The sequence below is a fragment of the Kitasatospora aureofaciens genome, from assembly GCF_001188955.3.
GTDB classification, from domain to species: domain Bacteria; phylum Actinomycetota; class Actinomycetes; order Streptomycetales; family Streptomycetaceae; genus Kitasatospora; species Kitasatospora aureofaciens.
In genome coordinates this window covers 224610-280724 of record NZ_JPRF03000065.1, presented here as the reverse complement: position 1 = coordinate 280724, position 56115 = coordinate 224610, and the positions used below count along the sequence as shown (strand labels likewise).

51 protein-coding genes, 1 other RNA gene, 1 pseudogene and 1 riboswitch (2 of these 54 running past the window's edge) are annotated in these 56115 nt (G+C 74.7%); of the genes and pseudogenes, 29 read left to right on the top strand and 24 right to left on the bottom strand.

Going from position 1 to position 56115, the window contains the following annotated elements; translation table 11 throughout:
- On the top strand, window positions 1-60 hold the 3' end of the coding sequence (locus HS99_RS34395; RefSeq protein WP_046385709.1) for a MarR family winged helix-turn-helix transcriptional regulator. The gene continues 438 nt to the left of window position 1, outside the view; the window shows 60 of its 498 coding nt (coding positions 439-498); the start codon falls outside the window, past its left edge; its stop codon occupies window positions 58-60.
- Here the strand turns inward: HS99_RS34395 and asnB are convergent.
- From asnB to HS99_RS34375, 4 genes are all read right to left on the bottom strand, one after another.
- Complete coding sequence (gene asnB / locus HS99_RS34390; RefSeq protein WP_030549942.1) at window positions 44-1873, bottom strand: asparagine synthase (glutamine-hydrolyzing); 1830 nt, start codon at window positions 1871-1873, stop codon at window positions 44-46. The genes HS99_RS34395 and asnB overlap by 17 nt on opposite strands.
- 2 nt (window positions 1874-1875) lie before the next feature.
- Entirely contained in the window at window positions 1876-2130 is a 255-nt protein-coding gene (locus tag HS99_RS34385; RefSeq protein ID WP_030549940.1) for an acyl carrier protein, read from the bottom strand.
- A 69-nt stretch (window positions 2131-2199) separates the two neighbouring features.
- Window positions 2200-3405, bottom strand: a complete 1206-nt coding sequence (locus HS99_RS34380) for a ketosynthase chain-length factor (RefSeq protein ID WP_030282574.1) — start codon at window positions 3403-3405, stop codon at window positions 2200-2202.
- On the bottom strand, window positions 3402-4682 hold the full coding sequence (locus HS99_RS34375; RefSeq protein ID WP_078867236.1) for a beta-ketoacyl-[acyl-carrier-protein] synthase family protein: 1281 nt from the start codon (window positions 4680-4682) through the stop codon (window positions 3402-3404). The genes HS99_RS34380 and HS99_RS34375 overlap by 4 nt, the downstream gene beginning before the upstream one ends.
- Window positions 4683-4964: 282 nt before the next feature.
- On the opposite strand from HS99_RS34375, the gene HS99_RS34370 reads away from it, so the two are divergent.
- Both HS99_RS34370 and HS99_RS34365 read left to right on the top strand, forming a co-directional pair.
- Window positions 4965-6209: an FAD-dependent monooxygenase gene (locus tag HS99_RS34370; RefSeq protein WP_030549937.1), complete on the top strand. Its 1245-nt coding sequence runs from the start codon at window positions 4965-4967 to the stop codon at window positions 6207-6209.
- On the top strand, window positions 6206-7528 hold the full coding sequence (locus HS99_RS34365) for a cation:proton antiporter (RefSeq protein WP_030549935.1): 1323 nt from the start codon (window positions 6206-6208) through the stop codon (window positions 7526-7528). The genes HS99_RS34370 and HS99_RS34365 overlap by 4 nt, the downstream gene beginning before the upstream one ends.
- Window positions 7529-7564: 36 nt before the next feature.
- On the opposite strand, the gene HS99_RS34360 is transcribed toward HS99_RS34365, so the two are convergent.
- The 4 genes from HS99_RS34360 to HS99_RS34345 all read right to left on the bottom strand — a co-directional run bounded on the left by HS99_RS34360 (window position 7565) and on the right by HS99_RS34345 (window position 11772).
- Window positions 7565-7828, bottom strand: a complete 264-nt coding sequence (locus HS99_RS34360; protein ID WP_051746784.1) for a DUF6059 family protein — start codon at window positions 7826-7828, stop codon at window positions 7565-7567.
- A 203-nt stretch (window positions 7829-8031) separates the two neighbouring features.
- Entirely contained in the window at window positions 8032-9075 is a 1044-nt protein-coding gene (locus HS99_RS34355) for an endonuclease/exonuclease/phosphatase family protein (RefSeq protein WP_030549933.1), read from the bottom strand.
- 225 nt (window positions 9076-9300) lie between these two features.
- Window positions 9301-9930: a TetR/AcrR family transcriptional regulator gene (locus HS99_RS34350; protein WP_037829089.1), complete on the bottom strand. Its 630-nt coding sequence runs from the start codon at window positions 9928-9930 to the stop codon at window positions 9301-9303.
- A gap of 222 nt (window positions 9931-10152) precedes the next feature.
- Complete coding sequence (locus tag HS99_RS34345; protein ID WP_030282560.1) at window positions 10153-11772, bottom strand: DHA2 family efflux MFS transporter permease subunit; 1620 nt, start codon at window positions 11770-11772, stop codon at window positions 10153-10155.
- A gap of 278 nt (window positions 11773-12050) precedes the next feature.
- Between HS99_RS34345 and panB the strand changes: the two genes are divergently transcribed.
- The 3 genes from panB to HS99_RS34330 all read left to right on the top strand — a co-directional run bounded on the left by panB (window position 12051) and on the right by HS99_RS34330 (window position 14933).
- Window positions 12051-12920 carry a 3-methyl-2-oxobutanoate hydroxymethyltransferase gene (panB, locus tag HS99_RS34340; protein ID WP_030282559.1) on the top strand — a complete coding sequence of 290 codons (870 nt, stop codon included), beginning with the start codon at window positions 12051-12053 and terminating at the stop codon, window positions 12918-12920.
- Between the two features lie 166 nt (window positions 12921-13086).
- Complete coding sequence (locus HS99_RS34335) at window positions 13087-14112, top strand: ATP-binding cassette domain-containing protein (protein WP_046385708.1); 1026 nt, start codon at window positions 13087-13089, stop codon at window positions 14110-14112.
- Entirely contained in the window at window positions 14109-14933 is an 825-nt protein-coding gene (locus HS99_RS34330) for an ABC transporter permease (RefSeq protein ID WP_030282557.1), read from the top strand. Before HS99_RS34335 ends, HS99_RS34330 begins: the two co-directional genes overlap by 4 nt.
- Window positions 14934-15120: 187 nt before the next feature.
- Here HS99_RS34330 and HS99_RS34325 read toward each other — a convergent pair whose 3' ends face one another.
- A complete protein-coding gene (locus HS99_RS34325) occupies window positions 15121-18516 on the bottom strand; it encodes an AfsR/SARP family transcriptional regulator (protein ID WP_030549928.1) in 3396 nt (1131 codons plus the stop codon).
- A 218-nt stretch (window positions 18517-18734) separates the two neighbouring features.
- Here HS99_RS34325 and HS99_RS34320 point away from each other — a divergent pair, with 218 nt between their 5' ends.
- Window positions 18735-19550 (top strand): site-2 protease family protein, encoded by an 816-nt coding sequence (locus HS99_RS34320; protein WP_030282551.1) that lies wholly within the window; start codon window positions 18735-18737, stop codon window positions 19548-19550.
- A gap of 7 nt (window positions 19551-19557) precedes the next feature.
- On the opposite strand, the gene HS99_RS34315 is transcribed toward HS99_RS34320, so the two are convergent.
- Window positions 19558-19740 carry a hypothetical protein gene (locus HS99_RS34315; protein WP_030282548.1) on the bottom strand — a complete coding sequence of 61 codons (183 nt, stop codon included), beginning with the start codon at window positions 19738-19740 and terminating at the stop codon, window positions 19558-19560.
- 113 nt (window positions 19741-19853) lie between these two features.
- A complete protein-coding gene (gene npdG, locus HS99_RS34310; RefSeq protein WP_030282546.1) occupies window positions 19854-20546 on the bottom strand; it encodes an NADPH-dependent F420 reductase in 693 nt (230 codons plus the stop codon).
- A 47-nt stretch (window positions 20547-20593) separates the two neighbouring features.
- On the opposite strand from npdG, the gene HS99_RS34305 reads away from it, so the two are divergent.
- Both HS99_RS34305 and HS99_RS34300 read left to right on the top strand, forming a co-directional pair.
- Entirely contained in the window at window positions 20594-21253 is a 660-nt protein-coding gene (locus HS99_RS34305; protein WP_030549926.1) for a hypothetical protein, read from the top strand.
- A gap of 46 nt (window positions 21254-21299) precedes the next feature.
- Complete coding sequence (locus tag HS99_RS34300) at window positions 21300-22628, top strand: MFS transporter (RefSeq protein WP_046386432.1); 1329 nt, start codon at window positions 21300-21302, stop codon at window positions 22626-22628.
- Between the two features lie 43 nt (window positions 22629-22671).
- On the opposite strand, the gene HS99_RS34295 is transcribed toward HS99_RS34300, so the two are convergent.
- Entirely contained in the window at window positions 22672-22902 is a 231-nt protein-coding gene (locus HS99_RS34295; protein ID WP_030282538.1) for a hypothetical protein, read from the bottom strand.
- Between the two features lie 105 nt (window positions 22903-23007).
- Here HS99_RS34295 and map point away from each other — a divergent pair, with 105 nt between their 5' ends.
- Complete coding sequence (map, locus tag HS99_RS34290; RefSeq protein WP_030282535.1) at window positions 23008-23853, top strand: type I methionyl aminopeptidase; 846 nt, start codon at window positions 23008-23010, stop codon at window positions 23851-23853.
- An 88-nt stretch (window positions 23854-23941) separates the two neighbouring features.
- Here the strand turns inward: map and HS99_RS34285 are convergent, their stop codons facing one another.
- Window positions 23942-24640 carry a bifunctional DNA primase/polymerase gene (locus HS99_RS34285; RefSeq protein WP_030549924.1) on the bottom strand — a complete coding sequence of 233 codons (699 nt, stop codon included), beginning with the start codon at window positions 24638-24640 and terminating at the stop codon, window positions 23942-23944.
- 429 nt (window positions 24641-25069) lie between these two features.
- On the opposite strand from HS99_RS34285, the gene HS99_RS43715 reads away from it, so the two are divergent.
- Together HS99_RS43715 and HS99_RS34275 are read left to right on the top strand one after the other, a co-directional pair.
- Window positions 25070-25288, top strand: coding sequence for a DUF8847 domain-containing protein (locus tag HS99_RS43715; protein ID WP_033348211.1), 219 nt, complete (start codon window positions 25070-25072; stop codon window positions 25286-25288).
- Between the two features lie 63 nt (window positions 25289-25351).
- Window positions 25352-25561, top strand: coding sequence for a hypothetical protein (locus tag HS99_RS34275; protein WP_030282527.1), 210 nt, complete (start codon window positions 25352-25354; stop codon window positions 25559-25561).
- Between the two features lie 56 nt (window positions 25562-25617).
- Here the strand turns inward: HS99_RS34275 and HS99_RS48610 are convergent, their stop codons facing one another.
- A complete protein-coding gene (locus HS99_RS48610; protein ID WP_063737968.1) occupies window positions 25618-26001 on the bottom strand; it encodes a PadR family transcriptional regulator in 384 nt (127 codons plus the stop codon).
- Window positions 26002-26420: 419 nt separating this feature from the next.
- Here HS99_RS48610 and HS99_RS34265 point away from each other — a divergent pair, with 419 nt between their 5' ends.
- Together HS99_RS34265 and HS99_RS34260 are read left to right on the top strand one after the other, a co-directional pair.
- Window positions 26421-26819 carry an ACT domain-containing protein gene (locus tag HS99_RS34265; RefSeq protein ID WP_030282523.1) on the top strand — a complete coding sequence of 133 codons (399 nt, stop codon included), beginning with the start codon at window positions 26421-26423 and terminating at the stop codon, window positions 26817-26819.
- A gap of 137 nt (window positions 26820-26956) precedes the next feature.
- Window positions 26957-27214 carry a metallothionein gene (locus tag HS99_RS34260; RefSeq protein ID WP_030282521.1) on the top strand — a complete coding sequence of 86 codons (258 nt, stop codon included), beginning with the start codon at window positions 26957-26959 and terminating at the stop codon, window positions 27212-27214.
- Between the two features lie 109 nt (window positions 27215-27323).
- Here the strand turns inward: HS99_RS34260 and rnpB are convergent.
- From rnpB to HS99_RS48605, 3 genes and pseudogenes are all read right to left on the bottom strand, one after another.
- Window positions 27324-27721, bottom strand: an RNA gene (gene rnpB, locus HS99_RS34255) — RNase P RNA component class A.
- A 13-nt stretch (window positions 27722-27734) separates the two neighbouring features.
- The gene (locus HS99_RS34250) at window positions 27735-29249 is read right to left on the bottom strand and encodes an MFS transporter (RefSeq protein ID WP_191898807.1); all 1515 of its coding nucleotides are present in this window, start codon (window positions 29247-29249) and stop codon (window positions 27735-27737) included.
- A gap of 150 nt (window positions 29250-29399) precedes the next feature.
- Window positions 29400-30876 (bottom strand): annotated as a pseudogene (locus tag HS99_RS48605) (RNB domain-containing ribonuclease).
- A 259-nt stretch (window positions 30877-31135) separates the two neighbouring features.
- Here HS99_RS48605 and HS99_RS34240 point away from each other — a divergent pair.
- Together HS99_RS34240 and yaaA are read left to right on the top strand one after the other, a co-directional pair.
- The gene (locus HS99_RS34240; protein WP_050366813.1) at window positions 31136-31588 is read left to right on the top strand and encodes a DUF3995 domain-containing protein; all 453 of its coding nucleotides are present in this window, start codon (window positions 31136-31138) and stop codon (window positions 31586-31588) included.
- Between the two features lie 10 nt (window positions 31589-31598).
- The gene (yaaA, locus tag HS99_RS34235; protein ID WP_030282362.1) at window positions 31599-32384 is read left to right on the top strand and encodes a peroxide stress protein YaaA; all 786 of its coding nucleotides are present in this window, start codon (window positions 31599-31601) and stop codon (window positions 32382-32384) included.
- A 30-nt stretch (window positions 32385-32414) separates the two neighbouring features.
- Here the strand turns inward: yaaA and HS99_RS34230 are convergent, their stop codons facing one another.
- The 3 genes from HS99_RS34230 to HS99_RS34220 are packed head-to-tail and all read right to left on the bottom strand — an operon-like array spanning window position 32415 to window position 35174.
- Window positions 32415-33566, bottom strand: coding sequence for a bifunctional RNase H/acid phosphatase (locus tag HS99_RS34230; RefSeq protein WP_030549920.1), 1152 nt, complete (start codon window positions 33564-33566; stop codon window positions 32415-32417).
- A gap of 4 nt (window positions 33567-33570) precedes the next feature.
- The gene (locus tag HS99_RS34225) at window positions 33571-34314 is read right to left on the bottom strand and encodes a zinc ribbon domain-containing protein (RefSeq protein WP_030282358.1); all 744 of its coding nucleotides are present in this window, start codon (window positions 34312-34314) and stop codon (window positions 33571-33573) included.
- A gap of 23 nt (window positions 34315-34337) precedes the next feature.
- The gene (locus HS99_RS34220) at window positions 34338-35174 is read right to left on the bottom strand and encodes a Nif3-like dinuclear metal center hexameric protein (protein WP_030549918.1); all 837 of its coding nucleotides are present in this window, start codon (window positions 35172-35174) and stop codon (window positions 34338-34340) included.
- 436 nt (window positions 35175-35610) lie between these two features.
- Here HS99_RS34220 and HS99_RS48000 point away from each other — a divergent pair, with 436 nt between their 5' ends.
- Window positions 35611-37602, top strand: coding sequence for an alpha/beta hydrolase family protein (locus HS99_RS48000; protein WP_050366812.1), 1992 nt, complete (start codon window positions 35611-35613; stop codon window positions 37600-37602).
- A 204-nt stretch (window positions 37603-37806) separates the two neighbouring features.
- On the top strand, window positions 37807-37980 hold the full coding sequence (locus HS99_RS45470) for a hypothetical protein (RefSeq protein ID WP_157846531.1): 174 nt from the start codon (window positions 37807-37809) through the stop codon (window positions 37978-37980).
- A gap of 105 nt (window positions 37981-38085) precedes the next feature.
- Here HS99_RS45470 and HS99_RS34210 read toward each other — a convergent pair whose 3' ends face one another.
- A complete protein-coding gene (locus HS99_RS34210; RefSeq protein ID WP_030549916.1) occupies window positions 38086-39168 on the bottom strand; it encodes a Zn-dependent alcohol dehydrogenase in 1083 nt (360 codons plus the stop codon).
- A 172-nt stretch (window positions 39169-39340) separates the two neighbouring features.
- Between HS99_RS34210 and HS99_RS34205 the strand changes: the two genes are divergently transcribed.
- The 4 genes from HS99_RS34205 to HS99_RS34190 all read left to right on the top strand — a co-directional run bounded on the left by HS99_RS34205 (window position 39341) and on the right by HS99_RS34190 (window position 43615).
- Window positions 39341-39994, top strand: coding sequence for a class I SAM-dependent methyltransferase (locus HS99_RS34205; protein WP_030282348.1), 654 nt, complete (start codon window positions 39341-39343; stop codon window positions 39992-39994).
- 225 nt (window positions 39995-40219) lie between these two features.
- Window positions 40220-41491: a hypothetical protein gene (locus HS99_RS47995; RefSeq protein WP_030549914.1), complete on the top strand. Its 1272-nt coding sequence runs from the start codon at window positions 40220-40222 to the stop codon at window positions 41489-41491.
- A gap of 7 nt (window positions 41492-41498) precedes the next feature.
- Complete coding sequence (locus tag HS99_RS34195) at window positions 41499-42497, top strand: N-acetylmuramoyl-L-alanine amidase (RefSeq protein WP_030282344.1); 999 nt, start codon at window positions 41499-41501, stop codon at window positions 42495-42497.
- Window positions 42498-42706: 209 nt separating this feature from the next.
- Window positions 42707-43615: a hypothetical protein gene (locus HS99_RS34190; RefSeq protein ID WP_030282342.1), complete on the top strand. Its 909-nt coding sequence runs from the start codon at window positions 42707-42709 to the stop codon at window positions 43613-43615.
- 83 nt (window positions 43616-43698) lie between these two features.
- Here the strand turns inward: HS99_RS34190 and HS99_RS34185 are convergent, their stop codons facing one another.
- From HS99_RS34185 to HS99_RS34175, 3 genes are all read right to left on the bottom strand, one after another.
- Window positions 43699-44760, bottom strand: a complete 1062-nt coding sequence (locus HS99_RS34185; protein WP_030282339.1) for a prenyltransferase/squalene oxidase repeat-containing protein — start codon at window positions 44758-44760, stop codon at window positions 43699-43701.
- Window positions 44757-45506, bottom strand: coding sequence for a class I SAM-dependent methyltransferase (locus HS99_RS34180; protein ID WP_030549912.1), 750 nt, complete (start codon window positions 45504-45506; stop codon window positions 44757-44759). Before HS99_RS34180 ends, HS99_RS34185 begins: the two co-directional genes overlap by 4 nt.
- A gap of 153 nt (window positions 45507-45659) precedes the next feature.
- The gene (locus tag HS99_RS34175) at window positions 45660-46970 is read right to left on the bottom strand and encodes a glycosyltransferase family 4 protein (protein ID WP_030549910.1); all 1311 of its coding nucleotides are present in this window, start codon (window positions 46968-46970) and stop codon (window positions 45660-45662) included.
- Between the two features lie 261 nt (window positions 46971-47231).
- Between HS99_RS34175 and HS99_RS34170 the strand changes: the two genes are divergently transcribed.
- From HS99_RS34170 to HS99_RS45990, 7 genes are all read left to right on the top strand, one after another.
- Complete coding sequence (locus HS99_RS34170) at window positions 47232-47852, top strand: TetR family transcriptional regulator (RefSeq protein ID WP_191898805.1); 621 nt, start codon at window positions 47232-47234, stop codon at window positions 47850-47852.
- A gap of 102 nt (window positions 47853-47954) precedes the next feature.
- Window positions 47955-48028, top strand: a riboswitch (cobalamin riboswitch).
- Between the two features lie 106 nt (window positions 48029-48134).
- Window positions 48135-49394 (top strand): SCO2321 family membrane protein, encoded by a 1260-nt coding sequence (locus HS99_RS47990; protein WP_030282329.1) that lies wholly within the window; start codon window positions 48135-48137, stop codon window positions 49392-49394.
- The gene (locus tag HS99_RS34160) at window positions 49394-50086 is read left to right on the top strand and encodes an SCO2322 family protein (protein ID WP_030282326.1); all 693 of its coding nucleotides are present in this window, start codon (window positions 49394-49396) and stop codon (window positions 50084-50086) included. The genes HS99_RS47990 and HS99_RS34160 overlap by 1 nt, the downstream gene beginning before the upstream one ends.
- Before the next feature lie 13 nt (window positions 50087-50099).
- Window positions 50100-51236: an energy-coupling factor transporter transmembrane component T gene (locus HS99_RS34155; RefSeq protein WP_107050757.1), complete on the top strand. Its 1137-nt coding sequence runs from the start codon at window positions 50100-50102 to the stop codon at window positions 51234-51236.
- Entirely contained in the window at window positions 51233-52834 is a 1602-nt protein-coding gene (locus HS99_RS34150; protein WP_030549904.1) for an ABC transporter ATP-binding protein, read from the top strand. Before HS99_RS34155 ends, HS99_RS34150 begins: the two co-directional genes overlap by 4 nt.
- A 73-nt stretch (window positions 52835-52907) precedes the next feature.
- Window positions 52908-53747 carry an ECF transporter S component gene (locus tag HS99_RS34145; RefSeq protein WP_030282320.1) on the top strand — a complete coding sequence of 280 codons (840 nt, stop codon included), beginning with the start codon at window positions 52908-52910 and terminating at the stop codon, window positions 53745-53747.
- Between the two features lie 240 nt (window positions 53748-53987).
- On the top strand, window positions 53988-56115 hold the 5' portion of the coding sequence (locus HS99_RS45990; protein ID WP_078958627.1) for a glycoside hydrolase family 3 C-terminal domain-containing protein. Its footprint extends 734 nt past the window's final position; 2128 of the gene's 2862 nt are visible here — the first part of the coding sequence; its start codon is at window positions 53988-53990; its stop codon lies off the right edge, out of view.

The window sequence follows — 56115 nt, the reverse complement described above, 5'->3', positions numbered from 1 at the left end:
GGGCTGCCCCCGACGGCGGTCGGCGGCGCGGACGCCGCCGACGTCACAGGTCCAGCGTGACCTCGTACTCGGCGAGCCAGGAGTTGAGCCACAGCACCAGCTCCAGACTGCCCCGGTCGTAGGGCCGGCTCACCGCCCCGGTCGGACGGGCAGCCGCGGCCAGGGCCCGCTCGCGGTCCAGCAGCGGCAGCACCGGAGCGTCCGGATCGGCGAGCACCCCGGCCAGTTCGGCCCGCAGGGCGCCCTCGTAGCCCGGATCCTGGGTCGCCGGGTACGGGGTCTTCACCCGCTCGACCACCGAGCGCGGCAGCAGGTCGGCCACCGCCGCCCGCAGCAGGCTCTTCTCCCGGCCGTCGAAACTCTTCATCTCCCAGGGCACGTTGAAGACGTACTCCACGAGCCGGTGGTCGCAGAACGGCACCCGCACCTCGAGGCCGACCGCCATGCTCATCCGGTCCTTGCGGTCGAGCAGGGTCTGCACGAAGCGGGTCAGGTTCAGGTGACCGATCTCGCGCATCCGCCTCTCGGGCGCCGACTCACCCGGCAGCACCGGCACTTCGGCGAGCGCCTCGGCGTACCGGGCCGCCCGGTAGCCGTCCAGGTCGAGCTTGTCCAGCAGACCCGCCTGGAACAGCGAGCTGCCGCCGAAGTAGCGCGCCGAACCCGGGGTGAGCCACGGGAAGGTGGCCGCCCGCAAGGCCAACGGGTTGCGGAACCACCGGTAGCCGCCGAAGAGTTCGTCCGCGGCCTCGCCGGACAGCGCCACCGTGACGTTCTCCCGCACCGCGCGGAAGAACAGGTAGAGCGAGGGCCACATGTCGCCCCAGTACGCGGGCGGCAGGTCGGTGGCGCGCAGCACCGCGGAACGCACCGCCGGGTCCGACAGGCCGGGGCTGTCCAGCAGCACCTCCAGGTGGTCCGCTCCGACGTGCCCCGCCAGCTCGCGCACGTACGGCGCGTCCGCCTCCCGCCGGACGGCGTCGGAGGCGAAGGCGTCGGCGGCGCCCCGGAAGTCCACCGAGAAGGAGCGCACCGGCCCGCTGCGGGCGGCCAGCGCCGTCACGGCCGACGAGTCCAGGCCGCCGGAGAGCAGCGTGCCCAGCGGGACGTCCGAGACCAGCTGACGGGTGACGGTGTCGGCGAGCAGGTCACGGACGGTGCCGATGGTCGTCGGCAGGTCGTCGGTGTGCTCGCGGGCCTCCAGCCGCCAGTACGTCTGCCGGCGCACCCCGCCGCGCCCCACCCGGACGAGCTGACCCGGACGGACCTCGACGAGCCCGGAGAAGACGGCCGCCTCGGGCGTCTTCACCATGTCCAGCACCTCGCACAGCCCGTCCGGGCCGACCCGGCGGGACAGGGTCCGGTCCGCCAGGACGGCCTTGGGCTCCGAGCCGAAGCGCACGCCGGCGGCGGTCGGCCAGTAGTAGAGCGGCTTGACGCCCATCCGGTCGCGGACCAGCAGGAGTTCCTCGCTGTGCTCGTCCCAGACGGCGAAGGCGAACATCCCGTTGAGCCTCTCGACCAGCGCGGCGCCCCACTGGAGGTAGCCGCGCAGGACGACCTCGGTATCGCAGGACGTCCTGAACCGGTGGCCGTGCGAGGTGAGTTCGGCGCGCAGCTCACGGAAGTTGTAGATCTCGCCGCTGAAGGTGATCGCCGCGCCGCGGCCCTCGTGTTCCGCGGTCATCGGCTGCCGGCCGTGCTCGGGGTCGATCACCGACAGGCGCCGGTGACCGAGCCCGGCCGCGCGGCCGAACCAGAGGCCCTCGGCGTCCGGCCCCCGGCAGGCCATGGTGTCGGTCATCGCCTGGAGCAGGTCCCGGCGGTGTTCGGCCGGGGCGTCGTAGTCGACCACCCCCACGATTCCGCACATGCTCAGCCGGCCGTGGCGAGACCGAGGTTGACCGCGTCCAGGAGCATCCGCGGCGTGGTGGCCTCCACCACGGTCTCGTCGGGCAGGGTGATGCCGCGCTCGCGCTCGATGGTGTTGAGGGTGTTGAACAGGGCGAGCGAGTCGTAGCCGAGGTCGGCGAAGGGGACGTCCAGGATGTCGTCGTGGGCGACGCCCTCGTCGGCTCCGGCAGCCTCCTTCAGCGCGGCGATCAGGTCGTCAAGGGTGAACTCTGCCATGGCTGTTCCTCACATCGGTGGGTCGGTCTGTCGAATCCGGAAGGTCAGGCGGGCGGTCGGCCGGCCCGGTCAACTGGTCAGTACGAGAGCGCTGTTGAAGCCGCCGTGGCCGCGGGCGAGGACCAGCGCGCTGCCCAGCCGGGCCGGCCTCGGCCGGTCCCGCACCAGGTCGAGGTCCGGGTGGGCCGGCCGGCCGATGTGCACGGACGGCGGGATCACCCCGTCCCGCAGGGAGAGCAGCGCGGCCGCGACGTCCAGCGGGGCGCCACCGGCCAGCAGCCGGCCGGTCATCGTCTTGGGCGCCGTCACCGGCACCCCGCGCGGGCCGAACACCGCGCCCAGCACCTCGGCCTCGGCGCGGTCCTGCTCGGCCACGCCGCTGGCGTCGGCGAAGACCACGTCGACGTCGGAGGGGCCGATCCCGGCGTCGGCGAGCGCCGTGTCGATCGCCCGGCGCAGCCCGGGCGGGCGCCCGGAGCCGGGTCGGGGGTCGAAGGTGGCCGCGTAGCCGGCGATCCGCCCGTAGTGGCGGTGCTGCCCGCGCTCGGCGGCGCCGTCCGGGGTCTCCAGCACGAGCAGTGCGCCGCCCTCGCCCGGCACCCCGCCGGAGGCGTCGGCGTCGAAGGGCAGGAAGGCCCGCTGCGGGTCCCGCCGGGGGCTGACCGTGCCGCTGCGGCTGAGGCAGAGCCACGACCAGGGGCAGAGCGAGCCGTCCACCGCGCCGGCCAGCATCAGCGCGGTGCCCTCGCGCACGTGCCGGCGGGCCTTGGCCAGCGCGTCCAGGCCGCCCGCCTGCTCGGCCACCAGGGCCGAACCGGGGCCGCGCATGCCGTGCCGGATCGAGATCTGCCCGGTGTTGACCGGGTAGAACCACGCGAAGGACTGGTAGGCGCTGACGTAGGCCGGGCCCTTGCTCCACAGCGCCTGGAGTTCCTTCTGGCCGAACTCGAAGCCGCCGGCCGAGGCGGCCGTCACGACGCCGGCGGAGAAGTCCGGCATCGTCGTCGGGTCCGCCCCCGCGTCGGCGAGCGCCTCCTCGGCCGCGACCAGGGCCAGCCGCGTCATGTGGTCGGTCTGCGGCAGCAGTCGGCCCGGCAGGTGTTCCTCCGGCGTGAAGTTCACCTCGCCGGCCACGTGCGCCCGGTACCCGGTGGAGTCGAAGCGGGTCAGCGGCCCGAGACCGGACCGGCCCGCCAGTGTGGCGTCCCAGTACTCCGCAACGCCCCAGCCGTTCGGTGCCACCACGCCGATCCCGGTCACCACGACGTCGGTCATCCCCGGCTCCACTCCGGCTCGGCGAGCACGATCGCGCTCTGGAAGCCGCCGAAGCCGCTCGCCACGCTGAGCACCGTGCGCACCCGCTGTTCCCGCGCCACCAGCGGCACGTAGTCGAGGTCGCACTCGGGATCGGGCACGTGCAGGTTGGCCGTGGGCGGCACCACCGAGTGCTCGATCGCCAGCGCGCTGGCGGCGAACTCCAGGGCGCAGACCGCGCCCAGCGAGTGTCCGATCATCGACTTGATCGAGCTGACCGGCACCCGGTAGGCGTGGTCGCCCAGGCTCTTCTTGAACGCGGCGGTCTCGTGCCGGTCGTTCTGCTTGGTCGCCGAGCCGTGCGCGTTGACGTAGCCGACGTCCTCGGGGTTCATCCGGCTGCGGTCGAGCGCGACCCGGATAGCCTCGGCCATCTCGTTCCCGTCGACCCGCAGCCCGGTCATGCTGTAGGAGTTGCAGCGCCCGGCGTAGCCGGTGACCTCGGCGTAGATGTGCGCGCCGCGCCGGATCGCGTGCTCCCGCTCCTCCAGCACGAACATCGCCGCGCCCTCGCCGAGGGCGAAGCCGTTGCGGGTCAGGTCGAAGGGGCGCGAGGCGCTCTCGGGTTCGTCGTTGCGCGGGGTGGTCGCCTTGATCGCGTCGAAGCAGGCCACCGTGATCGGGGAGATCGCCGCGTCCGAGGCGCCGGCCAGCATCACGTCGGCCGCGTCGTCGCGGATCAGGTCGCAGGCGTGCGCGATCACGTCGATCCCCGAGGTGCATCCGGTCGACACCACGCCCACCGGACCCTCCGCCTCGACCAGCCAGGCCAGTTCGGTGGCCATCGAGGACGGGACGAAGTAGTCGTAGAGGTACGGGACGCCGTGCGCGTCGTCGACCAGCCGCTTGCGGCCCTCGTCGCTCACCACGGCGAACTCGCGGTCCAGACTGATCGTCATCCCACAGGCGGTGCCGGCCATCACCCCGGTGCGGATCGGGTCGTTGACGCCCGACACCCCCGAGTCGTCCAGCGCCTCGCGCGCGGCGACCACCGCGAACTGCGCGGTGCGGTCCCATTGACGGATCTGACGCTGCGTCAACCCTGCGGCCTGCGGGTCGAAGTCGCACTCGGCGGCGACCCTGGACCGGAACGGCGAGGGGTCGAAGGTCGAGATCGTCCGGGTCGCGGTCCGGCCGGCCGTCAGCAGCTCCCAGAACGCCTTGGTGCCCACCTCGCCCGGTGCCACCACGCCGATCCCGGTGACCACCACGCGCCGGCGGCCGTCGTCAACTCCCACCACTGCTCCCCCTGTCGATCTCCCCGTGCGTGTCCGGCGTCATGCCCTGACCTCCTGTCCGTGCGCCCCGTCCGCGGGCTCGGGCGGGCGGGGACTTGAGCCGGATCAGATCGTCCTGGCAGGCGTTCGCGGCGGCTTCGAGCCGCCGTCCACGCGCCTCCGGCCCCCGCCTTCCCGCCGCGGCGGGAAGAGCCGCACGCACGACGGCGGCGGCGCCGCACCCACGGCGGCGGGAAGACGACGCGAACCGGCGTCGAAGGGCGCCCCCTAGCGTCTGGCCGCATGGACATCGACACCGACATCTGCGTGGTCGGCGGCGGCCCGGCCGGGCTGACCCTCGCCCTGCTGCTGGTCCGCTCGGGCCTGCGCGTCACCGTGCTGGAACGCAGCCGCTCCCTGGACCGGGCCTACCGCGGCGAGATCCTCCAACCCGGCGGCCAGGCCTTGCTGGACGAGCTGGGCGTGCTCGGCCCGGCCCGGGCGCACGGCGCCGTCGAGCACGACCGCTTCCTGCTCGAGGAGCACGGACGCGTCCTCATCGACGGCGACTACCGGCGCCTGCCCGGGCCGTACAACTGCCTGCTGAGCCTGCCCCAGCGGCACCTGCTGACCGAACTGCTCGCGGCCTGCGAACGCCACGAAGGATTCCGCCAGTTCGCGGGCGCCAAGGCCACCGCCCTGATCGAGGAGGGCGGCTTCGTCCGCGGTGTGGTCGCGGGCGGCGCGGGCGGCTCCCCCGACCGGGTGGTGCGGGCCCGCTGCGTCGTCGCCGCGGACGGCCGCTTCTCCAAGGTCCGCTCGCTCGCCGGGATCGGCTACCGGCGCCAGGAGCTGTTCAGCCAGGACGTCCTGTGGTTCCGGCTGAGCGCACCGCCGCGCACGGACACCCGACGCCCGTGCGACGTCCGGGTCTTCCGGGCCGGCGGCAATCCGGTACTCAGCTACCGCTCGGTGCCCGAGGCGCTCCAGCTCGGCTGGACCCTCCCGCACGGCGGCTTCCGCAAGCTGGCCGACCGCGGCATCGGCCACATCGTCGACCAACTCGTCGACGCCGCACCGGAGTACGCCGACCTGATCCGCCAGGAGATCACCGGCTTCGGCGACGTCTCCCTGCTGGACGTCTTCTCCGGCAGCGCCGAGCACTGGGTGCGCGACGGCCTGCTCCTGATCGGCGATGCCGCCCACACCCACAGCCCGATCGGCGCCCAGGGGATCAACCTGGCCGTCCGCGACGCCGTCGCGGCCCACCCGGTGCTGGTCGAGGCCGTCCGCGGCGGCGACGCCGGCGCGGCCCGGCTCGCCCCGTACGAACGGCAACGCCGCCCCGAAGTGGAACGGATCACCCGGATCCAGCAGGTCCAGAGCCGCATGATGCTCTCCACCGGGCGCATCTCCTCCACGGTGCGCCCCCGGGCCGCGGCGCTGGTGTCCAGGACCCCGCTGTACGGGGCCGTGCTGCGCCGGATCGCCTTCGGCACCGCGCCCGTCCGGCTGCGCGCCGATCTGCTCGCCGAGGCGGGGCGGTGAGCGGCGGGGCAGCGATCGCCGCCGGCGACTCGGCGACGGCGAGCGGGGTGCTCCTCGCCCTCGCCGTCGTCCTCGCCAGCGCGTTCGTCTGCGGCCGGCTCGCCGCCCGGGTGCGCCAGCCCGTCGTCATGGGGGAGATCGTCGGCGGGGTGGCCCTCGGCCCCAGCCTGCTCGGGCTGCTGCCGGGGCACCTGGACGCCTCACTGTTCCCGGCGGAGGTCCAGTCCTACCTGCGGGTGCTGTCCCAACTGGGCCTGGTGCTCTTCATGTTCACCGTCGGCCTGCGCTTCGACGTCGGCCACCTGCGCGGCGCCGGGCGCCGGGTGACAGCGGTGTCGCTCAGCTCGGTGGCCCTGCCGTTCGCGCTCGGCGTGGGGCTCGCGGTGCTGCTCTACCCCTGGTTCGACAAGGCCCAGTTGAGCACCGACGGGAGGCTCGGCCCGGCCCTGTTCCTGGGCGCGGCGATGTCCATCACGGCCTTTCCCGTCCTCGCCCGGATCATCGCCGAGCGACGGATGCAGCACGACCCGCTCGGCAGCCTGTCATTGGCCTGCGCGGCCTTCCAGGACTTCCTCGCCTGGTGCGCGCTGGCGGTGGTGGTGGCGGTGGTGGAGGCCAAGGGCCTCTGGTCGCTGGGACGGCTGGCGCTCGACACGGCGGTGGTGGTCCTGGTGCTGGTCGGCGTCGTCCGCCCGCTCCTCTCCCGGCTGCTCGCCCCCGGCCGGCGCCGTCCCCTCCCCCGGCCGTGGATCCACGCGGTGCTCGTCACCGGCACCCTGGTCACCGCCTGGGTCACGGCCGAAATCGGCCTGGACGCGGTGTTCGGGGCGTTCATGTTCGGTGCGGCGGTGCCCCGGGACCGGATCGAGGCGATCGCGCCCGACGTCCCGGAGCAGATCGAGCGGGCGGGTCTCCTGCTGCTGCCGGCCTTCTTCGCGGTGACCGGCCTCGCCGTCGACCTCACCGGCCTCGGGCTGCGCGGCCTGGCCGTCGTGGCGGCGGTGCTGGTGGCGGCCTGCGCCGGCAAGTTCGTCGGTGCGGTCGCCGCCGCCCGGGCCACCGGCTCGAGCCGGCGCGAGGCGCGGGTGCTCGGCATCCTGCTCAACGCCCGGGGCCTGACCGAGCTGGTCATCCTCAACGTGGGCCACCGGCTCGGGGTGATCGACACCCGGATGTTCACCGCCATGGTGGTGATGGCCCTGGTCACGACGCTGATGACGGGGCCGCTCCTGGAGCGCCACACGGCGGGCTCCGCCGGATCCGCCACGCTCCCGGGCCCGGCGCCCGAGGCCGCACAGGCCTCGCGGACAACCTCCTGATGGCGGGCCGGCCACGACCTCCGGGGGGCGTGCCCCTCACGGCGGCTCCGTCCACCCGGAGACCCGGCGCAGCCGCCGACTCAGCCGCCGCTCGACCGGGCTGAGCGGAACGTCGGGGCGCAGCCGCTCCGGGTGCCCCGACGGTGGCCCGCCCCCGGCAGGGCCGCCCGGCTCGCCGGGCCGCCGGACCGGCCCGGGCTGCGGCGGCGGGGCCACGTAGCCGGCCATCTGCCCCAGCGCCGCCAGTCCGCGCAGGAGCACGGCCAGCAGATCGAGGAGCCGTTCGTTCGGTTCGCACATCCGCCGAGCATGGCGACCGGTCCTGAAGCGCGGTTCGAGCGGTACGGGAGGGGCGCCGGGCACGGCGAAGGACAGCCCGGCACCCTCGGAACCGCTGGAGCATGACCACGGCGCCGTCGGAGCTGCGGGTGTCCGTCACGCTGACGATCCGCCGCAGGAGGGTCGGGCGTGTCCGAGGGTTCCCGCCGGACCGGCCCCGAGCCTCACTGGTACCGGTAGGTGGCGGCCACCGCGAGGTGGTCGCTGCCGTCCCGGGGCAGGGTGCGGGAGTCCACCGGCTTCAGCCCGCCCTTGCTCATGATCTGGTCGATCCGCGCCATCGGGAACGCCGCGGGCCAGCTGAAGCCGAAGCCGTCCCCGGCCGCGCCCTGGGCCGAGCGCATCTGCGAGGTGACCGGTGCCAGGCTGCGGTCGTTCATGGTGCCGTTGAGGTCGCCGAGCAGCAGGACCTTCTTCACCGGCTCGGCCTGGATCGCGTCGCCGAGCGCCTGGGCGCTGACGTCCCGCTGGTGGGCGGTGAAGCCGCTCTCGGCCTTGAGCCGGACGGACGGCAGGTGCGCGACGTACACCGCGACCGGGCCCTGGGGGGTGGTGACCCGGGCCCGGAAGGCCCTGGTCCAACCGATCTTCAGGTCCACCGGGGAGACCTCGCCGATCGGGTACTTCGACCAGAGTCCGACCGTCCCCTCCACCGTGTGGTGCGGGTACGCCCCGGCGAGCCCGGTCTCGTACGACCGCAGCTGGTTGCCGGCCAGTTCCTGGAGCGCGACGATCTGGGCGTCCGAGGCGACCAGGCCGCGGATGGTGCCCGGCACGTCGGTGTTCCCGGCCTCGACGTTGTGGGTGACCACCGTCCAGTCGCCGGTGCCGCCGCTCTTGTCGGACACCAGCCCGCCGAACAGGTTGGCCCACAGCACGGCGGGCACCAGCAGGGCGAGCAGCGCGGTGGCGGAGCGGCGCAGCAGCGCGGGCACCAGCAGCACCGGGACGGCCAGGCCGACCCAGGGCAGGAAGGTCTCCAGCAGGCTGCCGAGGTTGCCGACGCTGTTCGGCATCTCGGCGTGGAAGGCCAGCAGCACCGCGGTGAGCAGGGCCAGCAGGGCGATCACCAGTCCGCGCCGCCAGGTGTTGCCGCCCCGGGCGTCCGGGCCCCAGTGCCGCAGGCCGAGGAAGCCACCGGTCCGGTCGGCGGGCGTGCCCGCGTCCTCGGGGACGGTGGTCCGCTCGGTGCTGTCCGCCTGCGCCATGCGTGGCTCCCGTCGCTCGTGCCGTCGCCGGTCCGGCTGCCGGTCCGTGGGTACGGGCGCGGCGCCGGACTGGTGCCGGTTTGATCGGATACCCGGCTCAGCCTATGCCGGGACAGACGCGCGCTTACGGGACCGGGTTCCGGCGTGGCCCGGTTTGGTGAGCCAGGCCACGTCGGGCACGAAGCATGCGCTCCGACGCGCGACGGGGGTTCGGAGGACCCGTTTCTAGCGGGGGGCGACGCCGTCGAGGACGGAGTCGACCAGTTTGCGGGACAGCTCCGGGTCCTCCAGGTCGGAGTCCTCCGACAGGATGCTGCGGTAGAGGATCGGCCCCATCAGCAGGTCGCCGAGCAGTTCCACGTCGAGGTCGTCGCGGATCACGCCCTCGGCGACGGCTCGCCGGATCAGGTGCAGCCCGACCTCGCGGCGCGGCCTGATCACCCGCTCCCGGTAGGCGGTGTAGAGCTCGGGCAGGGTCTGCATCTGCCCGAGCGCCGCCTTGAGCACCCAGCGGGTGCGCTTGGCGAGGCCGCGGCGGCGGATGTAGTCGACCATCGCGATCAGGTCCTCGCGGGCGCCACCGCCGGTGGGGGCCGGGATCGGCTCCTCCAGCCGGCTGACGACGTCGACCAGCAGGGCCTCCTTGTTGGGCCAGCGCCGGTAGATGGTGGCCTTGCCGACGCCGGCGGCGGTGGCGATGCCCTCGATGGTGAGTTCGGACAGCGTGTTGCCGTCCGCCATGAGGTCCTCGACGGCGGTGAAGATGGCCTGCTCGGCGGCCTCGCTGCGGGGCCGGCCGCGGCGTACCGCCGCGCAGGGCTGCCCGGTGTCGGCGCTCGGCGTGTCCGTCCTCATCCCGGCTGTCTCTCCCTCGCTGGGTCCCGGGCCCGCGGGCGCCGTGGTGTGTCGGTCGATCGGGTCCACGGGCGGGGTCGCCCCCACCCCGGGCCGAGGCCCTGCCGACCGGATGCACCGGTCGGCAGGGCCATTGTCGCTCAGTCGACTCGCAGGTCGGTCGATCCGCGGGTCGGGGCTCCGCGCGGGTCAGACCTCGTGCGGGTCGGACCTCTGTGCGGGTCAGGCCTCCGCGGCCGCGGCCTCCCGGGCCCGGTCCTGCTGCTCGGGGGCACCGGGGCCGCCCGGGCCGGCGGCCGGAGCCGCGGCGCGGCGCGGCAGCAGGAACCAGGCGACCAGCGCGCCGACCAGCGAGATGCCGACCGAGAGCGCGGCCACCACGTGCATGGCGTGGATGAAGGCGTCGTTCGCCGGGGCGATCAGCGCCTTGCCCGCGCCGTTCGGGAGCCGGTCGGCGATGGCCAGGGTGGCCTCAAGCGACTCGCCCGCCTTGTCGCGCAGCCCCTCGGGCAGGTGGGTGAGGGTGTCGGACATCCCGTCGCGGTAGACGGTGGAGAGCACCGCGCCGAGCACCGCGACCCCGAGCGAGCCGCCGACCTGGCGGAAGGTGTTGTTGACGGCCGAGCCTGCGCCCGCCTTCTCGCGGGGCAGCGAGCCCATGATCGCGACGGTGACCGGCGGCATGACGTGCGCCATGCCCGTACCCATCACCAGGCCGAGCACGATCAGCACCCAGATCGGCGTGGTCGCGGTCAGCACGGTGTAGCCGACGAAGCCGAGCGCGACCAGGACCATGCCGCCGGCGGCGGTGGCGGCGACGCCGAGGCGCTCGACCACCAGCCGGGCCCGCGGGGCGAACAGCAGCTGGGCGACGGCCAGCGGCAGCATCAGCAGACCGGCCTGGAGCGCGCTGTAGCCGCGCACGCTCTGGATGTAGAAGACGCCGAAGAAGGAGACGCCCATCAGCGCGAAGAAGATCACGCCGACCACGACCACCGAGGCGCTGAACACCTTGTTGCGGAACCAGGTGACGTCCAGGGCGGGGAACGGGATGCGGCGCTCGTAGAGGACGAACGCGGCCAGCGCGACCACGCCGAGCAGGGTCGGCCCCCAGGCCGCGAACGCGGTGAAGTCGGCCAGCTCGCCGCCCTTGATGATGCCGTAGATCAGCGCGACCAGGCCGACGATCGACAGCAGCACGCCGACCGGGTCGAGTGCGCCCGGGTCGGGGTCCTTGGACTCGGGCACCAGGATCGCCATCGCGATCACCGCGACGATCACGATCGGGACGTTGATCAGGAAGACCGAGCCCCACCAGAAGTGCTCGATCAGCACGCCGCCGGTGATCGGGCCGATGGCGATGGCCAGGCCGACCGCGCCGGCCCAGATGCCGATCGCCTTGGGCTGCTCCTCGCGCTCGAAGACGTTCATGATGATCGCCAGGGTGGCGGGCATCGCGAGCGCGGCGCCGACGCCCATCAGCCCGCGGTAACCGATGAGTTCACCGGGCGAGCCGGACATCGAGGACAGCAGCGAGGCTACGCCGAAGACCACCATGCCGGTCAGCAGGGCGAGCTTACGGCCGAAGCGGTCGCCGAGCAGGCCCGAGGTGAAGAGCAGCCCGGCGAACACCAGGGTGTAGGAGTTGATCGACCACTCCAGGTCGCTCTGGGTGGCGCCCAGTCCGACCGGGGCGGGGGTCGCGATGGTCTTCATCGCGACGTTGAGGATCGAGTTGTCGAGCACGACGACGAGCAGGGCGAGCACCAGGGTGCACAGGATCGCCCAGCGTCGGCGGTGGATGGCTTCCGGCACACGGCGTGGCGCGGCTGCGGTGGTCATTGGTCTTCCCGTCCGTGTTGGCGTGGCACTGGCGGGCATTTGCGAGTCGCGGACGTCTCGTAACCCCCCGGAACAGAGTAGCGCGCAATACGATACGAGACGAGTCCGTTTCATAAAAAAGCGGCAAAGCCCCGGTGGCGCACAGGGGCCGGTGTGGCGTGGATCGCACTGCGCCGACGGCACCCCTCTTTGCGCTCACGCCGGGGCGTGCAAGCATGGAGGTGATCCGGGGACGCCGTACGGCGCCACGAGACGACAACCCTTCAGGAGTCCGTTCGATGAACGCTTCTTCGCCTTCGCCTGCCCAGAACCAGCCGGCGAACGCCACCCTCTACGGCGGGGTCACCAACCGCCGCGTCACCGTCCGCGACCTCGCCGCCGCCAAGCAGCGCGGTGAGAAGTGGGCCATGCTCACCGCCTACGACGCCCTCACCGCAGGGGTGTTCGACGAGGCCGGGATCCCCGTCCTGCTGGTCGGCGACTCGGCCGGCAACTGCCACCTCGGCTACGAGACCACCGTGCCGGTGACCATGGATCAGATGGTGATGCTCTCCGCCGCCGTCGTCCGCGGCACCCAGCGCGCCATGATCGTCGCCGACCTGCCCTTCGGCTCCTACCAGGAGTCGCCCGCGCAGGCCATGCACAACGCGGCCCGGCTGATGAAGGAGGCCGGGGTCGGCGCGGTCAAGCTGGAGGGCGGGGAGCGCAGCGCCCGTTCGATCGAGCTGCTGGTCGAGGCCGGCATCCCGGTGATGGCCCACATCGGCCTCACCCCGCAGTCGGTGCACGCCTTCGGCGGCTACCCGGTCCAGGGCCGCGGCGACGAGGCGGCCCACCAGCTGCTGCGCGACGCCAAGGCCGTGCAGCAGGCCGGCGCCTTCTCGGTGGTGCTGGAGGCCGTCCCGGCCGAGCTGGCCGCCCAGGTCACCAAGCAGCTGGCGATCCCGACCGTCGGCATCGGCGGCGGCCCGGAGACCGACGCCCAGGTGCTGGTCTGGACCGACATGGCCGGCATGACGGCGGGCCGGGTGCCCAAGTTCGTCAAGAAGTACGCCGACCTGCGCGGCGTCCTCGGCGAAGCCGCCCGCGAGTTCGCCGCCGACGTCCGCACCGGCGCCTTCCCGGCCGAGGAGCACAGCTTCCACTGACGGACCCCGCGCCGGGTCAACACCCGGCGGCGAGTGCGCGAACAACGGCCCCGCTCCCTGGTCGGAGCGGGGCCGCTGTCATGCCCGGACGGTCGGTGACAGCGGCCTGACAGCGGTGGCGGGCGCGCGACAGGGGGGTGACAGGCGGGGCGGACAACCTGGAGGCATGACAGGAATCGCCACCGCCCCGAACACGCGGGGAACAGCCGGGAACGCCGTCGAGGTGCACGGCATCGTCAAGCACTTCGGCTCGACCAAGGCCCTCGACGGCGTCGACCTCACCGTCCGCGAAGGAACCGTCCTCGCCCTGCTCGGCCCCAACGGCGCCGGCAAGACCACGCTGGTCCGCGTCCTCTCCACGCTGATCAAGCCGGACGCCGGCAGCGCGTTCGTCGGCGGCTACGACGTCGTGCGCCAGCCCAAGCAGCTGCGCCGCACCATCGGCCTGACCGGCCAGTACGCGTCCGTGGACGAGCTGCTGTCCGGCTACGAGAACCTCTACCTGATCGGCCGGCTGCTCGACCTCTCCAGCCGCGACTCCAAGGCCCGCGCCGCCGAGCTGCTGGAGCGCTTCTCGCTCACCGAGGCCGCCAAGCGGACCGCCAAGACCTACTCCGGCGGCATGCGCCGCCGCCTCGACCTGGCCGCCAGCATGATGGGCCGCCCCCGGGTGCTCTACCTGGACGAGCCCACCACCGGCCTGGACCCGCGCACCCGCAACGAGGTCTGGGACGAGGTGCAGCGGATGGTCTCCGAGGGCAGCACCGTGCTGCTGACCACCCAGTACATGGAGGAGGCCGAGCAGCTCGCCGACGAGCTGACCGTCATCGACCGGGGCAAGGTCATCGCCAACGGCGGCGTCGCCGAGCTCAAGGCCAGGGTCGGCGGCCAGATCCTCCAGGTCCGCCCGGCCCACCCGGCCGAACTGCCGGAGATGGCCCGCTGCCTGCACGAGAGCGGGATCACCTCCGCCACCGTCTCCCCCGACGACGGCCTGCTCGCGGTGCCGCTCGCCGGCGAGGAGCAGCTCACCGCCGTGATCGGGGTGCTCGGCGGACGCGGCTTCGCCATCGCCGGCATCGACACCAAGGTGCCCAGCCTGGACGAGGTCTTCCTCGCCATCACCGGCAAGCCCACCGCCGGCCCGGCCACCGCGCCCGCCGCCGCCCTCGTCAAGGAGCCCGTCGCATGACCACCGCCACGCTCACCCCCGCCCGGGCCGGCACCGGGGCCGACGACACCCGGATCGGCGCGGCCGGAACCCTGCGCCACATCGGCGCGCTGACCCGCCGCAACCTGATGCGGATCAAGGCCGACCCGGAGTCGATGTTCGACGCCGTGCTGATGCCGATCGTCTTCACCCTGCTGTTCGTCTACGTCTTCGGCGGCGCGATCGCGGGCGGCCAGGACAGTTACATCCAGCGGCTGATCCCCGGCCTGCTCGGACAGACCGGCATGACGCTGGCGCTGGCCGTCGGCACCGGCCTGAACAGCGACTTCCAGACCGGGGTGATGGACCGTTTCCGCACCCTGCCGATCGGACGCGCCTCCGTGCTGCTGTCCAAGCTCGCGGCGGAGTCCCTGCGGGCGCTGCTCTCCTCCGCGATCCTGCTGGGCTTCGCGTTCGTCCTCGGCTTCGAGGTGAAGACCGGCGTACTGGAAGTGCTGGCCACGGTCGGCCTGTCACTGGTGTTCGGCATGTCGATCGTCTGGATCTCGATGCTGCTGGGCATGGCGCTGCGCAGCCCCCAGGCGGTCCAGGGCGTCTCCATGCTGGTCCTGATGCCGATGCAGTTCGGCAGCTCGATCTTCGCGCCGACCGACACCATGCCCGGCTGGCTGCAGACCTTCACCGAGGTGAACCCGCTGTCCCAGCTGGCCGACGCCTCCCGCGCGCTGCTCAACGGCGAGGGCGCGGTGGCCCATCCGGTGATGGTCGTGCTGATCTGGTCCGCCGTCTCGACCGCGATCTTCGCCCCGCTCGCGGTGGCCCGCTTCCGCAAGCGGACCTGAGCGAGCCGGGGTGGGGGGCCGACGGCCAGGGACAGGACGTCGGCCGGTGGGCGGGCCGGTCGGGCGGTGACCAGGGGACGGGCACCGGCCGACCGGCCCGCAGCCGTAGCGCGGGCGCGGCCGTACCGGCGGGAACAGCCCTGCTCGCGGGCGCGGGCGTACCGGCGGGCGCAGCCGTACCCGGTAGTCAGTCGAGCAACTCCGACAGCGCCGCCTGGGTCTGCTCCTGGGTCATCTCCGCGCCCACCGCGTGGGCCGCCTCGAAGGCCTCCTCCCCCAGCAGCTCCCGCAGCGCGGCGGCCGACCGCTCGCGCTCCACCCGTTCCAGGTAGCCGCCCTTCGGGCCGTTCAGCCCCTTGTGCGCCCCGAGCAGCACCACCGCCTGCCGGGCGCGCTCCAGGTCGCCGTACCGCTCCGCGAAGGCGCGCAGCACCCCGACCGCGGCGGGCACCACCATGACCGTCATCTGCTCGGCGAAACCGCTCGCGGCCGTCATCTCCAGCAGCCGGCGTCGGCCCTCCCGCATCTGGGCGAGGCCCAGCTCGGGCTCACCGGACCGGGCCGTCACCCAGCCGCGGGTGCTGAGCAGCAGCCCGCTCACGATGCCCGGTACGAACCCGCCATCGGTGATCAGGTCGAGCTCGTCCAGCGCGGCCAGGGCCTCCTGGTACTCGCCACGGTGGGCCTGGAGGCCGGCGAGCGTCAGGTAGCCGATCAGCACGGCGCCGGTGGTGGACTGGTTCAGCGCCGGGGAGTCGATGCCCGCCAGCGCCTCCCGGACGATCCGCTCACCGCGTTCCATGTCCCGCTCCAGCAGGACGCTGCCCAGGTTCACCTTCAGCATCGGCACCTCGTGCGGCGCGCCCAGTTCCTCGGCCAGTCCGATCGCCCGCTCGTACGCGGCGGCGGCGCCCTCGGTGTCGCCCCGGTTGGCCAGCGACTCGCCCCAGGCCGACAGCGCCTGGGACGCCCCCCAGAGGTCGCCGGCTTGCTCGAACAGCTCCAGGGAGCGCCGGCCGTCCCGCAGGCTCTGCTCCTCGCCCTCCGGCCAGTCGTTCAGCATCCTGGCCCGGACCTGCAGGGCGAACGCCAGGTCGTTCGCGTCGCCGTACCGCTCGCAGCCGCGGACGGCATCGTCCATCAGGTCCTTCATCAGCTCCAGGCGGCCGGCCAGGAAGGCGCTGAACACCCGCATCAGCGCCGGGAACCGGTAGGACTGCGGCAGGTCCCCGGTGTAGACGTCCAGCAGCCGCCCGGCGGTCTCGACCGCCTCAGGGTTGCCGAGCACGTCCAGGTTCCCCTCGAACAGCCCGATCAGCCCGAATACCGCGAGCAGCCGGCGGGCCTCCTCGACCACCCCCTCGGGCATCGGCACGCCGTACGCCAGCACGTTGCGCTCCAGCGGCACCGGCGGCGGGGCGTCCGGGCGGAACGGGTCCGGGCCGAGCCCGGCGATCGCGCTGTACCAGCCGCGGGCCTCCATGCTGTAGCCGCGCAGCGACCAGTACCAGCCCATCCCGAGGCCGAGGACCAGCGCCTGTTCCTCGTCGGCGAGGTCGATCGCGCGGCGCAGCGCGGCCCGGATGTTGTCCTGCTCCCGCTCCAGCACGGCCAGCCAGTGCAGTTGCTGCGGGCCGTGGATGTTCAGGTCGGCGGTGGCGACCAACGCGCGGAAGTGCGCCAGGTGGCGGGCCCCGGTGGCGTCGCGCTCGGCGGCGGACTCGGCGAGGCGCTCGGTGGCGTACTCGTGGATGGTCTCCAGCATCCGGTAGCGCGGCTGGCCGCCGTCGTCGGCCAGGTCGGCCACCAGCAGGGACTTGTCGACCAGGGAGAGCAGCAGGTCGGCGACCTCCCGGCCGACCACCTCGGTGCCGTCGGCGCAGACCGCCTCGGCGTCCTCCAGCTGCCAGCCGCCCGCGAACACCGAGAGCCGGCGCAGCACCGCCCGCTCCCGCTTGCCCAGCAGGTCCCAGCTCCAGTCGACCACCGCGCGCAGGGTCTGCTGGCGCGGCAGCAGGGTGCGGCTGCCGGCGGTGAGCAGCGCGAACCGGCCGTCCAGGCGGTCGGCGATCTGGCGGGCCGTCATCACCCGCAGCCGGGCGGCGGCCAGTTCGATGGCCAGCGGCAGGCCGTCCAGGCGGCGGCAGATCTCGGTACAGGCCTGCGGGTCGCTCCGCGGGTCGAAGCCGGGACGGGCGGCGGCGGCGCGCTCGGTGAACAGCCGCAGGGCCACCGGGTCGGGCAGCGGCTCGACCGGCAACACCGTCTCGCCGGGCACGCCGAGCGGTTCGCGGCTGGTGGCGAGCACGGTCAGTCCGGGGCACTCGGCGAGCAGGGTGTCGACGAGGTCGGCGGCGGCCTGGATCAGGTGCTCGCAGTTGTCCAGGACGAGCAGCATCCGGCGGTGGCCGCAGTACTCGACCAGTCGGCGCACCGGATCCTCGGCGCGCTTCTCGATCACCTCGGCGACCACGCTGCTGCTGTGCAGCACGATCTCGCGCAGGCCCAGGGCGGAGACCACCGCGGCGGGGACGGCCTCCGGGCTCTCCAGTGGGGCGAGTTCGGCCACCCAGACGCCGTCCGGCCAGTGCCCGGCGGACTGCTCGGCGCGGCCGGCCTCGACCGACAGCCGGGTCTTGCCGGAGCCGCCCGGGCCGGTCAGGGTGACCAGTCGGCGATCCGCCGTCAGGAGGCGGCGCAGGGCGGCGAGGTCGCCCTCCCGGCCGACGAAGCTGGTCAGCCGGCCGCGCAGGTTGCCCGCGGCGCGCGGGAGCTGGGGCGCGGGGGCGGCCGGGAGCGCCGGTGGCTCGGGCTTGCGCTGCGGCTGCGGCCCGGGTTCCGGTTCCGGTCCCGGTCCCGGTCCCGGTTCCGTGGACTTGAGCAACTCGGCGTGGAACAACTGGAGTTGGCGGCCGGGGTCGGTGCCGAGCTCGTCCGCCAGGGCGCGCCTGGTGCGCTCGTAGTGGCGCAGCGCCTCGGCGGTGCGGCCGCTCTCGTGCAGGGCCCGCAGCATCAGCAGCTGCAAGGGCTCGTCCAGCGGCTGTCGTTCGCACAACTCGGCGAGTTCGGCTACCAGTTCGGCGGCCCGGCCGAGTCCGAGATCGGCGGTGATCCGGTGGCGGCGCACCTCGTCCCGCTGGGCCTCCAGCCGGGCGGCCGGGCCCGCCCGGTCGGGCAGGTCCGCCAGGGCGGGACCGCGCCACAGCGCCAGCGCGGCGCGCAGCCGTTCGGCGGCCAGCGCGTGGTCGCCGGTGTCGAGGGCACGGCGGCCCTCGGTGCTCAGCCGCTGGAAGTCGGCGAGGTCGGTGGCCGGGCCGGTCAGCCAGTACCCGGCCGGTCCGGAGCCGATACGCTCCCGGCCGATGGTGCGGCGCAACCGGCCGACCAGGGTCTGCAGCGCGGCGGAGGAGTCCTGCGGCGGCTCGGCCTCCCACACCTCGTCCACCAGCAGGTCGGCCGGGACGGGCCGGCCCTGCCGCAGGGCGAGCGCGGTGAGCAGCGCCCGCAGCCGGGCACCGCCGAGCGGGACCGGCGTGCCGTCGTCGTGGTGGGCCGTGGTGGTGCCGAGGATGCCGTAGTGCACCGGTCCATTCTGGTCGATCGCCCGGAGTCCGGGCGCACAATTGTTCCGGCGGCCACTGCGCCCGCTGTTCCGGCGGGCACCCCGCCCGCGCGCCCGACGGAACCGGGCGGCGCCCCTCGGACGTTCACCCTGAGCGGCTTGTCCGGTCACCGGCCCGCCCGGCATGATCGACCCCAGCCCGTACCCGCCACCTCCCTCTGCACCCGGAGCACCCACAGATGACCTTCGCCGCCACGCCGCGCTCCCGCAGCGAGGACCGCCGGATCAGCCCGGTGTTCTGGGTGCTCCTCGCCACCCTCGGCACCTCCGCCTGGGCGGTGTACTCGGGCTACGGCAACGCCCGGTTCGGGGTGTTCCTGTTCGTGGTGTCGGGCTGGATGGTCTCCCTCTGCCTGCACGAGTACGCCCATGCGCGCACCGCGCTGCACGGCGGTGACATCACCGTCGGCGCCAAGGGGTACCTCACGCTCAACCCGCTGAAGTACACCAACGTGCTGCTCAGCCTCGTGCTGCCGATCGCCTTCATGATCCTGAGCGGCATCGGCCTGCCCGGGGGCTCGGTGTGGATCGAGCGCCACCGGATCCAGGGCCGGCTCAAGCACAGCCTGATCTCGGCGGCCGGGCCCCTGGTGAACCTGGTGTTCGCGGCGGCGCTGCTGGTCCCGGTCGGCGCCGGCTGGCTGGACGGCTCTGACCTGCACGCCACCTGGTACGGCTACGAGCTGCCCTACTCGCCGTTCGCCTGCGCCCTCGGCTTCCTCGGCCTGCTCCAGCTCAGCGCGGCCCTGCTGAACCTGCTGCCGGTGCCCGGCCTGGACGGCTACGGGATCATCGAGCCCTGGCTCTCCGCCAAGACCCGGCGCTCGGTCGAGCCGTTCGCGCCGTACGGCATGCTCGCGGTGTTCGCGCTGCTGTGGCAGCCCGAGGTGAACTCGTTCTTCTTCGGGATCGTCCACGACCTGATGGGCCTGTTCGGCGTGGACACCGACTACGCGACGGTCGGCCGGTACCTGTTCAGCTTCTGGAAGAACTAGGCAGGAATTAGGCCTGCTCGGCCGCCTCCGCCAGCTTCGCCCGGCGCCGGTTCATCCACAGCACGTTGCTGGCCACCCCGGCCAGCGGCAGCCAGATCAGCCCGAGCCAGAAGCCCTGGACCACCGAGACCACGGCGGCCGCCAGCGCGAGGACGACGACGAGCAGGGCGAAGAGGGACGTGCGAGGCATGGCGCGGGGCTCCTAGGACCGGGTACGGACGGCCGGGTGACGGCCGCCCCCCATTGTCGCCGACCTCACCTCCGGAGGGGTTCCAGGGGTGAGGTCGGCGCGGCGCTCCCGGGTCACACGTCGGTGATCCGCAGGCCCGCGTGGGCCTTGTAGCGGCGGTTGACCGAGATCAGGTTGGCCACCAGGGCCTCCACCTGGTGGGCGTTGCGGAGCCGGCCGGAGTAGATGCCGCGCATGCCGGGGATCAGGCCGGCCAGCGCCCGCACCACGTCGGTGGCGGCCCGGTCGTCGCCCAGCACCATGACGTCGGTGTCGATCCGCTCCACCGACTCGTCCTGGAGCAGCACCGCCGAGAGGTGGTGGAAGGCGGCGGTGACCCGGGAGTCCGGCAGCAGGGCGGCGGCCTGCTGGGCGGCGCTGCCCTCCTCCGGCTTCAGCGCGTACGCGCCCTGCTTGTCGAAGCCGAGCGGGTTGACGCAGTCGACGACGATCTTTCCGGCCAGTTCCTCGCGCAGCGCGGTCAGGGTGGCGGCGTGGCCCTCCCACGGCACCGCGACGATCACCACGTCGCTCTCCCGGGCGACGGTGGCGTTGTCGGCACCGCGCACGCCGACGCCCAGCTCGGCGGCCGAGGCCTCGGCCCGGGCGCCGTCGCGGGAGCCGATGATCACCTGCTGGCCGGCCTTGGCCAGCCGCAGGGCCAGTCCGCGCCCCTGGTCGCCGGTGCCGCCGAGGACGCCGACCACCAACTGCGAGACGTCCGGCAGCTCATGGGCCGGGTTTGTCGCTGAATCGAGGGAAGTCATGGGCCGATCTTCCCAAACCGAAGGCCGTGCGCGACATCCTGGCCCGCATGGACGCTGTGAGAGTTTCGGCACTCCGGGAGCGCCTCGCGGGCACCGGCTGGCTGGAGGCGGTCGGCGGCTTCGCCGGTTCGCTGCGGCGCTCGGTGGAACGGCGCGGGGCGGGCGAGCTGCTGCTGGTCGGCACCGAGGCGTACGAGCCCTGGCACCTGGCCGCCCACCTGGAGGACGAGGCCGCCTGGTCGGCCGTCCCCCGGCTGGCCCCCACCCTGCTGCGGCACCGCCCGCCCGCCACCGCCCCGACCCATCTGGCGCACGACCTGCGACGGCTCACCGAGGCCGGGCGCGGCGCCACCGTGCTGGTGGTGGCCCCGGCGGCGGTGGGTGCCCCGCTGCTGGAGCGGGTGCAGGACGCCCGCCGGCACGGCGCGACCGTGCTCGCCCTGGACGGCGCCGGCCCCGTCGCCCCCTCGACCGACGGTGACCTCGCCGGCCCCACCGACCCCGCCGATCTCGCCGGCCTCGCGGATCTCGCCGGCCTCGCGCACGAGCGCCTCACCGTCGGCACCGCCGCCGAGGAGCCCTTCGACCTCGCCCAGCACCTGGTCAGCGCCGCCGCAGGGCAGCCGGTCGGCCGCCGCTCCGCCCTGGGCCGGCTGGCCGAGCTCGCCGGCCGGCTCGCCTCGGCGCCCTCGCTCAGCCGCTGGTGAAAAACCCTTTGCGGGGAGTCGAGCAGCCGTCCCAGGATGGTGCTCCGTGAACGACGACGAACCAGCGCATACCGGTCGACCACGCGCGCTGCTGCGCTCGCTGGCGCCCGACCTTGCCCCCTGGCGCGCCTCCCGCGACTTCCGCTACCTGTGGACCAGCGGCTGCGTCACCAGCTTCGGCAGCTTCCTGACGTACGTCGCCCTGCCGATGCAGATCAAGGAGCTCACCGACTCCTCCTTCGCGGTCGGCCTGATCGGCGCCGTCGAACTCGTTCCCCTGATCGTCTTCGGCCTCTGGGGCGGCGCCCTCGCCGACGCCCTGGACCGCCGCAAGCTGGTGCTGCGCTCCGAGGCCGCGCTCGGCCTGCTCGCCGGGCTGCTGCTGCTCAACGCCCTGCTGCCGCGCCCGGTGCTCTGGCCGCTCTACCTGGTGGCCGCGCTGGTCGCGGCCTGCGACGGCCTCCAGCGCCCGGCCCTGGACTCACTGCTGCCGCGGATCGTCGCGCACCAGCACCTGACGGCCGCCTTCGCCCTCAAGTCCCTCTACCACAACGTCGCTTCGGTGGCCGGGCCGGCGCTGGCCGGTGTCGTGGTGGCCTTCTCCGGGGTGCAGACCGCGTACGCGCTGGACGTGCTGACCTTCGTCGTCTCGCTGCTGCTGCTGGCCCGGATCAGGGCCGTGCCGCCGCCCACCGGCGCCGAGCGCCCGTCCGTACGGGCGGTGCTCACCGGCGTACGGTACGCGTGGAGCCGCAAGGACCTGCTCGGCACCTACGCGATCGACACCTGCGCCATGCTGTTCGCCTTCCCGGTGGCCGTCTTCCCGTTCCTGGCCTCGGAGTTGGGCGCGAACTGGGCGCTCGGCCCGATGTACGCGGCCTCCGCGGTCGGCGGCCTGCTGGTCGGCGCGACCAGCGGCTGGACGTCCCGGGTCCACCGGCACGGCCGGCTGCTGGTGGTGGCCGCGGTCGGCTGGGGCGCGGCCATGACGCTGGCCGGGCTGGCCGGGAACGTCTGGGTGGTGCTGCTCGGCCTCGCCCTGGCCGGCGGCGCGGACCAGGTCAGCGGGATCGCCCGCTCCACCATGTGGAACCAGTCCATCCCGGACGAGGTCCGCGGCCGGATGGCCGGGGTCGAGCTGCTCAGCTACTCCGTCGGCCCCCAGCTCGGCCAGGTCCGGGCCGGCACCATGGCCGGCCTGATCGGAGTCCGCGCCGCCGTCTGGACCGGCGGGCTGGCCTGCGTCGCCGCCGTCCTCACCGTCGCCGCCGCCCTCCCCAGACTCCTCGCCCACGACGACCGCACCGACCCCCACACCGCAGCCGTCCGCGCCGCCCACGAACGCGCCCAACAGGAGGCACCCGCCGCGGCGTGACCGGACCGAGCGGTCTCACTCACTGCGGCGCACGGTCATGGCGCTACTCGTCCCCCTCGTCCTTCGGCTGGTCGGTCCAGCGGGGGTCGTTCTGCCACTCGCGGTTGCGTTCGTCCGCGGTCTCGAGGGCGTGGGCGGCCTCGTCGGGGGTGGCGTAGGGGCCGAGGCGGTCCTTGGCGGGGCACTCCGGGCCCTCCTCGACCTTGCCGTGCTTGATGCAGTAGAACCACTCACCGGGCCGGCCGGTCGGCTTGCGGTGGAATCCGAGGGGCATGGCGCTCTCCAGTCCAGAGTTGGGGTCGGTACCGATCATTCCCCGGGCAGGGCCGATCCGCACACCACCCGGGGACGACGGGAACCGGCGGCTAGACTCGCCGCCATGGCTCTCGTACCCGGCATCCAGTCCCCCACCCGCAAGGTCCCGGCGCACATCGCGCGCCCCGAGTACGTCGGCAAGCCCGCGCCGACGCCGTACACCGGGCCCGAGGTGCAGACCGCCGAGACGATCGAGAAGATGCGGATCGCGGGCCGGATCGCCGCCCGGGCGATGGAGGAGGCGGCGAAGCTGATCGCCCCCGGCGTCACCACGGACGCGCTGGACGCCGTCGCCCACGCGTACATGTGCGACCACGGCGCCTACCCCTCCGACCTGGGCTACCGCGGCTTCCCCAAGTCCGTCTGCACCTCCATCAACGAGGTGATCTGCCACGGCATCCCGGACTCGACGGTGCTTCAGGACGGCGACATCGTCAACATCGACGCGACCGCGTACATCCACGGCGTGCACGGCGACCTCAACGCCACCTACCTGGTCGGCGACGTGGACGAGGAGTCCCGGCTGCTGGTCGAGCGCACCCGGGAGTCCCTCAACCGGGCGATCAAGGCGGTCAAGCCGGGCCGTCAGATCAACGTCATCGGACGGGTCATCGAGTCCTACGCCAAGCGCTTCGACTACGGCGTCGTGCGGGACTTCACCGGACACGGCATCAACACGTCGTTCCACTCCGGCCTGATCGTCCCGCACTACGACAGCGAGCGGGCCACCGAGGTGATCAAGCCCGGCATGACCTTCACCATCGAGCCGATGCTCACCCTGGGCACCTACGACTACGAGATCTGGCCGGACGGCTGGACGGTCGTCACCAAGGACCGCAAGCGCACCGCCCAGTTCGAGCACACCCTGGTGGTCACGGCGGACGGCGCGGAGATCCTCACCCTGCCGTGACCTCTGCGGCCGCCCCGAGCCGAAGGGGCGCCGGTGCCGAAAGGCAGGAGCGAGGGAGCGACGACCGTCGGCACCGGGCGAGTCGCAGTCAGCCGATCAGCCACTGCTCCTCGGCGACGGCGCCCACCTCGGTACAGGCGTCGGTGAGCACGTCCAGCACCCGCAGCGGGTCCGGCAGCGGCAGGTCGGGCCCGCGCAGCCACCGCACCTGGGAGCCGTCCGGCAGCGCGGCCGGCGGGAGCAGGGTGTACGAGCCCCGGCAGTGCCAACGCAGGCCGGGGTGCTCGGACATGGTGTCCGGGGTCGAGTCGAGCGCGCTGTCCCACCACTCGTCCTCGTCCTGCGGGGTGCCGCGGGTGGCGGTGAAGAACAGGTAGCGGTCCTCGCCGACGGCGGCGACCGGCCCCTCGACGCCCTGCGCGGTCAGCCGCTCCAGTGCCAGCCGCCCGGCCTCGGCCGGGACGTCCAGCACGTCGTGCACCCGCCCGGTGGCGGTGACGAAGTTGGCCTGGGGGTCGCGGGAGAGCCAGCGGGAGAGCTGTTCGGGGTCGGTGGTGGCCTGGGTCTGCCAGGCGAAGGAGACCGGGTGCTGGGCGGGGGCGGGGCAGGCCACCCGGTCGCAGGAGCACCGGTAGCCGGCCGGATGGGCGGCGGGTGCGAGGGGGAATCCGGCGCGCACGGCGCCGAGCAGCTGGTCCAGTCTGGCGGCCGGGTCCGCGCCGTCGGGCCGGGCCCGCTGTCGGTCACGCCTCTGCCACCAGGTCGTCCACCTGCTGCCGGCTTCCATCGGGCCCCTTCCGCGCAACTGCCGTGCCTGGTGCGACACAGCGTTCGACGTACCACTCCGACGCAACGCACAGCGCCCCCCGCTGCTTCCCGGGGCGGTGCTCGGCCCTGCTGTCCGCGCCCTGCCGGCCGCGTCCCGGGGTCACCGGACGGCCGACGCCCGGGTCTCGGTACGCATGTCGCGGCAGCACGCTGTCCGCGCCGGTGACGGCCGGAGGGCACGCAGACTCGCGCCTCGCCCGGCCCGTACGGGGCCCGCTGACCCGGGGTGGACCCCGAGGGCGTAACAGGAAGGATAAGGGTGCGCGAGGCCTCCCGATGACCGGGGGCGGTGCCTCTCCGGTCACACCCCGGGCACCCCGCCCTCACCGGGCCTCCCCCGCCGGGTGCTCCCGGCGTGGCCACCGCGTGGAGGTGAGACCCTTGAGGGGTGAAGAGCGCGGACACCGAATTCGTCGGCGGCCCCCTGGACGGGAAGGTCCTCCCGATCCCGCTGGGGCCGATGCTCGGCGTGCCCAAGAAGTACAAGGTCCCGGTCCCCGCGCACGACGACTCGCCCGCGCGCACACTGGTGTACGTCCGGAGCAAGCAGGTGCGCGGGCTCAGCTGGTTCTGGCGGTACGAGTACGACGAGGCGGCCTCCGGCTGACGGTCCGCCCGCCCGTTCCCCCTCCGCCTCCCCGGTTCCCCTTCGCCTCCCCCGGAGGTCGGCATGGCCAGGACGGTTCGGCACCCGGTGCGGCACCGCAGGAGCCGCGCGCAGGCGGCCGCCCACCACAACCGGCAGGTCGCCGGGGTTACCGGGGTGCTGCTGCTCGTGGTGTCCCTCTACTCCGTGACGATCGGCCCGGACGGCTGGCTCTGGTTCGCCTGGGCGGTGCTGCTGCTCGCCTGCGCGGCCCTGTTCGCGGTCCGCCCCTGAGCAGCCGCACCGCCCTCTCCGCCGGCTCACCGGCGGGACCGGTCCCCCCGGGCCGGTCAGTCATCCTCGGCGAGGATGAGGTACAGCTTCTTGCGGGCCTCGGTCAGCACCGCCAGGCCCTTGGCGCGCTGTGCCTCGGTGCCCGTCCGCATCACCTGCTGGACCGCCTGGTCGACGGCGGCGAGCGCCTGGCCGACCTCCTGGACGGCCTCCCAGTCGACCTCCCGGCCGGCCTCGGCCCACGGCTCCGCGGGCCCGGACTCGGCCACGGCCCGGCCCGCCTCGGTGAGCGAGACCAGCCGCTTGCCGCCGACCTCCTCGGCGGTGATCAGCCCCTCCTCCTCCAGCAGCTGGAGGTTGGGGTAGATCGAGCCCGGGCTGGGCCGCCAGGCCCCGTTGGTCCGCTCGGTGATCTCGGCGATCATCTCGTAGCCGTGCATCGGCCGCTCCTTCAGCAGCGCCAGCAGCGAGGCCCGGACGTCACCTCGCCGGGCCCGGCCGCCGCGCCGACCGTGCGGGCCGCCGCGCCGGGCGCCGTGCCCTTTCGACGGCCTTCGCGCACGGCGCCGGGGTGTGGCGGGCCAGGGACGCTTTGAGCGGCCGTCCCCGGCTGCAGTCGGCCCCCGGAGTCGTGCGCCCGGAGGCGTCGTCCGCCCCCGCGCGGGCCCTCTCCTCGAAATCGCATTCCTGAGCGCACCGCGCCCACCTCCTTGAGGTTCCATCCGGTTCTCCGAAACAGTCGAGTCACTGTCTCGATAGTTCGACGATATATCGGTGACTGTCGCTCGTCAACGGATCCCGACACGGCTCCGGCGCAGCACGCGACCACGGGGGGAGCGGAGCGGATACGGTGACGGGCATGGCCGGTGAACGAGACCTTGCAACCCTGCTGCGCGGGATGCGCCCGCAGCTCAACCCGGGGCGGTACGTCTACTGCACCCTCCCCGCGAAGGTGCCCGCCGGGATGCGGCCGGTGGTGACCGTCGCCGAACCCGAAGGGGTGACGATGGTGGTCACCCAGGAGGAGGCGGACGCCCTCGGACTGCGCTACGAGTACGTGGCGGCCTGGATCACCCTGCAGATCCACTCCGCGCTGGAGGCCGTCGGGCTGACCGCGGCCGTGGCCGGGCGGCTCGCCGAGGAGGGGATCAGCTGCAACGTGGTGGCCGGCTTCCACCACGACCACCTGTTCGTCGCCGCCGACGACGCCGAACGCGCCGTCCGGGCCCTGGAGGAGCTCTCCGCCCGATCCGCCTGATCCCGCCCGATCCGCCTGGTCCCGCCCCCCGATCCGTCCGACGGTCGCGCCGGGTGGCCGCTCTCGACCTCCGCTTCGACACTGGGAATGTCAGCCGCCCACCCACCGGCGGCCCCCACCGGAAGGAGACGGCTGCCATGGCCACCTGCGTCACCTGCGGCAACGACTACTGGCTCGCCTTCGAGATCAAGACGGTCACCGGCGACACCTACACCTTCGACAGCTTCGAGTGCGCGATGGAGAAGCTCGCCCCCCGCTGCGAACAGTGCCACGTCCGCATCGTCGGCCACGGCGTCGAGGTGGCCGGCATGTTCTTCTGCTGCGCCAACTGCGCCCGCGTCAACGGCGGCCTCGGCGAACAGATCCGCGACGCCGTCGGCTCCCGCCCGGCCTGAACCGGGCCGTCGGCGCCCTCGACGCACATCGGCACCCGAAGGCCCCTCGACGCACGAAGGCCCTCCGACCCGCAGAAACGGGTCGGAGGGCCTTCGGACGATCAGGGGGCGGAAGAGCCGGCCTGTACGCCGGGTTCTGTCATCCGGGTTGCTCGCGCGGCCCGGAGAGACGGCCATCCATCTAGGGCTGCCGTTGCCGACAGCCTCGTGCGGTCTACCCGCGAGCTCGGGCGAGCAGCCCTCGAACACTCGCGCACGGCGCCCGGAGGCACCGATCTTGACCTTGCTCCAGGTGGGGTTTACCTAGCCGGCCGGGTCACCCCGGTCGCTGGTGGTCTCTTACACCACCGTTTCACCCTTACCCACGCGCCGAAGCGGTGGGCGGTCTGTTTTCTGTGGCACTGTCCCGCGGGTCACCCCGGGTGGGCGTTACCCACCACCCTGCTCTGTGGAGCCCGGACGTTCCTCGGCGGGTCAGGGACCCGTCGCGACCGCCCGGCCGGCTCTTCCGCCGTAGTGGTCATGGTAGCCGCTCGGGCGGGGCCTCCCGAACACCGGACCGGGCCACCGGGGGCTCCGCTCCGAGGCGGGCGGCCACCCGGGCGGCGGTGCCGGTGGCCCAGGCGCCGGTGGTCAGCAGGCCGAGGACGAGGACGGCACCGCCGAGGCCGACCAGGATCCACCAGCCGGCGTGGCTGGCCGGGGCGAAGCCGGTGGCCATCGGGCCGGCCACGGCCGAGGTGACGACCGTACCGATCACCGCGACGCCCAGGGACTGGCCGACCTGGCGGCTGGTCGAGGCGACGGCGGCGGCCACGCCCGCCTGGGAACGCGGCATGCCGGAGACGGCCGCGTTGGTGATCGGCGCGTTGACCAGGCCGAAGCCGAAGCCGAACAGCGCGTACGCGACCAGCAGCAGCGCGGCCGGGGAGTCCGCGGTCAGCCGGGTGAGCAGCAGGCCGCTCGCGGCCATGCCGAGCCCGGCCACCACCAGTGGCAGACGCGGGCCCCGGCTGCCGACGATCCGTCCGGACAGCGGCGCGCAGACCAGCATCAACCCGGCCATCGGCAGCGTCCACAGGCCCGCCTCGACCGGGCCGTAGTGCCGGACGTCCTGGAGGTAGAGGGTGTTGAGGAAGAGGAAGCCGCCGAGCCCGGCGAAGGCACAGACCGCGGTGACGGTGGCCCCGGTGAACGGCGCGCTGGCGAAGAACCGCGGATCCACCAGCGGCTCGGCGACCCGCCACTCCCAGAGCGGGAAGGCGATCAGCGCGGCCACCGCGGCCGCGGCGAGGGCGAGGATCAGCGGGGAGGTCCAGCCGTTGCCCGGGCCCTCGATGATCGCGGCGGTGCCGCAGCCGAGCAGCACGATCATGAGCAGCTGCCCCACCGGATCGAGCCGGCGCGGCCGCGGCGCGCGCGACTCGGGGACGTAACGGACGGTCAGCAGTATGGCGAACAGGGCCACCGGGACGTTGATCAGGAAGATCGACGGCCAGCCGGCGCCGTCCACCAGGAAGCCGCCGAGCAGCGGGCCGAGCGCCATCGAGATGCCGACCACGCCGCCCCAGACACCGATCGCCTGGGCCCGCTCCCTCAGGTCGGTGAAGGTGTTGGTGATGATCGACATCGCCACCGGGTTGAGCATCGAGCCGCCCACCGCCTGCAGCGCCCGGAAGGCCACCAGCCACTCCAGGCTCGGCGCCAGGCTGCACAGCAGGGAGCCGAGCGCGAAGCAGGTCAGCCCGATCTGGAACACCCGGCGGCGGCCGAAGCGGTCGGCCACCGAGCCGAACAGCATCAGCAGCGAGGCCAGCACCAGGGTGTAGGCGTCGATGATCCACTGCAGGCCGGAGGCCGGGGCGTCCAGGTCCTTCTGGATCACCGGCAGCGCGATGTTCACCACGGTGTTGTCCAGGCCGACGATGAACAGGCTCAGGCAGCAGATCGCGAGGACGAGCAGTCGGCGGCGCCGCCCGGGGTCGGGGACGCCGGCGGCGGCGGGTACGGGGGCGGGGGGCTGAGGATCGGGCACGGACCGATCCTCCCACTCCCGGGGTGGCCGGGGTGCGGAACGGCGGCCCGGACGGGTGGCCGGTCGGCGGCCTTTCGGGCGGTGGCGGTCGAAGAGCTGACCTTCCGACGGCCCGCGGACGGCCCCGCGGACGGCCCCTCGGACGGCCCCTCAGACGGTGGCGAAGCGGACCGTCCGGGTGGCCGGGTCCGCCCTGGTCAGCCGGACGTCGATCACCCGGCCGAGCGGCAGCCGGGCGGGGGCCGCCCCGGGCGAGCCGTCCGCGCCCGCGGCGTCGCAGCGTGCCCGGACCGCGGGCTCGCGCAGCTGGACGGTACCCGAACCGGGGCGCCCCTCGTCCACCTCGACGACCACCGCGGAGAAGTCCTCGCCCTCCCGGCCGACCAGCAGCTCCGCCTCCACCAGGTCCACGCAGGCCCGTTCGACCTCGCCCGCCCGCCGGTCCCCGCTCGCCATCAGCGCCGGCACGGCCGGCAGCGCCTCGCGGGCCCAGTCCGGCACCTCCCCCCGCCGCCACCGCCGCGCACACCTCCTGGGCGAAGCGGTCGCCGAGCCGGCGCAGCGGCGCGGTGCAGTGCGCGTAGGGGGCGGCCAGCGCGGCGTGCCCCGGCTCGGCGGGGGCGGGCAGGCCGCGGGACTCGTCGAAGGCGTGGTAGCCGGCGCCGCGGAGCAGTCCGGTGCAGGCGTTGAGGAAGGCGGCGTTCAGCGGCACCTCCGGGTCCAGCGAGCGGATCAGCTCCGGGTACGGGACGGCCTGCGGCCAGTCGACGTCCAGCGCGGCGGCGATCCGGCGCAGCCGCTCGTACGCGGCGGCGGGTGCGGCGGGCAGGGTGCGCAGCAGGCCGACGCCCGCGTCCAGCATCAGCTCGGCCGCGGCCATGCCGGTGAGCAGCGAGATCTGGGCGTTCCAGCCGTCGGCGGGGCCGGGCGCGCGGTAGCCGAGGACGTAGCCGTGCAGGGTCTCCTCGACCTCCTGCTCGGGCACCGGCAGGCTGACCCCGCCCCGGGCCCGTTCCTGCTCCTCGCGCAGCCGGCCGACGGTGGCGAGCAGGGCGAGCTGCTCGTCGGCGCCGCCGAGGTCCACGGCGCGCTGGACGTCGGCGTAGTCCAGGCGGCGGTGGGAGCGCACCAGGGCACGGCGGAGGTCCGCCAGTACGACGGCGCCGTCCGCGTCCAGGTCCAGCTGCCAGAGCAGGGCGGGACGGCTCTCGCCGGGCAGCAGGCTGGCGGCGTCCTCGGAGATCCGGGTGGGGTGCAGCGGGACCCGGTGGTCGGGGAAGTAGAGGGTCTCGACCCGGCGGCGGGCCTCGGCGTCGATGGCGCCACCGGGGCGGACGAAGGCGGCGACGTCGGCGATCGCGTAGTGCACCCGGTAGCCGCCCCCGGGGCGGTGGCTGAGGTGCATGGCCTGGTCGAGGTCGCGGGAGTCGGGCGGGTCGACGGTGAACAGCGGCAGGTCGGTGGCGTCGTACTCCGGCAGCCGGGGGCGCTCCGCCGCCTCCTCCGCCTCGGCGAGCACCGCTTCGGGCCACTCGGTGTGGATCTCCAGGCTGGTGCGGAGTTCGGTGAGCTCGCTGTTGATCCGGGCGGAGTCGGCGGCCTTGACGCGCAGTTTTCGGCGAGGCATGGACGCCAGAATAGGATGGAATCAGGCGATTCCGGACGGAGGCTCAGCGCCCCAGGAGGGACTTGAGGTCCTTGGCGGCGAGAGCGACCGCGTCGTCGTAGCCGCCGGTGGCCAGCCGCAGCACGAAGGCCACGGCCTCGTCCGGACGCGGGTCGGTGTACGGCTCGGTCCGGCCGACCCATCGAATTGCCGCCGCCCGGCGGCTCCGGGTGTAAGTGCTCGTAGCGTGGGGTGAACGGCTGCGGAGGGGGTTCGGGCGATGGCTGGTGCGGTGCGGGTCGTCGGGGGTGCGGTGTCGGCGGCGTTGGCGGTGACCGGGGCGCTGCACGCGGTGTGGGCGGTGACGCCCTGGCCGTTGCGGACGCCGGAGGAGTTCGCTGACGCCGTGGTGGGGACGGGGCGCGGGGTGCCGCCGGCGGGGGCGTGCCTGGCGGTCGCGGGGGCGCTGGGGGCGGCCTCGTACCTGGTGGGGGCGGAGGCGGGGGTGCTGCCGGCGGTCGGGTCGCCGGGGCTCCGGCGGTCCGGGGTGCGGGTGGCGGCCGGGGTGCTGCTGGCGCGCGGGGTGGCCGGGCCGGTGGTGTTCGGGCGGGTGGGTGAGCGCACGGAGCGGTTCCGGCGGCTGAACGTGCGGTACTACTCGCCCCTCTGCGTGGCGCTGGGGGTCGGGGCGGCCGCAGTAGGGTGGCGGGGTCCGTCCGCCACGAACTGTTGAGGAGTCCGCTGTGCTGGTGCTGTTGCCGCCCTCGGAGGGCAAGGCCGCGTCAGGGGACGGCGAGCCGGTCGCGCTCGACCGGCTGTCGCTGCCGGGGCTGACGGCGGCGCGCGGCGCGGTGCTGGACGCGCTGGTCGGGCTGTGCCGGGGCGACGAGGACACCGCCGCCGAGGTGCTGGGCCTCACCCCCGGACTGCGCGGCGAGATCGCCAAGAACGCGGGCCTGCCCGCCGCCGGGGCCCGCCCGGCCGCCGAGGTGTACACCGGGGTGCTGTTCGACAACCTGGGCCTGGCCACCCTGGACGCCGCCGCGTACGACCGCGCCGAGCGCTCACTGCTGGTGTTCTCCGGCCTGTGGGGCGCGGTGCGGATCTCCGACCGGATCCCGTCCTACCGCTGCTCGATGGGCGTGAAGCTCCCTCCGCTGGGGGCGCTCGGCGCGTACTGGCGGAGCGCGACGGCCACCGTGCTCCCCGAGGTGGCGGACGGGCTGGTGCTGGACCTGCGCAGCTCGGCGTACGCGGCGGCCTGGAAGCCGGCCGGCGAGGTGGCCTCCCGCACCGCGACCGTCCGGGTGCTGCAGGAGCGGGACGGCAAGCGGACGGTGGTCAGCCACTTCAACAAGGCGACCAAGGGGCGGATCGTCCGGGACCTGCTGGTCGCCGGGGCCGAGCCGAAGACGCCCGACGAGCTGATGGACGCGCTGCTGGCACTGGGCCACCACGTCGAGCTGGCCGCGGAGGGCACGGCGCGCCGGCCGTGGCAGCTGGACGTGGTGGTCACCGAGGTGCACTGAGCGCCGTGCGCTGGCCCCGCCGGAGCGGGTTCAGCGCAGGTGCGAGGAGTCGTTGAGCAGCCGCAGCGAGGCGTTGCCGTCCGCGTAGTACTGGACGGCGCAGATCGAGGCGGCGGCCAGCTCCATCCGGTACATCGAGTCCGGCGGGGCGCCGAGGGCGAGCCGGACCAGCGTCTTGATCGGGCTGACGTGCGAGACCACCAGCACGGTCCTGCCCGGGTACCGGGCGAGGACCTTGTCCCGGGCGACGCCGACCCGGTGGGTGAGGGTGGTGAAGCTCTCGCTGCTGCCGGTCGGCCTGGCCTTGGCGGAGCCGAGCCAGGCCGTCAGGTCGTCCGGGTAGCGTTCCCGCACCTCGGCGAAGGTCAGGCCCTCCCAGGCGCCGAAGTCGACCTCGCGCAGCCCCTCCTCGTACCGGACCTCCAGGCCGAGCCGGGCGGCGACGATCTCGGCGGTCTGCCGGGTGCGGCGCATCGGGGAGGCGACGACCGCCTGGATGCTGCCGCGCGCGGCCAGCGCCTCGGCGGCCCGCTCGGCCTGCCAGCGGCCCTTGTCGGACAGCTCCGGGTCGGAGCCGCCGCTGCCGGAGAAGCGCTTCTCCGGGGTCAGCGGGGTCTCGCCGTGGCGCAGCAGGACGAAGGTGGTCGGGGTGCCGAGGTCGGCGGGGGCGGCCCAGCCGGCCTTGGAGACACTCTTCCCCAGCGGCTCGGCCGTGAGGGCCGCGGCGGCGTCGACGGGCGCGGCGGGCTTGCGGGGCTCCCACTGGCGCCCGTCGCGGCCGGCGTCCATCGCCTCGTTGGCCAGCCGGTCGGCGTCCTTGTTCCGCTCGCGCGGGATCCAGGTGTACGTGACCCGGCCGCGCGGGAAGAGCGTGCGCGCCTCGGCGGCGAGCGGCTGCATGTCGGGGTGCTTGATCTTCCAGCGCCCGGACATCTGCTCGACAACCAGCTTGGAGTCCATCCGGACGTCCACCGAGGCGTCCGGGTCGAGCTCCCGGGCCGCCCTGAGTCCGGCGATCAGACCCCGGTACTCGGCCACGTTGTTGGTGGCGTGGCCGATGAACTCGGCGGCCTCCGCGACGAGCTGCCCGGTGTCGCCGTCCCGGACCACCGCGCCGTAGCCGGCCGGCCCCGGGTTGCCCCGGGACCCGCCGTCCGCCTCGACGATGAAGCGCGCCGCCACCGGGTCAGACGCCCGAGTCGGCCGTGCGGACCAGGATCCGCGAGCAGTTCTCGCAGCGGACGACCTTGTCGGCCGGCTCGGCCTTGATGGCGTTCAGCTCGGTGATCGAGAACTCGGTGCGGCAGCCCTCGCAGCGGCGCTGGTAGAGGCGGGCCGCGCCGACGCCGCCCTGGGTCTCGCGCAGCTTGGCGTACAGCTTCAGCAGGTCGGCCGGGATGACGGCGGCGACGGTCTCGCGGTCGCGCCTGACCTTGTCGGCCTCGCCGTCGATCTCGGCGAAGGCGGCGTCGCGACGGGCCTCGGCCTCCTTGAGGACCACGGTGGAGTGCTCCAGGCGGGCGCTCAGCTCCTCGACCCGGGTGCGGGCGCTCTCCTGGCGCTCCATGATCTCCAGCACGACGTCCTCCAGGTCGCCCTGGCGCTTGGCGAGCGAGCCGATCTCGTGCTGGAGGTTCTCCAGGTCCTTCGGGGAGGTGATCGCACCGGAGTCCAGGCGCTGCTGGTTGCGGGCGGCGCGGGCGCGGACCTGCTCGACGTCCTGCTCGGCCTTGGCCAGCTCGCGGGCGGTGTCGCCCTTCTGGGCCTCGGCGGCGATGACGAGGTCCTTGAGCGCGGTGTGGTCGGCGGTGGCCTTGTCGATCTCGGCGTGCTCGGGCAGGCCCCGGCGCCGGTGGGCCAGCTGGTCGAGCTTCGAGTCGATGGCCTGGAGGTCGAGCAGGCGGATCTGGTCGGCGGGCGCGGCGTTCAAGGGGAAAGCTCCTGTGAATCGGGTCAGGCGGTGAAGGACATGGGGGCGTGCGCGGTCCACGGGTCGGTGACCCGGTGGGAGACCTTGGTCTCCACGGCCCAGCCGCGCTGGTCGGCGGCGGCCAGCAGGGCGCGCTCGGCCAGGCCGAGCCAGGGCCACTCGGTGGCCCAGTGGGCGGCGTCGACCAGTGCGACCGGCGCGGCCTCGGTGGCCTCGGAGGCCGGGTGGTGGCGCAGGTCGGCGGTCACGTAGGCGTCCACGCCGGCCGCCCGTACGTCGGCGAAGAAGCTGTCGCCGGAGCCGCCGCACACCGCCACCCGGCTGATCAGCCGGTCGGGGTCGCCGGAGACGCGCACGCCCGCGGCCGTCGCGGGCAGGCCCTCGGCGACCTGGGCGGCGAAGGCGGACAGCGTCAGCGGGGGCTCCAGCAGGCCGATCCGGCCGGTGCCGCGGCGGCCCAGCGGGTCCGTCGGGTCCGGCACCAGCGGGCCGGTGACCCGCAGGCCGACCGCCTCGGCCAGCGCGTCCGAGACGCCGGGGTCGGCGTGGTCGGCGTTGGTGTGGGCGACGTGCAGCGCGATGCCGTTGGTGATCAGCGTGTGCACCACCCGGCCCTTGAAGGTGGTGGCGGCGACGCTGGTGGTGCCGCGCAGATAGAGGGGGTGGTGGGTGACCACCAGGTCGGCGCCCCACTCCACGGCCTCGTCGACGACGGCCTGGACGGGGTCGACGGCGAACAGCACGCGGCCGACCTCGGCCTGAGGGTCCCCGCAGACCAGGCCGACGGCGTCCCAGGACTCCGCCCACTGCGGGGGGTAGACCTCTTCGAGGGCGGTGATGACGTCGGACAGTTTCGGCACCTGTCGAGACTACCGTGCGCGCGGGGGCGGTCGGGCCTCGGCCGATCGGGGGACGGGCCCGGCGCGCCTCCGGACCCCGCGCGGCCGCCGTACGGGCCCGGCGCGGTGACCGTACGGGCCCCGGCGCGGTGACCGTTCGGACGCCGGTGCCGCGGGCGCACGGATGCGCGTCAACCCGCTGCGGACCGGCGTCAACCTCGCAGCAGGAGCGTCCGCACCGGCCCGCGCGGACCGGGTGCGCCCGCACGCCCGGCGCGCGGGCGCACAGTGGGGCCCTCGCACGAATTCGAAACCACCCCAGGCTCACCCTTACGAGTGAAGCGACCGGCTCTGCGCTGGGCCTCCGGTTTTGTCGAAACTAACTTCAGTCCTGCGAACGGGAGTTGCCCCGGCAACGGACGAAAGGGATGTGGTGGCACATGAGGGTGAGCGGGGCGTGAACGTGGCCACCCGCACCACCACCCGGGCACTGCGCCGGCTGGGCTTCGCCTTCGCCGCCGACGGCAGCCACGCGGCCTGCCTGGCCGCGGCCGCCGACAGCGGCTGGTACGTGGAGGGTTGGCAGCTCCCGCCGGACGGTTCACCGGCCACGCCGGCCGCACTGCCACTGCCCGGCAACCGGTCGGAGGACCAGCGCTCGCAGCTGGTCGCACTGCCCGACGGCTCGGTGCTGGTCTGCCGGCACGACGGCGAGCGGCACGACCTGGTCCGCCTCTCCTACGGGGAGGGCGGCACCGTGGAGCAGCCGGTGGCCTCGCTGCGGATGCCCGGACTGCGGCTGCTGCCGCTCCCGGTGCCACCCGGCGCCGGCCCGCGCACCCCGGTGGCGGTCGCCCTCGGCACGGACACCCGCCCGGCGACCACCGCCTGGCTGGTCCGGGCGGACGGCAGCGAGCCCGTGCGGGTCGCCGAGATCCCCGGCCTGCACGGCGGCGGCACCTGGCTGGACCGCACGGGAGCGCTGCTCGCGCTGGACCGGGTGGCCGGCGGGCTGGTCCGCAGCGTGGTGCTGGACCTGCGCAGCGGCACCGCCACCCCGCTGCTGGAGATCGGCGAGCACAGCAACGACCGGCTGGTGCTGTTCGACCCGGACAGCGGCTTCGCCATGGTGCGCAGCGACGCGCCCGGCATCGACCGGATCGGCTGGGGCGTGCTGGGCGGCGGGGAGCCGCTGCGGTTCCCGGAGTGCCTGCACGTCTCGGGCACCACCCTGCGGCCGGTCGCGCTGCGGCAGAGCGCGGACGGCCCCCGGGTGGCGGTGCAGATCGACCACGGCGCCGGCTCGGCGCTCGCCCTGTGGCGGCCCGCCCTCGGACGGCTGGACCCGCTGCCGGTACCGCCCGGGCGGCTGGGGACGGTCGGCCACTGGGGCGGGGCCGGCCTGCGGATCCCGTACTCCTCCCCCGACCAGCCGACCGCGCTGGCCACCCTGGACGTGGACGCCCTGCTGGCCCACGGACCGGCCCCGGCCGGAACCGTCCCGATGCCCCTACCGCTCCAACTCGCCCCGCTGGGCGCGGGATCGCACGGCCCGTGGCGGGACACCGTGCCGCCCTGGCAGCCCGGCGGGCCGCGCGGCGCCGTCGCCCCGCCCGCCGGTTGGCGCCTGGACGGCAGCACCCCGCCCGGCGACGGCGGCCGCTGGCAGCCTGCACAGAGCCTCGAACTCGCGGGCCCGGCCGGTCCGTTGGAGGCAGTGGTGTACGGCGGTGACGCCTGGCTGAGCAGCCCGCACCTGGTGCTGGCCCTGCACGGCGGGCCGGCGGACGCCTGGCGGCTGGAGTTCGACCCGGCGCTGCAGCGGATGGCCGCCGAGGGCCTGGCGGTGGTCGCGCCCAACCAGCGCGGCTCCACCGGCTACGGGGTGCCGCACGCACTGGCCATCCGGGGCGCCTGGGGCGGGCCCGACCTGGACGACGTGCTGTACCTGCTGGAGGGCATCGCCGGCCAGCGCGCGGCGCTCGGCCTGGAACCGCCCGCCCTGTTCGGGGTCAGCTACGGCGCGTTCCTGGCGCTGCTGGCGGCCGCCCACGCCCCGGCCGAGCAGGTCGCCCGCTGCGCGGTGGTCGCCCCCTTCCTGTCCGGCGCCCGGCTGCTCGCCGAAGCGGCGCCGCCCGTACGGGCGTTGACCGCCCGGCTCGGCGGCGGCGAGCCGGTCCTGGACGCCCGCGGCCCGCGCGACGTGCTCCAGCTGGCGCACCGGCTGAGCGCACCGCTGCTGGTGGTGCACGGCAACCGGGACGAGGTGGTGCCGGTGAGCCAGTCCCGTTCGCTGCGGCACGAGTTGCTGCGGATCGGGCGGGTCGAGGGCGCGGACTTCCGGTACGTGGAGGCGGCCGGCTCGGGGCACGAGGTGCTCACCGAGGAGGGCGCCGCCGTGCTGCACGAGCTGCTCGCCGCGTTCCTGCGGACCGGCCGGCCGGGCTGATCCCGGCGGCCCTCGGGTGGGGCGGGACTCGCCCCATGAGGTCGATAGGATCTCGTCAGTCCCGGCCGTTATGGTGGCCGGGGCACGGGCCGCGATCACCGGCTGTGGGCGCGTACCGAGCGCCCGATCGGGGACCCGACCGTGTGCCGCAGGCGCCGGACGGGCGCCGATGACCCGCACCCTCCGCACGGAAGACGATTTCTCATGTCCGACACCCTCACCGACACCACCGGACCCGCGATGACCGGGACCGACGCCGACGAGAAGACGGCCGAGGACACCGCGTCGCACGGTCGCCACCGCGGTGGCTCCGCGTCCGACGACACCCCCGGGGCGGACCCGCACGGCCGTCACCGCGCGGCCGGCGCCCGGGGCTGACCCGGCCAGGACCGATCCGGGGGAGCGAACCGCAGAACCCCGCGAGGGCCCGCCGAGGACATCCCGGCGGGCCCTCGCGCGTTCCCCGGCCCCGGGGGAGCGCTGCTATCCGAGCGTGACCACCGTCCGCAGCGCCTCGCCGCTGCGCATCTGCTCGATCGCCCGGTTCACGTCCGCCAGCCCGACCCGGTGGGTGATCATCCCGTCGAGGTCGATCCGCCCGGCCCGCCACAGGTCCACCACCATGGCGATGGTGCGGGCCACCGGCGCCCCGCCGTACAGCGAGGGCAGCAGCCGCTTCTCGTTGAAGAACAGCTCCCCCATGGTGAACTGCGCGAGGTCGTCCTGCGCGCCTGCGCCGATCACCACGACCGCGCCGCCGCGCCGGGCCGCGTCGTAGCCGGCCCGGACGGTCGCCGCCCGGCCGACCGCCTCGAAGACGTAGTCGAAGCCGCCGCCGGGCAGGCCCTTGGCCGCCGCCTTCAGCTCCTCGGGGGCGATCGCCTCGGTGGCGCCGAAGCCCGGCGCCCGCTCGCGGCGCGAGGCCACCGGGTCGACGACGGTGATCCGGGCCGCGCCGCAGACCCGGGCGCCCTGGACGGTGGCCATGCCGACGCCGCCCGCGCCGATCACCGCGACCGTGGCGCCGGGCTCGACCCGGGCGGTGTTGACGGCGGCGCCGATACCGGTGGTCACCCCGCAGCCGATGAGGGCCGCGGCCTCGTAGGGGAGGTCGGCGGGCACCTTGATGACGGCGTCGGCGGCGACCACCACCTCCTCGGCGAAGGCGCCGGTGCCGTAGAAGCCGGAGGCCTCGGTGTCGCCCTCGGCCAGCCGGAAGCCGGGCGCGCCGAGGCGCCGCAGACTGGCGACGCACAGGTGCCCGCGGCCCCGTTCGCAGTGGGCGCAGCGGCCGCAGGGGGCCATCCAGCAGAGCACCACCCGGTCCCCGGGGGCGACGCCGGTCACGCCCTCGCCGACCTCGACGACGTCTCCGGCGCCCTCGTGCCCGGGGACGAACGGCGCGGGCTGCGGCAGGACGCCGCTCATTGCGGAGAGGTCGGAGTGGCAGAGGCCGGCGGCGCGCATCCGGACCCGTACGGTGCCCGGTCCGAAGCCGACCGCCGTGACGTCCTCGCGGACGTCGAGGGTGTCCTGGCCGGTCTCGTGCAGGACGGCTGCGCGCATGGGGCTGCTCCCGGTGTGCCTCGGGTCAAGGGTCTGCCGATTCTGGCACGGCCGCCGCGATCCCACTGGAACGCGTTCCAGAACCGGCCCGGCCACCCGCCACGGCCGCCCTCCCTACCTTCGAGTAGGGTCCGAGCACGTCCGTCCGCCGCCCGAACCCGAGGAGCACCGCATGTCCGACCTGCTGGAGGGCGCCCGCCCGGCGCCGGAGGTGCTGGCGGCGTTCGAGGCGGCCACCGGGTTCATGCCGGTGGACGAGGGCCTCGCGCTGTACGCGGCGGCGGTGGCGGCGGCCCGCCGGACCGGCCTGCCGGTGCTGGAGATCGGCACCTACTGCGGCCGCTCGGCGGTCCTGCTGGCGGCCGCGGCCCGGGAGACCGGGACGGTCGCGCTGACCGTGGACCACCACCGCGGCTCGGAGGAGCAGCAGCCCGGCTGGGAGTACCACGATCCGACGCTGGTGGACCCGGAGGTCGGGCGGATGGACACCCTGCCCCGGTTCCGCCGCACCCTGCACGCCGCCGGGCTGGAGGACCACGTGGTCGCGCTGGTCGGCCGCTCGCCGCAGATCGCCGCACTGTGGGGACGGCCGCTGGCCCTGGTCTTCATCGACGGCGGGCACACCGACGAGCACGCCACCGGCGACTACGAGGGCTGGGCGCCGCACCTGGCGCCGGAGGGCCTGCTGGTGGTGCACGACGTGTTCCCGGACCCGGCGGACGGCGGCCAGGCCCCGTACCGGGTGTACCTGCGGGCGCTGGCCGAGGGCTTCGAAGAGGTCTCGGTGACCGGCTCGCTGCGCGTCCTGCGCCGGACCGCCGCCTAGCCGCCGCTCCCCTGCCTTCCGATACCTCCTGAGCGCCGCACCCGCCCCCGACCGCCCCGACCGCCACACGAGATCGCCCCCACAGCCCCGTCCCGATGCTCTAACGTCGTGCCGGGGCTGTCCGACGGGTGCTCGAACGGTACGGTGTCCGCGCAGCACCAGGCAGCTGCGGCACGGGCGGCAGCACCAGGCACGGCATCGGCGGACGGTGGGGGCTAGCGGCACATGACGGACCAGCACAACACCGCTCCGGCGGTCTGGGACCCGACCGCGCGCGGCGGCGCGGGCGGCTGGGTCCGCAATCCGCAGCGCCCGGACGCCGAGTCCGCCCCCGCCGCACCGCAGGAGGCCCCCACCGCGGGCGCGGTCGGCGACCAGGGCCCGCCGCTGGGCGCCCGCCCGTACCTGTCCACCGCCCCCGGCTTCGGCCCGCCGCCGGACATGTCGGCACCCGCACCGGCTCCGGCGCCGGCCCCCGCCCCGACGGCTGCTGCCCCGGAGCCGGGCCCCGGGGCCCCCACCACCGCGCTGCCCCGGGTCACCGCGCCGCCCCCCGGCGCCCCGCCGTTCCCCTCCCCCGCGACCCCGCAGGACCGCGGCCCGCAGGGCGGGCCGCTGCCCGGCCCCGGCTACGTCTACCCGCCGCCGCCCACGGTCGGCCCGTACCAGCAGGGCCCGTACGCACAGGCCCCGCACCAGCAGCCCGGGTACGGCGCCCAGTCCTACCCGACCCAGCCGGATCATCCGACCGACCGGCCGCTCGAGGACGAGGACGACCGGGAACGCCCGGCCAGCCGCAGGGCGCCGCTGCTGATCGGCTTCGCGCTGCTGCTGGTGGTGGCGGTCGGCGGCGGCCTGCTGTACGCGGCCAAGAGCGGCGGCGAGAACGACCGGGCCGCGCCCGCCCCTTCGGCCGCCGGCGCGACCGGCTCCGGCAACCCGCAGCCCGCCCCGGCACCCACCGGTACCGACGCCGCGCCTGGCACCACGGCCGCGCCCTCCGACACGCCCTCCCCGACCGCGTCCGGCGCCGGCCCCAAGGCCCAGGCCGAGGCCCAGTCGCTGGACGCCCTGCTCACCGAGGGCGGCAACGCCCGGACCCAGATCGGCAACGCGGTGGCCAAGGTGACCAGCTGCCCCTCGAAGGCCGACATCGACAGCGCGGCGCAGGTCTTCGACAGCGGCGCCAAGCAGCGCGACGGCCTGCTGGCCAAGCTCGGCAGGCTGAGCGTCACCGACCTGCCGGGCGGCGCGGACGCGGTGAACTCGCTGAAGTCCGCCTGGCAGTTGTCCTCCGACATCGACAAGGCGTACGCGAGCTGGGCCCGCGCGGTGGCCGCCCAGGGCTGCTCCGGCACCGCGCCGACCACGGCCGACAAGAAGAAGGCGGACGAACTCAACCCGCAGGCCACCCAGGCGAAGAACGACTTCCTGACCAAGTGGAAGCCGATCGCGAACGCCTACGGCCTCACCGCGCCCACTTCGGACAGGATCTGAACCGCCCGTGACCGGCCCGACCTCCCGACCGCCCCGCCGTTCCGCCCTGCTGCGCGCCACCACCGTGGTGGCCGCGGTCGTCCCGCTCTGCACGGCGGGCTGGTTCGGCTGGCGGGCCCTGGACCACTCCGACCCGGCGGCCGCCACGGCCGCGCCGCCCAGCGCCGTCCAGTCCGGCGCCGTGCAGTCCGGCAGCCAGGCGCCGGACACCCCGCAGTCGCCGCCGACCAGCAGCGCTCCGAGCGGCAGCACGCCGACCGGCGGCGCCCCGACCGGCACGCCCACCGGGACGGCCGCGGCTCCCGGCGACACGCCGGCCCCCAGCGCGGCCGCCGACCTCACCGGCCGCACCATCGTGCTCGACCCCGGCCACAACCCCGGCAACTTCGCGCACCCCACCGAGATCAACCGCCAGGTGGACGTCGGCAACGGCCACAAGGAGTGCGACACCACCGGCACCGAGACCGACGCCGGCTACACCGAGGCCGACTACACCCTGGACGTCACCCGCCGGGCCCGCGCCCTGCTCACCGCCCGCGGCGCCAAGGTGGTGTTCACCCAGGACGGCGACCGCCCCTGGGGCCCGTGCGTGGACGAGCGTGCCCGCGCGGGCGCCGACGCGCACGCCGACGTCGCGCTCTCGGTGCACGGCGACGGCGGCCCGGCGAGCGGCAGCGGCTTCCACGTCATCCTGCCCGCCAAGGTCGTCGCCGGTAAGGCTGACAACTCCGCGATCGTCGAACCCTCGCACCGCCTCGGCCTGCTGCTGCGCGACGGCTTCCACGCCGCGACCGGCGAGCCGTACGCCGACTACATCGCCCACGACGGCCTGGACACCCGCTCCGACCTGGGCGGCCTCAACCTCTCCGCCGTTCCCAAGGTGTTCATCGAGTGCGGTAACATGCGCAACTCCGCGGACGCCCGACGGATGACGGACCCTCAGTGGCGGCAACAGGCCGCCCAGGGGATCGCCGACGCGCTGACCGCCTTCCTGACCACGCACTGAGCGGGCCCGGCAAGGGAGTTGGGACGAGTGTGCCCGGCGGACGCCGCGTCGGCGCGTCCGCACGGTTTGCAACGACTTCGACCCGTTCCCGGTCCCGCCGTGCACCGGCAGGACGGTTGGGCCTAGGCTTCTGGTCCGTTCGGGAGTTTCGGCCGGTCGGCCCGACCGCGCGAAGCACCGTCCACGACACGTCAACGAGGGGAACGTAAGTGAATCTGCGCGCTCTCACCAGGGGAGACGCCGCCGTCGCAGGCGCGGCCGTCCTGCTGTTCATCGCCTCCTTCCTGCCTTACTGGACCGTGGACTGCAGCAGCCGGTACTGCGGGGACACCTCGCAGAACGCGTGGAGCACCGAGCTGTTCCCCATCCTGCCCTCGGTCTTCCTGCTGGGCATCGCCGCCGCCGTCCTGATCCTGGTGCAGCGCTTCCAGGGCCCCGCCGCCGCCAACCGCCAGGTGCTCGGCCTGCGGCTGGACCAGTGGGGCATCGCGTTCGCCGTCGCGGCGCTGTGGACCTCGATCTGGTCACTGGGCGGCGGCCCGTCGGCCACCAGCTTCGGCCACGGCTTCGGCGCCTGGCTCGGTCTCATCTCGCTGATCGTGCTGGCCGGTGCGGCCGCGGCCGCTCCGCTGGTGCCCGCGCTGAAGGCCCCGCTGGTCTCCGACCGCCCGGCCGTCCCCTACCAGGGCGGCTACCCGACGCCCGGTCAGCCCGGTCAGCCCGGTCACCCGGGTGTCTCGGGCCAGCCCGGCCAGTACGGCTACCCGGTCCAGGGCCACGACCCGGCCTTCGGCGCCCAGCCGGTCGCCGGCGGCTACGGCTACCCGGCCGCCGGCCAGCCGCAGCCCGGCCAGCCGGTGCAGCCGCAGGACGCGGGCGCTCCGGCCCCGCAGCCGACTCCGGCCGCCCCGGTGGCGGACTTCCAGCCGTTCTGGTTCGCCGTCCCGGCGCCACGCCCGCTGGCCCCGAAGGACAACCCGGCCGGTGCCCCGGTCGGCGAGGTCGTGCCGGGCACCTGGTACCTGGCCGTCGAGCAGCGCGGCGCGGCCCTGGTCGCCCAGCTGCCGGACGGCAACCAGGGCGTGCTGGCCGACACCACGGGCATCCAGCGCGGCTGACGCCGGCCGCGGCCTGCCTCACGGCACGCGGAAGGGGTGGGACCGGATCACCGGTCCCACCCCTTCGCCGTCGTGGAGCCGCCTCAGCAGCAGTCCTGGACCACCAGACCGGCGGGCAGCTGGTCCCCGCCGAAGACCGCGACGGTCGCCGGGTCCCCGCCGAGCGCGGCCACCGCGAGCAGCAGCGCCCCGGCCGTCCAGGTGGTGCGCTCCTCGGGCCAGATCGCGTCGTCCTCGAAGACGTACCCGGTCCAGTACGAGCCGTCCTCGTGGCGCAGGTGCCGCTGGATCCAGCGCAGGATGTCCACCGCGCGGTCGGACTCGCCGATCGCCCAGAGCGCCAGGGCCAGTTCGGCGCTCTCGCCGCCGGTCACCCACGGGCGGTCGCTGACGCAGCGCACGCCGAGACCGGGGACGACGAAGCGCTCCCAGTCCCGCTCGATCCGGGCCAGCGCCGCCTCGCCGCGCAGGCCGGTGCCGAGCACCGGGTAGTACCAGTCCATCGAGTAGCGGCCCTTGTCGAGGAACCGCTCGGGGTGGTGGGAGATGGCGTGCCGCAGCCGGCCGGCCGCGAGCTCCCAGTCGGGCTGCGGCTCCTCCAGGTAGTCGGCGATGGCCAGGCCGCAGCGCAGCGCGTGCAGGATGCTGGACGAGCCGGTGAGCAGCGCCTCCTCGGTGGCGGTGCCGTCCTCGTCGACCCGCCAGGCGATCGGGCCGCCGGGCAGCCGCAGCCGGACGATGAAGTCCAGCGCCCGCCGGACCACCGGCCAGATCCACTCCAGGAAGGCGTCGTCGCCGGCGCTGAGGTGGTGGTGCCAGACGCCGACCGCGATGTACGCGCAGAAGTTGCTCTCCTTGGCCCGGTCGGTGACCACGCCGTCGGTGTACGCGGCGTACCAGGAGCCGTCCGGGTTCTGCTGCGCGGCGAGCCAGCGGTAGGCGGCCTCGGCGGCGGCGTGCTCGCCGGCGGTGTCGAGGGCCATCGCGGCCTCGGTGTGGTCCCAGGGGTCGAGGTGGTGGCCGGTGAACCACGGGATGGCGCCGTCGGGGCGCTGCTCGGCCAGGATGCTGCGGACGGTGTCGGCCGCCTGCACGGCGTCCAGCACCCCGTCGAGCAGCAGCACCTCGGGGACGGCGGCGGTCATGCGCCCGCCCGCCGGGGCTCCGAGCGGTTCGGCTTGGACGCGTAGGCGACGAAGCTCTTGCCGATGACCGGGTTGAGTGCCTTCTCTGCGGCCCTGGTGAGGGAGCTGATCACCGGGGTGCCGACGATGTCCCAGACCAGCAGCTGGTGGTAGGCCTTGACCGGCAGCGCCTTGTCGTTGTCCACGCCGACGGCGCACTTGATCCACCAGTACGGCGAGTGCAGCGCGTGGGCGTGGTGGGTGCCGTACGGCTCCAGACCGGCGTCCTTGAGCTTGCCGAGCAGCTCGTCGCCCCGGTAGATCCGGATGTGGCCGCCCTCGACCTCGTGGTACTCGTCGGACAGCGCCCAGCAGATCTTCTCCGGCAGCCAGCGCGGCACGGTGACGGCGAGCAGGCCGCCCGGCTTGAGGACCCGGAACATCTCGTTGAGCACGCCCTTGTCATCGGGTATGTGCTCCATCACCTCGGAGATGATGATCTTGTCGAAGTAGTCGTCCTCGAACGGCAGCGCCAGCGCGTTGCCCTCCATCGCGACCGCCGACGCGCCCTCGGGGGCCTCGCCGGCCAGCTCCATCGCGGCGAACCACTCCTTGACCTCGGCGATCTCCTCGGCGTTCTGGTCGAGGGCGATCACGTTGGCGCCGCGGCGGTAGCACTCGAACGCGTGCCGGCCCCCGCCGCAGCCCAGGTCGAGCACCCGGTCGCCGGGGGCGAGCGGGAAGCGCGAGAAATCGACGGTCAGCACTGCAGGGCTCCCATTCCTATTGCAACCAAGCGTTCCTGACGCTTCGTCAGAACACTTCGCCAGAAAGCTTCGTCAGGTCGCGCGCCCGATCCCCGGAGCGCGTCGCTCGCGAGCGCACCGCCCAGGGCACGTACCGCCCAGGGCACGTACCGCTCAGGGCACGTACCGCCAGCCCGGCCCGGAGCGGGCCCGGGCGCCGACGCCGGTGGCGATCGCCGCACGGTACGCGTCCGCGGTCAGCTCGGCGGCCCGCTCCCAGGTGAACCGGGCCAGCACCCGCTCCCGGCCGGCCGCGCCGAGCTCGGCGCGCAGCCGCGGGTCGTCCAGCAGCCGGCCGAGTGCGGCGGCCAGCGAGTCCGCCTCCCCCGGCGGCACGGCCAGGCAGGTCTCGCCGTCCGGCCCGGCCACCTCGGGGATCGCCCCGCCGGTGGTCGCGACCAGTGGGGTGCCGGTGGCCATCGCCTCGGCGGCGGGCAGCGAGAAGCCCTCGTACAGCGACGGGACGCAGGCCACCTCGGCCGAGCGGTACAGGTCGACCAGCTCCTGGTCGGTCAGGCCGGTGCGGAACTCGACGTGCTCCGCCAGCCCGAAGCGGCGCACCGCTTCGGCCACCGGCCCGTCGTCCTTCTGCGGCTTGCCGACCACCACCAGGTGGGCGTCCCGCTCGGTGCGGACCTTGGCCAGCGCCTCGACCAGGAAGACCAGCCCCTTGAGCGGCACGTCCGCGCTGGAGGTGGTGACGATCCGGCCGGGGACCCGCTCAATCCCCTCGGAGGGCGACCAGAGCCGGGTGTCGGCGCCGATCGGCACCACCGAGATCCGGCCGGGGGCCGCGCCCAGGTGCTCGGCGATCTCGCGCTGCGAGGTGCCGGAGACGGTGATCACGTGGTCCAGCCGGGCCGCGACCCGGCGCTGCATCCGGGTGAAGGCGTACCAGCGGCGCAGCGACAGCCGCTTCACCCTCGTGGTGGCCGCGTCCAGCTCCAACTGCCGGTCCACGGTGATCGGGTGATGGATGGTGGTGACCAGCGGGAAGCCGTGCCGGGCCAGGCCGAGCAGGCCGTAGCCGAGGGTCTGGTTGTCGTGCACCACGTCGTAGCGGCCCTTGTGGCGGGCCAGGTACTGACGGGCGCGCAGCGAGAAGGTGAGCGGCTCGGGGAAGCCGCCGGTGCGCATGGTGGCGAACTCCAGCACGTCCACCAGCCCGCGGAACTCGCCGCGGGCGGGCGTGCGGAAGGGGTCCTCGGCGCGGTAGAGGTCCAGACTGGGCAGCTCGACCAGGCGCACCGTCCCGGGGCCCTCGACCTCGTCCAGGACGGGGTAGGGCTGGGCGCCGATCACGTCCACGTGGTGGCCGAGCCTGGCCAGCTCACGCGAGAGGTGGCGTACGTACACGCCCTGACCGCCGCAGAACGGGTCCCCGCGGTATGACAGCAGGGCAATCCGCAGCGGCTGCGCGGTCATCCTCGGCCCTCATCTCTGGCTGCTATCGGTGCGAGCGGCCCCATCGGTGCCGCCGGTCGCTAAAGTAGATCAGGTTTCAGCGGCTGTGGAACTCGTCGTCGACCGTGTGAACAATGAGAGACCTCGAAGATACCGGCCCGTAGCTTTCGCTCAGGAGCCAGGGCTGGTGATTCCCGCCACGCCCGGCCCCACCGACAACGGGTCGCCTTCGGGCCGACCTTTCTGGAGCACGCCGCCACCCACGCGCCCCCGGGAGCACCCTTGCCGTCGCCGACCACGTCCGTGAGCCCCTCCGCCGCGCCCCCGGCGGAGCCGCCGCTGTCCGCGCGCCAGGCCGAGCGGCGCCACCGGATCCTGCGGGCCGCCACCGCGCTGGCCGCCCGCGGCGGGTACGAGGCGGTGCAGATGCGGGAGGTCGCGGAGAGCGCGCAGGTCGCCCTCGGAACGCTGTACCGCTACTTCCCGTCCAAGGTCCACCTGCTGGTCGCGGTCATGCTGGAGCAGTTGCAGGAGCTCCAGGAGCACATCCGGCGGCACCCGCCGACCGACCGGGAGCCGGCGCCCAGGGTCGCCGACACGCTCACCCGGGCCTTCCACGCGCTCCAGCGCGAACCGCTGCTGGCCGAGGCGATGGTCCGCGCGATGTGCTTCGCGGACCGCTCGATCGGCGCCGAGGTGGACCTGGTCAGCGCCGCCACCGGACAGCTCATCCTGGACGCGATCGGCCAGTCCGGCCCGCCCAGCGACAGCCAGCGCGCGGCCGTCCGGGTGATCGAGCACACCTGGCACTCGGCCCTGGTCGCCTGGCTCTCCGGCCGCGCCTCGATCGCCGAGGTCCGGGCCGACCTGCACACCGCGGCGCGGCTGCTGACCCTGCCGTGACGGACTGACCACTGGAACCTGTTCCAGCTCCCGGCGGCCCGCACGCCACGGCCCGGCGGTTAGAGTCGACGGGCAGCACAACTCCATCCCGCTCCTCCTCCGGGGGAAGCCGGTGCGAATCCGGCGCTGACCCGCAACCGTGGACCCGACCGTGCGCCGGGCGAGCCGGAGCACCCGGGGAGGGACGAGCGGCGAGCCGGACACCCGCGCCCGGCACCCGTCGAGGACTACGGAACGGCCCCGCCCGGGCCCCCACCGCTCACCGAAAGGCACACCCGCACCATGCTGACCGCCGCCCGCCTGGGCGCCGCCGCCCTGTCCGCCGCGCTGCTCGCCGGCGTCGCCGCCGGACCGGCCCTCGCCGACAGCCCGTCGCCCGGCGCCACCACCGCCGCCGTCCCGGACGGCCTGTACGGCAAGGGCGACCCGACGTACGACGGCGTCTGGCGGCAGTCCCTCGCGCTCACCGCGCTGACGGCGGCCAAGGTCACCCCGGCCGACTCCGCGGTGGGCTGGCTCACCGGGCAGCAGTGCGAGGACGGCGGCTGGCCCTCCTACCGGGCCGCCGGCGCGGCCTGCGACGCCAAGACCGAGGACAGCAACGCCACCGCCGTCGCCATCCAGGCCCTGGTCGCCCTCGGCGGACACCAGCCGGCCGTCGACAAGGGCGTGCAGTGGCTCAGGGCCAACCAGAACGCCGACGGCAGCTGGCCCTACAACCCCGGCAACCCGGGCGACGCCAACTCCACCGGGCTCGCCGTCAACGCGCTGTTCGCCGCCCGTACCGACCCGGCCGGCGTCGCCCGGCCGGGCACCGGCGGCGCGGCCGGCAAGAACGCCTTCGAGGGCCTCGCCCGCTTCCAGCTCGGCTGCACCGCCCCCGCCGACCAGCGCGGCGCCTTCGCCTACCAGCCGGACCCGACCGGCGCTCTCGCCCCCAACACCCTGGCCAGCGCCCAGGCCGCCCTCGCCGCCGCCGGCGGGCACCTGCCGGTCGCCACCTCGGTGCACGCCGACGCGAGCCCCAAGGCCCTCGCCTGCGCCGACGGCTCCGCGCCCGCCACCATCCCGCACGCCGAGTCCGGCGAGGCCGTCGGCGCCTACCTCGGCGCCCAACTCGCCGCCGGCGACGAGCACCTCACCCTCACCACCCCGGGCGCCGACCCCAAGCCCGACTACACCGCGACCGCCTGGGCCGCCCTCGCCCTGATCCAGAGCGGTCACCCCGAGCAGGCCACCGACGCCGTGGACTGGCTGGAGGGGCAGGGCGACACCTGGACCAAGAACGGCACCGACGCCGCCGCCACCGCCAGCCTGCTGATGGTCTCCCAGGCCGCCCACCGCTCCACCGCCGACCTCACCGGCAAGCTCACCGCCCTCGGCCCTGTCCCCAAGGGCGGCGCCGCCGCCGCGGAGGCCACGCCGGTGAAGAAGAAGGGCGACGGCATGGGCCAGTTCTGGCTGATCGTCGTCGGCCTGCTCATCGGCATCGGCGGCGGCCTCCTGCTCAGCCTCCAGCGCAAGCGCAACCCGAACCTCTGATGCGTTCCGCCCCTGACGCCCGGACGGGCCGGACCCCCCGAGCGCGGGCGGCCCTGGCCGCCGCGCTCCTGCCGCTCCTCGGGGCGCTGGTGCTGCTCGTCTGCGCCGCGCCCGCGCAGGCGGCCGGGTACCGGTACTGGTCGTTCTGGCGCGCGGGCGACGGCGAGGCCTGGGCGTACCAGCAGCAGGGGCCCGCGGTGGCCGTACCGCCGGACGGCTCGGTGGACGGCTGGCGGTTCGCCGTCAGCCCGGACGGCGCGCGGGACGCCGCGAAGCCGCGCACGGCGGCCCCGTTCGACCAGGTCTGCGCGGCGACGCCCGCCCAGGACGGTCGCAAGCGGGTGGCCGTGGTGCTGGACTTCGGCACGGCCGAGGACGCCGGGGCGTCCGCCGCGCAGCCGCCCGGACAGCGGACGGCCTGCGCCAGCGTCGCGCCGCGGGCCAGCTCGGCCGAGGTGCTGGCCGCCGTCGCCCCGCCGCTGCGCTACGACTCCAACGGCCTGCTGTGCGCCATCGCCGGCTACCCGCAGGCGGGGTGCGGCGACCAGGTGGGCGCGGCCGGCGGCGCCGGGGCCACCGGATCCGCCGCCGGCCACGGCAGCGGCCCGGACCTCGGTCTGGTCGCCGGTGGTGCGCTGGTCGCCGTCCTCGCCGGTGGCGCCGTCTGGCAGGCCCGCCGCCGGCACTCCTAGGGCGTGCCGCGACATGCCCCGACCCCTTTCCCAGGACAGATCCGTGAGCAGCCCCGCCCGTAGCACCCGACCGCCCACCGGCCCGCGTCAACTGCACCCAGCGGCCTGGTGGTTGTGGGCGCTCGGGCTCGGCGCGGCGGCGACCCGCACCACCAATCCGGTGATCCTGCTGCTGCTCGCCGCGACCGCCGGCTACGTGGTGGCGGCGCGCCGCGGCGATGCTCCCTGGTCGCGTTCCTACGGGGCGTTCCTGCGGCTCGGGCTGCTGGTGCTCGGCATCCGGCTGGTCTTCGCGGTGCTGCTCGGCTCGCCGGTCCCCGGCACCCACGTGCTGTTCACCCTGCCCGAACTCCCGCTGCCCGCCTGGGCGCAGGGGGTGCGGATCGGCGGGCGGGTCACCCTCGAAGGCCTGCTCTCGGCGCTGTACGACGGGCTGCGCCTGGCCACCCTGCTGGTCTGCGTCGGCGCCGCCAACTCGCTGGCCAGCCCGGCCCGGCTGCTGCGCGCCCTGCCCGGCGCGCTCTACGAGGCGGGCGTGGCCGTGGTGGTGGCGATGACCTTCGCGCCGAACCTGGTCGCCGACGTCCGCCGGCTGCGCGCCGCCCGGCGGCTGCGGGGCCGCAACGACCGGGGCGTCGCGGCGGTGCTGAGCGTCGGACTCCCCGTCCTGGAGGGCGCGTTGGAGCGGTCGATCGCCCTGGCGGCGGCGATGGACACCCGCGGCTTCGGCCGGACCGCGGACGTCCCGCGCCGCCTCGCCCGGGTGACCGCCGCGCTGACCCTGGCCGGGCTGCTCGGGGTCTGCCTGGCCGCGTACGGGCTGCTGACCGCGGGCGGCGCCGGCTGGGCGCTGCCGGTGCTCCTGCTCGGCCTGGCCGCCGCCTTCGCCGGGCTGCTGCTGGGCAGCCGGCGATCCCTCAGGACCCGCCACCGGCCCGATCCCTGGGCGCTGCCCGAGTGGCTGACCGCCGGCTCGGGCGCCGCCGTGGCCGCCCTGGTCACCTGGCTCGCGTCACGGGATCCGGCCGCCTTCACCCCCACCGTCGTCCCGCCGACCGTCCCCGTGCTGCCGCTGGCCGTCGTGCCGGCCGTACTCCTCGGCCTGGTACCGGCGTTCGCCGCCCCGACCCCGCCCCGGAGGGCTTCGTGATCACCTTCGAGCAGGTCTCCGTCCGGTACGCGGACTCGGCCGAGCCGGTCCTGCGGAACGTCGACCTCACCGTCCCCGAGGGCGAACTCTGCCTGCTGGTGGGCCCGTCGGGTTCCGGCAAGTCCACCCTGCTCGGCACGGTCAGCGGCCTGGTGCCGCACTTCACCGGCGGCGTGCTGCACGGCCGGGTCACCGTCGGCGGCCGGGACACCCGCGAGCACCGGCCGCGCGAACTCGCCGACCTGGTCGGCACGGTGGGCCAGGACCCGTTGGCGCAGTTCGTCACCGACACCGTCGAGGACGAACTCGCCTACGGCATGGAGTCCCTGGGCCTGCCGGGCGACGTCATGCGGCGCCGGGTGGAGGAGACCCTCGACCTGCTCGGCCTCGCCGACCTGCGCGACCGCGCCCTCGGCGCCCTGTCCGGCGGCCAGCAGCAGCGCGTCGCGATCGGCTCGGTGCTCACCGTTCACCCGCGCGTGCTGGTCCTGGACGAGCCCACCTCGGCGCTCGACCCGGGCGCGGCCGAGGAGGTGCTCGCCGTGCTGCAGCGGCTGGTGCACGACCTCGGTACCACCGTGCTGATGGCCGAGCACCGGCTGGAGCGGGTCGTCCAGTACGCCGACCGGGTGCTGCTGCTGAACCCGGGCGCGGAACCGGTGCTGGGCGAACCCGCCGAGGTGATGGCGCACTCCCCCGTGCACCCGCCGGTGGTCGCTCTCGGCCGGCTCGCGGGCTGGCGGCCGCTGCCGCTGTCCGTCCGCGACGCACGCCGCAAGGCCGCTCCGCTGCGGGCCGAGCTGGACGGCCGCGCGCCCGCCGCCGCCGGCACCCCGGACGGTGCACCGATCGCCGCCACCGACCGCCTGGCCGTACGGCGCGGCCCGGTCCAGGCCCTGCGCGGGGTCGACCTCGCACTGCGCCCCGGCGAGATCACCGCCCTGATGGGCCGCAACGGCGCAGGCAAGTCCACCCTGCTCGGCAGCCTGGTCGGCCTGCACGCCCCCACCTCCGGCAGCGTCACCGTCGGCGGCCGCACCCCGCACCGCACCCGCCCCGCCGAACTGATCCGGCACGTCGGCCTCGTCCCCCAGGACCCGCGCGATCTGCTGTACGGCGAGACCGTCGCCGCCGAGTGCGCCGCCGCGGACACCGACGCGGGCGCCGCCCCGGGCAGCTGCCGCGCCCTGGTCGAGCGCCTGCTGCCCGGCGTCGCCGACGCCACCCACCCCCGCGACCTCTCCGAGGGCCAGCGGCTCACCCTCGCCCTCGCCGTCGTCCTCACCGCCCGGCCCCCGCTGCTGCTCCTCGACGAGCCGACCCGCGGCCTGGACTACGCCGCCAAGGCCCGGCTGGTGCAGATCCTGCGCTCGCTGGCCGCCGAGGGGCACGCCGTGCTGCTCGCGACCCATGACGTCGAGCTGGCCGCCGAGCTGGCGCACCGCACGCTGATCCTGGCCGAGGGCGAGATCGTCGCGGACGGACCGACGGCGGAGGTGGTGGTCTCCTCCCCGGCCTTCGCGCCGCAGGTCGCCAAGGTGCTGGCACCGGGGCCGTGGCTCACCGTCCAGCAGGTCGCGAAGGCGCTGGGCGCATGAGCGAGCGCAGTGAGCTCATCATCGACAGGTGCCCGTGGGCGAAGGCCCCCGCCGAGCGCAGCGAGGTGGGGGCATGAGCGCCCGTCCCGTCCCGCTCGGCCGCCGGTCCGTCGCGGCGCTGTCCCTGGTCTCCCTGGTGGGCGTGACGGCCTTCGGCTGGCCGCTGCTCGCCTCCACCAGGTCCGCCCTGGTCGGCCACTCCGCCGACGCCCCCTGGCTGTTCGCCCTGCTGCTCCCGCTGCTCCTCGCGGTCGTCATCGCGCAGATCTCCGAGGGCCGCTCGTCGGGCGGCGGTGCGCCGGGGCTGGACGCCAAGTCCGTCGCCCTGCTGGGTGTGCTGGCGGCGGCCGGTGCGGCGCTACGGCCGCTCGGGGCGGGGACGGCGGGCCTGGAGCCGATGTTCTTCCTGATGGTGCTGTCGGGGCGGGTGCTCGGACCGGGCTTCGGGTTCGTCCTCGGCTCGCTGTCGATGTTCGCCTCCGCGCTGCTCACCGGCGGGGTCGGGCCGTGGCTGCCGTTCCAGATGCTCGCCATGGGCTGGGTCTGCCTCGGCGCCGGCCTGCTGCCGGGTGCCGCCACGCTGCGCGGCCGCCGCGAACTGCTGCTGCTGGCGGGGTACGGGGCGGTGTCCGCCGTCCTCTACGGCACGATCATGAACCTCCAGGGCTGGCCGTACATCGGCGGGATGGCCGGCTCCGTCTCCTTCGTCCCGGGCGACCCGCTGCCCGCGAACCTGGTCCGCTTCGCCGCCTACTGCCTCACGACGTCCCTGGGCTGGGACCTGCCGCGCGCCGCGCTGACCGTCGTGCTGTGCCTCGGCCTCGGCACCCCCGTGCTGCGCGCCCTGCGCCGCACCACCCGCCGGGCCGCCTTCGACGGGCCCGTCGACTTCCGCCCGCCGCCGGCCGGCTGAGCTCCTCGCGTCTTCGTGATCGGGAACCTCCCCGCACCCCGACGACACGCCGGGCCTCGCACGTGAAGAAGCCGTTCGGCGGCCGGGGCCCGTCGCCGGACGGCCCGGGCGTGACCCGAACGCGCCCGACACGCGCCGGTACACCACCTGCCATCCCGGGTACACCGTAACTTTGACGGACCGTCATTTCTTCAGGCCCGCCCGGCCAGGTACGACTCCCGTCGATCGGTGGTGGTTGCCATGCGACGTCTCCCCCTGCGGATGCGGATCCTCCGGCTCGGGCTCGGCGGCTGCCTGCTGGCCGCGGCCACGACCGGCAACGCCACGGCGGCGTCGGCGGCACCGGCCGCGCCGGGGAGAGGTCCGAGCGCATCGGAGCAGCGCGTCGAGAGCCTGTTGGCGCAGCTCACCACCGCCGAGAAGGTCACCCTGCTGCGCGGTCTGGACGCCCCGGGCGGCGTGAGCTCCGTCGGCTACGTCGCGGGCGTGCCCCGCCTCGGCATCCCGCCGCTGCTGCTGTCCGACGGCCCGGCCGGCGTGCGGGACGGCCGGCCGGCCACCGCCCTGCCCGCGCCCGTCTCGCTGGCCGCCGCCTTCGACCCGGCGCTGGCCACCACCTACGGCGACGTGCTGGGCCGGGAGGCGCGGGCGCGCGGCTACCAGGTGCTGTACGCGCCGATGGTGAACGTCGTCCGGGTCCCGCAGGGCGGCCGGGACTTCGAGACGCTGGGCGAGGACCCGTACCTGGCCGGGCGGCTCGCCGCCGCCGAGGTCCGCGGCATCCAGGCCCAGCGCGTCGCCGCGCAGGTCAAGCACTACGCCGCCAACAACCAGGAGGACAACCGCGAGTCGTACAGCTCGGAGGTGGACGAGCGCACCCTCGCCGAGATCGAGCTGCCCGCCTTCCGGGCGGCCGTCCGGGACGGCCGGGCCTGGTCGGCGATGTGCGGCTACAACCCCGTCAACGGCATCTGGGCGTGCGAGAACTTCCCGCTGCTGCGGGACGTGCTGAAGGGCCGCTGGGGCTTCGACGGGGTGGTCGGCTCCGACTACCCGGCCACCCACTCCTCGGTCAACGCCGCGGCGGCGGGCCTGGACCAGGAGTTCGGGGGTTCGACGTACTTCGCCGACCTTCCCGCCGCGGTGGCCGACGGGCGGCTCGCCCCAGCCGTGCTGGACGACCAGGTCCGGCGGGTGCTGCGGCTGATGGAACGCACGGGAGCGCTCGACGGCGGCCAGCCGCCCGCCTCCGACCCGGCCGCCGGCGCGCGCGACGCCCGTAGGGCCGCCGTTGCCGGAACGGTTCTGCTGCGCAACGAGAACTCCACCCTGCCGCTCGACGCCACCCGGCTGAAGTCCGTCGCGGTGATCGGCCCGTGGGCGGACCGCGCCTACACCGGCGGGGGCGGCTCCTCGCACGTCACCCCTTACCCGGACCGGATGGTGACGCCCCGCCAGGGCATCGCGGCGCGGGCCGGTTCGGCCACCGCGGTGCGCTACCACCTGGGCGACGACCCGAACGCGGCGGCCGCGGTGGCCGCCGGGGCCGACGCCGCCGTGGTGGTGGTCGGCGACCAGGAGACCGAGGGCGCGGACCGCGGCTCGCTGGACCTCGCCCCGGCGGACGACGCCCTGATCCGAGCCGTCTCCAAGGCCAACCCGCACACCGTCGTGGTGCTGAACACCGGCGGGCCGGTCACCATGCCGTGGCTGGACGCGGTGCCCGCGGTGGTCGAGGCCTGGTACCCGGGCGAGCAGAGCGGCGCCGCGCTCGCCGACGTGCTGTTCGGGGACGCCGACCCGGGCGGGCGGCTGCCCGTCACCTTCCCGACCTCGGCCGGCGCGACCCCGCTCCAGGACCCCGCCCAGTACCCGGGCACGGGCGGCGCCTACCACTACACCGAGCGGCTCGGCACCGGCTACCGCTGGTACGACGCCAGCGGCACCGCCCCGCTGTTCCCCTTCGGCCACGGCCTGTCCTACACCGCCTTCGACTACGCCGGCCTCACCGTGACCGGCCCTGACCCGGCCGGCCGGGTGCGGGTCGGCTTCGACCTCACCAACCGGGGCAGCCGGACCGGCACCGAGGTGCCGCAGCTGTACCTGACCTTCCCGTCGGCGGCCGGTGAGCCGCCGCAGCAGCTCAAGGCCTTCGACAAGGTCACGCTGGCGCCCGGCGCCTCGACCCACGTGGAACTGCCGCTGGACCGCTCCGCCTTCGCCGTCTGGGACCAGGGCGTCCACGGCTGGGGCGTCCCCGGCGGCCGGTACGGCCTCACCGTCGGCGCCTCCTCCCGCGCGCCCCGGCTGCGGGGCACGGTGGACGCGCCGGGCTCCCCCGCCGTCTCCACCTGGTCCGGGCGGATCA

Bases quoted from the DNA above. Each gene is read 5' to 3' on its own strand.
- asnB (WP_030549942.1), bottom strand. From the start codon at position 1,873: ATGTGCGGAATCGTGGGGGTGGTCGACTACGACGCCCCGGCCGAACAC.
- HS99_RS34315 (WP_030282548.1), bottom strand. From the start codon at position 19,740: ATGCCTCGCACGTCCCTCTTCGCCCTGCTCGTCGTCGTCCTCGCGCTG.
- HS99_RS34335 (WP_046385708.1), top strand. From the start codon at position 13,087: ATGACAGGAATCGCCACCGCCCCGAACACGCGGGGAACAGCCGGGAAC.
- HS99_RS34275 (WP_030282527.1), top strand. From the start codon at position 25,352: ATGGCCAGGACGGTTCGGCACCCGGTGCGGCACCGCAGGAGCCGCGCG.
- HS99_RS34330 (WP_030282557.1), top strand. From the start codon at position 14,109: ATGACCACCGCCACGCTCACCCCCGCCCGGGCCGGCACCGGGGCCGAC.
- HS99_RS47995 (WP_030549914.1), top strand. From the start codon at position 40,220: ATGACGGACCAGCACAACACCGCTCCGGCGGTCTGGGACCCGACCGCG.
- HS99_RS34265 (WP_030282523.1), top strand. From the start codon at position 26,421: ATGGCCGGTGAACGAGACCTTGCAACCCTGCTGCGCGGGATGCGCCCG.
- HS99_RS48610 (WP_063737968.1), bottom strand. From the start codon at position 26,001: ATGCACGGCTACGAGATGATCGCCGAGATCACCGAGCGGACCAACGGG.
- npdG (WP_030282546.1), bottom strand. From the start codon at position 20,546: ATGACTTCCCTCGATTCAGCGACAAACCCGGCCCATGAGCTGCCGGAC.
- HS99_RS34370 (WP_030549937.1), top strand. From the start codon at position 4,965: ATGGACATCGACACCGACATCTGCGTGGTCGGCGGCGGCCCGGCCGGG.
- HS99_RS45470 (WP_157846531.1), top strand. From the start codon at position 37,807: ATGTCCGACACCCTCACCGACACCACCGGACCCGCGATGACCGGGACC.
- HS99_RS34355 (WP_030549933.1), bottom strand. From the start codon at position 9,075: ATGGCGCAGGCGGACAGCACCGAGCGGACCACCGTCCCCGAGGACGCG.
- HS99_RS47990 (WP_030282329.1), top strand. From the start codon at position 48,135: ATGCTGACCGCCGCCCGCCTGGGCGCCGCCGCCCTGTCCGCCGCGCTG.
- HS99_RS34205 (WP_030282348.1), top strand. From the start codon at position 39,341: ATGTCCGACCTGCTGGAGGGCGCCCGCCCGGCGCCGGAGGTGCTGGCG.
- HS99_RS34185 (WP_030282339.1), bottom strand. From the start codon at position 44,760: ATGACCGCCGCCGTCCCCGAGGTGCTGCTGCTCGACGGGGTGCTGGAC.
- HS99_RS34160 (WP_030282326.1), top strand. From the start codon at position 49,394: ATGCGTTCCGCCCCTGACGCCCGGACGGGCCGGACCCCCCGAGCGCGG.
- HS99_RS34320 (WP_030282551.1), top strand. From the start codon at position 18,735: ATGACCTTCGCCGCCACGCCGCGCTCCCGCAGCGAGGACCGCCGGATC.
- HS99_RS34145 (WP_030282320.1), top strand. From the start codon at position 52,908: ATGAGCGCCCGTCCCGTCCCGCTCGGCCGCCGGTCCGTCGCGGCGCTG.
- HS99_RS34285 (WP_030549924.1), bottom strand. From the start codon at position 24,640: ATGGAAGCCGGCAGCAGGTGGACGACCTGGTGGCAGAGGCGTGACCGA.
- HS99_RS34305 (WP_030549926.1), top strand. From the start codon at position 20,594: ATGGACGCTGTGAGAGTTTCGGCACTCCGGGAGCGCCTCGCGGGCACC.
- HS99_RS34260 (WP_030282521.1), top strand. From the start codon at position 26,957: ATGGCCACCTGCGTCACCTGCGGCAACGACTACTGGCTCGCCTTCGAG.
- HS99_RS34350 (WP_037829089.1), bottom strand. From the start codon at position 9,930: ATGAGGACGGACACGCCGAGCGCCGACACCGGGCAGCCCTGCGCGGCG.
- HS99_RS34155 (WP_107050757.1), top strand. From the start codon at position 50,100: ATGCCCCGACCCCTTTCCCAGGACAGATCCGTGAGCAGCCCCGCCCGT.
- HS99_RS34295 (WP_030282538.1), bottom strand. From the start codon at position 22,902: ATGCCCCTCGGATTCCACCGCAAGCCGACCGGCCGGCCCGGTGAGTGG.
- HS99_RS34380 (WP_030282574.1), bottom strand. From the start codon at position 3,405: ATGACCGACGTCGTGGTGACCGGGATCGGCGTGGTGGCACCGAACGGC.
- HS99_RS34385 (WP_030549940.1), bottom strand. From the start codon at position 2,130: ATGGCAGAGTTCACCCTTGACGACCTGATCGCCGCGCTGAAGGAGGCT.
- panB (WP_030282559.1), top strand. From the start codon at position 12,051: ATGAACGCTTCTTCGCCTTCGCCTGCCCAGAACCAGCCGGCGAACGCC.
- map (WP_030282535.1), top strand. From the start codon at position 23,008: ATGGCTCTCGTACCCGGCATCCAGTCCCCCACCCGCAAGGTCCCGGCG.
- HS99_RS34360 (WP_051746784.1), bottom strand. From the start codon at position 7,828: ATGTGCGAACCGAACGAACGGCTCCTCGATCTGCTGGCCGTGCTCCTG.
- HS99_RS34345 (WP_030282560.1), bottom strand. From the start codon at position 11,772: ATGACCACCGCAGCCGCGCCACGCCGTGTGCCGGAAGCCATCCACCGC.
- HS99_RS34175 (WP_030549910.1), bottom strand. From the start codon at position 46,970: ATGACCGCGCAGCCGCTGCGGATTGCCCTGCTGTCATACCGCGGGGAC.
- HS99_RS34210 (WP_030549916.1), bottom strand. From the start codon at position 39,168: ATGCGCGCAGCCGTCCTGCACGAGACCGGCCAGGACACCCTCGACGTC.
- HS99_RS34240 (WP_050366813.1), top strand. From the start codon at position 31,136: ATGGCTGGTGCGGTGCGGGTCGTCGGGGGTGCGGTGTCGGCGGCGTTG.